The sequence below is a fragment of the Bacillus sp. ISL-41 genome, from assembly GCF_018613235.1.
In the GTDB taxonomy this organism is placed as follows: Bacteria; Bacillota; Bacilli; order Bacillales; family Cytobacillaceae; genus Mesobacillus.
Genome location: NZ_JAGGQP010000022.1, coordinates 1 through 57,671, shown reverse-complemented (window position 1 = coordinate 57,671; position 57,671 = coordinate 1). Strand labels below are relative to the sequence as shown.

Annotated in this window: 53 protein-coding genes and 1 pseudogene (1 of these 54 running past the window's edge); 18 read left to right on the top strand and 36 right to left on the bottom strand. The window is 43.1% G+C overall.

Annotated features, from left to right (window positions below):
* The 5 genes from J7I80_RS10715 to J7I80_RS10695 all read right to left on the bottom strand — a co-directional run.
* A protein-coding gene (locus tag J7I80_RS10715) for a peptide-binding protein (protein WP_214738317.1) crosses the window boundary here: on the bottom strand, positions 1-399 show its 5' end (the start). The gene continues 1,254 nt to the left of window position 1, outside the view; 399 of the gene's 1,653 nt are visible here — the first part of the coding sequence; it begins with the start codon at positions 397-399; its stop codon lies beyond the left edge, outside the window.
* Positions 400-483: 84 nt separating this feature from the next.
* Positions 484-1,506: an ABC transporter ATP-binding protein gene (locus J7I80_RS10710; RefSeq protein ID WP_214738315.1), complete on the bottom strand. Its 1,023-nt coding sequence runs from the start codon at positions 1,504-1,506 to the stop codon at positions 484-486.
* A complete protein-coding gene (locus J7I80_RS10705; protein ID WP_214738313.1) occupies positions 1,503-2,486 on the bottom strand; it encodes an ABC transporter ATP-binding protein in 984 nt (327 codons plus the stop codon). The genes J7I80_RS10710 and J7I80_RS10705 overlap by 4 nt, the downstream gene beginning before the upstream one ends.
* A gap of 639 nt (positions 2,487-3,125) precedes the next feature.
* Complete coding sequence (gene fabF, locus J7I80_RS10700; protein ID WP_214738323.1) at positions 3,126-4,367, bottom strand: beta-ketoacyl-ACP synthase II; 1,242 nt, start codon at positions 4,365-4,367, stop codon at positions 3,126-3,128.
* Positions 4,368-4,428: 61 nt separating this feature from the next.
* The gene (locus J7I80_RS10695; RefSeq protein WP_214738311.1) at positions 4,429-5,361 is read right to left on the bottom strand and encodes a beta-ketoacyl-ACP synthase III; all 933 of its coding nucleotides are present in this window, start codon (positions 5,359-5,361) and stop codon (positions 4,429-4,431) included.
* Positions 5,362-5,648: 287 nt separating this feature from the next.
* Here J7I80_RS10695 and J7I80_RS10690 point away from each other — a divergent pair, with 287 nt between their 5' ends.
* Positions 5,649-5,960 (top strand): hypothetical protein, encoded by a 312-nt coding sequence (locus J7I80_RS10690; RefSeq protein WP_214738309.1) that lies wholly within the window; start codon positions 5,649-5,651, stop codon positions 5,958-5,960.
* 29 nt (positions 5,961-5,989) lie between these two features.
* Here the strand turns inward: J7I80_RS10690 and J7I80_RS10685 are convergent, their stop codons facing one another.
* From J7I80_RS10685 to J7I80_RS10670, 4 genes are all read right to left on the bottom strand, one after another.
* Positions 5,990-6,178 carry a ComZ family protein gene (locus J7I80_RS10685; protein WP_041967344.1) on the bottom strand — a complete coding sequence of 63 codons (189 nt, stop codon included), beginning with the start codon at positions 6,176-6,178 and terminating at the stop codon, positions 5,990-5,992.
* A gap of 24 nt (positions 6,179-6,202) precedes the next feature.
* Entirely contained in the window at positions 6,203-7,153 is a 951-nt protein-coding gene (locus tag J7I80_RS10680; protein ID WP_214738308.1) for a BMP family ABC transporter substrate-binding protein, read from the bottom strand.
* A 143-nt stretch (positions 7,154-7,296) separates the two neighbouring features.
* A complete protein-coding gene (locus J7I80_RS10675; protein WP_214738306.1) occupies positions 7,297-8,124 on the bottom strand; it encodes an NAD-dependent epimerase/dehydratase family protein in 828 nt (275 codons plus the stop codon).
* Between the two features lie 68 nt (positions 8,125-8,192).
* On the bottom strand, positions 8,193-8,930 hold the full coding sequence (locus J7I80_RS10670) for an alpha/beta fold hydrolase (protein WP_214738304.1): 738 nt from the start codon (positions 8,928-8,930) through the stop codon (positions 8,193-8,195).
* Between the two features lie 259 nt (positions 8,931-9,189).
* Here J7I80_RS10670 and J7I80_RS10665 point away from each other — a divergent pair, with 259 nt between their 5' ends.
* On the top strand, positions 9,190-9,378 hold the full coding sequence (locus tag J7I80_RS10665) for a YjzD family protein (protein ID WP_214738302.1): 189 nt from the start codon (positions 9,190-9,192) through the stop codon (positions 9,376-9,378).
* Positions 9,379-9,419: 41 nt separating this feature from the next.
* Here the strand turns inward: J7I80_RS10665 and clpB are convergent, their stop codons facing one another.
* Positions 9,420-12,020: an ATP-dependent chaperone ClpB gene (gene clpB / locus J7I80_RS10660; RefSeq protein WP_214738300.1), complete on the bottom strand. Its 2,601-nt coding sequence runs from the start codon at positions 12,018-12,020 to the stop codon at positions 9,420-9,422.
* Between the two features lie 140 nt (positions 12,021-12,160).
* Positions 12,161-12,343, bottom strand: a complete 183-nt coding sequence (locus J7I80_RS10655; protein ID WP_214738298.1) for a YjzC family protein — start codon at positions 12,341-12,343, stop codon at positions 12,161-12,163.
* 176 nt (positions 12,344-12,519) lie between these two features.
* On the opposite strand from J7I80_RS10655, the gene J7I80_RS10650 reads away from it, so the two are divergent.
* A complete protein-coding gene (locus J7I80_RS10650) occupies positions 12,520-12,714 on the top strand; it encodes a hypothetical protein (protein ID WP_214738296.1) in 195 nt (64 codons plus the stop codon).
* A 25-nt stretch (positions 12,715-12,739) separates the two neighbouring features.
* Positions 12,740-13,552 (top strand): undecaprenyl-diphosphate phosphatase, encoded by an 813-nt coding sequence (locus J7I80_RS10645; protein WP_214738294.1) that lies wholly within the window; start codon positions 12,740-12,742, stop codon positions 13,550-13,552.
* A gap of 68 nt (positions 13,553-13,620) precedes the next feature.
* On the opposite strand, the gene argF is transcribed toward J7I80_RS10645, so the two are convergent.
* The 7 genes from argF to argC all read right to left on the bottom strand — a co-directional run bounded on the left by argF (position 13,621) and on the right by argC (position 23,034).
* The gene (gene argF, locus J7I80_RS10640; protein ID WP_214738292.1) at positions 13,621-14,577 is read right to left on the bottom strand and encodes an ornithine carbamoyltransferase; all 957 of its coding nucleotides are present in this window, start codon (positions 14,575-14,577) and stop codon (positions 13,621-13,623) included.
* On the bottom strand, positions 14,574-17,675 hold the full coding sequence (locus tag J7I80_RS10635; protein ID WP_214738290.1) for a carbamoyl-phosphate synthase (glutamine-hydrolyzing) large subunit: 3,102 nt from the start codon (positions 17,673-17,675) through the stop codon (positions 14,574-14,576). The genes argF and J7I80_RS10635 overlap by 4 nt, the downstream gene beginning before the upstream one ends.
* Positions 17,668-18,747: a carbamoyl phosphate synthase small subunit gene (locus J7I80_RS10630; protein WP_214738288.1), complete on the bottom strand. Its 1,080-nt coding sequence runs from the start codon at positions 18,745-18,747 to the stop codon at positions 17,668-17,670. The genes J7I80_RS10635 and J7I80_RS10630 overlap by 8 nt, the downstream gene beginning before the upstream one ends.
* A 67-nt stretch (positions 18,748-18,814) precedes the next feature.
* Positions 18,815-19,969, bottom strand: coding sequence for an acetylornithine transaminase (locus J7I80_RS10625; protein WP_214738286.1), 1,155 nt, complete (start codon positions 19,967-19,969; stop codon positions 18,815-18,817).
* Entirely contained in the window at positions 19,969-20,730 is a 762-nt protein-coding gene (argB, locus tag J7I80_RS10620) for an acetylglutamate kinase (protein ID WP_483297697.1), read from the bottom strand. Before argB ends, J7I80_RS10625 begins: the two co-directional genes overlap by 1 nt.
* A 22-nt stretch (positions 20,731-20,752) precedes the next feature.
* Positions 20,753-21,988: a bifunctional ornithine acetyltransferase/N-acetylglutamate synthase gene (argJ, locus tag J7I80_RS10615; protein ID WP_251027705.1), complete on the bottom strand. Its 1,236-nt coding sequence runs from the start codon at positions 21,986-21,988 to the stop codon at positions 20,753-20,755.
* An 11-nt stretch (positions 21,989-21,999) separates the two neighbouring features.
* Positions 22,000-23,034, bottom strand: a complete 1,035-nt coding sequence (gene argC / locus J7I80_RS10610) for an N-acetyl-gamma-glutamyl-phosphate reductase (RefSeq protein ID WP_214738282.1) — start codon at positions 23,032-23,034, stop codon at positions 22,000-22,002.
* Positions 23,035-23,257: 223 nt separating this feature from the next.
* Between argC and J7I80_RS10605 the strand changes: the two genes are divergently transcribed.
* The gene (locus tag J7I80_RS10605; RefSeq protein WP_214738280.1) at positions 23,258-23,950 is read left to right on the top strand and encodes a Crp/Fnr family transcriptional regulator; all 693 of its coding nucleotides are present in this window, start codon (positions 23,258-23,260) and stop codon (positions 23,948-23,950) included.
* Between the two features lie 49 nt (positions 23,951-23,999).
* On the opposite strand, the gene J7I80_RS10600 is transcribed toward J7I80_RS10605, so the two are convergent.
* The gene (locus J7I80_RS10600) at positions 24,000-24,716 is read right to left on the bottom strand and encodes a YwiC-like family protein (RefSeq protein ID WP_214738278.1); all 717 of its coding nucleotides are present in this window, start codon (positions 24,714-24,716) and stop codon (positions 24,000-24,002) included.
* 256 nt (positions 24,717-24,972) lie between these two features.
* On the opposite strand from J7I80_RS10600, the gene J7I80_RS10595 reads away from it, so the two are divergent.
* Complete coding sequence (locus J7I80_RS10595) at positions 24,973-25,569, top strand: MEDS domain-containing protein (protein ID WP_214738276.1); 597 nt, start codon at positions 24,973-24,975, stop codon at positions 25,567-25,569.
* A gap of 89 nt (positions 25,570-25,658) precedes the next feature.
* Here J7I80_RS10595 and J7I80_RS10590 read toward each other — a convergent pair whose 3' ends face one another.
* The 3 genes from J7I80_RS10590 to J7I80_RS10580 all read right to left on the bottom strand — a co-directional run bounded on the left by J7I80_RS10590 (position 25,659) and on the right by J7I80_RS10580 (position 28,001).
* The gene (locus J7I80_RS10590) at positions 25,659-26,105 is read right to left on the bottom strand and encodes a respiratory nitrate reductase subunit gamma (RefSeq protein ID WP_214738274.1); all 447 of its coding nucleotides are present in this window, start codon (positions 26,103-26,105) and stop codon (positions 25,659-25,661) included.
* A gap of 127 nt (positions 26,106-26,232) precedes the next feature.
* Positions 26,233-26,748 carry a molybdopterin-guanine dinucleotide biosynthesis protein B gene (gene mobB, locus J7I80_RS10585; protein WP_251027704.1) on the bottom strand — a complete coding sequence of 172 codons (516 nt, stop codon included), beginning with the start codon at positions 26,746-26,748 and terminating at the stop codon, positions 26,233-26,235.
* Positions 26,736-28,001, bottom strand: a complete 1,266-nt coding sequence (locus J7I80_RS10580) for a molybdopterin molybdotransferase MoeA (RefSeq protein ID WP_214738272.1) — start codon at positions 27,999-28,001, stop codon at positions 26,736-26,738. The genes mobB and J7I80_RS10580 overlap by 13 nt, the downstream gene beginning before the upstream one ends.
* Before the next feature lie 222 nt (positions 28,002-28,223).
* On the opposite strand from J7I80_RS10580, the gene ric reads away from it, so the two are divergent.
* The gene (gene ric / locus J7I80_RS10575) at positions 28,224-28,922 is read left to right on the top strand and encodes an iron-sulfur cluster repair di-iron protein (protein ID WP_214738270.1); all 699 of its coding nucleotides are present in this window, start codon (positions 28,224-28,226) and stop codon (positions 28,920-28,922) included.
* Between the two features lie 54 nt (positions 28,923-28,976).
* On the opposite strand, the gene cls is transcribed toward ric, so the two are convergent.
* The 3 genes from cls to J7I80_RS10560 all read right to left on the bottom strand — a co-directional run bounded on the left by cls (position 28,977) and on the right by J7I80_RS10560 (position 33,474).
* Positions 28,977-30,488, bottom strand: coding sequence for a cardiolipin synthase (gene cls / locus J7I80_RS10570; protein ID WP_214738268.1), 1,512 nt, complete (start codon positions 30,486-30,488; stop codon positions 28,977-28,979).
* Positions 30,489-30,666: 178 nt separating this feature from the next.
* Positions 30,667-31,683 carry a GTP 3',8-cyclase MoaA gene (gene moaA / locus J7I80_RS10565; protein ID WP_214738266.1) on the bottom strand — a complete coding sequence of 339 codons (1,017 nt, stop codon included), beginning with the start codon at positions 31,681-31,683 and terminating at the stop codon, positions 30,667-30,669.
* A gap of 294 nt (positions 31,684-31,977) precedes the next feature.
* The gene (locus tag J7I80_RS10560; protein ID WP_353050100.1) at positions 31,978-33,474 is read right to left on the bottom strand and encodes a nitrate/nitrite transporter; all 1,497 of its coding nucleotides are present in this window, start codon (positions 33,472-33,474) and stop codon (positions 31,978-31,980) included.
* 351 nt (positions 33,475-33,825) lie between these two features.
* Here J7I80_RS10560 and J7I80_RS10555 point away from each other — a divergent pair, with 351 nt between their 5' ends.
* Positions 33,826-34,524, top strand: a complete 699-nt coding sequence (locus J7I80_RS10555; protein ID WP_214738262.1) for a Crp/Fnr family transcriptional regulator — start codon at positions 33,826-33,828, stop codon at positions 34,522-34,524.
* A 73-nt stretch (positions 34,525-34,597) separates the two neighbouring features.
* Here the strand turns inward: J7I80_RS10555 and J7I80_RS10550 are convergent, their stop codons facing one another.
* From J7I80_RS10550 to J7I80_RS10540, 3 genes are all read right to left on the bottom strand, one after another.
* On the bottom strand, positions 34,598-35,725 hold the full coding sequence (locus tag J7I80_RS10550; RefSeq protein ID WP_214738260.1) for a TIGR04053 family radical SAM/SPASM domain-containing protein: 1,128 nt from the start codon (positions 35,723-35,725) through the stop codon (positions 34,598-34,600).
* A gap of 527 nt (positions 35,726-36,252) precedes the next feature.
* A complete protein-coding gene (locus tag J7I80_RS10545; RefSeq protein WP_167832161.1) occupies positions 36,253-36,564 on the bottom strand; it encodes a metal-sulfur cluster assembly factor in 312 nt (103 codons plus the stop codon).
* Positions 36,565-36,641: 77 nt separating this feature from the next.
* Complete coding sequence (locus tag J7I80_RS10540) at positions 36,642-37,409, bottom strand: prolyl oligopeptidase family serine peptidase (protein ID WP_214738258.1); 768 nt, start codon at positions 37,407-37,409, stop codon at positions 36,642-36,644.
* Positions 37,410-37,674: 265 nt separating this feature from the next.
* Here J7I80_RS10540 and J7I80_RS10535 point away from each other — a divergent pair, with 265 nt between their 5' ends.
* The 3 genes from J7I80_RS10535 (at position 37,675) to J7I80_RS10525 (ending at position 39,201) form a co-directional block, all read left to right on the top strand.
* Positions 37,675-38,493: a Cof-type HAD-IIB family hydrolase gene (locus tag J7I80_RS10535; RefSeq protein WP_214738256.1), complete on the top strand. Its 819-nt coding sequence runs from the start codon at positions 37,675-37,677 to the stop codon at positions 38,491-38,493.
* Positions 38,494-38,856: 363 nt separating this feature from the next.
* Positions 38,857-39,009, top strand: coding sequence for a hypothetical protein (locus J7I80_RS10530; RefSeq protein WP_167832158.1), 153 nt, complete (start codon positions 38,857-38,859; stop codon positions 39,007-39,009).
* Positions 39,010-39,201, top strand: a complete 192-nt coding sequence (locus tag J7I80_RS10525) for a DUF3813 domain-containing protein (RefSeq protein WP_214738254.1) — start codon at positions 39,010-39,012, stop codon at positions 39,199-39,201. It begins immediately after the preceding gene.
* A gap of 38 nt (positions 39,202-39,239) precedes the next feature.
* On the opposite strand, the gene J7I80_RS10520 is transcribed toward J7I80_RS10525, so the two are convergent.
* Together J7I80_RS10520 and J7I80_RS10515 are read right to left on the bottom strand one after the other, a co-directional pair.
* Positions 39,240-40,028, bottom strand: coding sequence for a BsuPI-related putative proteinase inhibitor (locus J7I80_RS10520; protein WP_214738252.1), 789 nt, complete (start codon positions 40,026-40,028; stop codon positions 39,240-39,242).
* A gap of 22 nt (positions 40,029-40,050) precedes the next feature.
* Positions 40,051-40,893, bottom strand: coding sequence for a YitT family protein (locus J7I80_RS10515; RefSeq protein ID WP_214738250.1), 843 nt, complete (start codon positions 40,891-40,893; stop codon positions 40,051-40,053).
* A gap of 129 nt (positions 40,894-41,022) precedes the next feature.
* Between J7I80_RS10515 and J7I80_RS10510 the strand changes: the two genes are divergently transcribed.
* The gene (locus J7I80_RS10510; protein ID WP_214738248.1) at positions 41,023-41,883 is read left to right on the top strand and encodes a DegV family protein; all 861 of its coding nucleotides are present in this window, start codon (positions 41,023-41,025) and stop codon (positions 41,881-41,883) included.
* 64 nt (positions 41,884-41,947) lie between these two features.
* Positions 41,948-42,079, top strand: coding sequence for a DUF3941 domain-containing protein (locus J7I80_RS10505; protein ID WP_071976845.1), 132 nt, complete (start codon positions 41,948-41,950; stop codon positions 42,077-42,079).
* 58 nt (positions 42,080-42,137) lie between these two features.
* Here J7I80_RS10505 and J7I80_RS10500 read toward each other — a convergent pair whose 3' ends face one another.
* Positions 42,138-43,001, bottom strand: coding sequence for a CvfB family protein (locus J7I80_RS10500; protein ID WP_214738246.1), 864 nt, complete (start codon positions 42,999-43,001; stop codon positions 42,138-42,140).
* Between the two features lie 325 nt (positions 43,002-43,326).
* Here J7I80_RS10500 and J7I80_RS10495 point away from each other — a divergent pair, with 325 nt between their 5' ends.
* The 3 genes and pseudogenes from J7I80_RS10495 to J7I80_RS10485 all read left to right on the top strand — a co-directional run bounded on the left by J7I80_RS10495 (position 43,327) and on the right by J7I80_RS10485 (position 46,887).
* Positions 43,327-43,818: a YajQ family cyclic di-GMP-binding protein gene (locus tag J7I80_RS10495; RefSeq protein ID WP_214738244.1), complete on the top strand. Its 492-nt coding sequence runs from the start codon at positions 43,327-43,329 to the stop codon at positions 43,816-43,818.
* Between the two features lie 295 nt (positions 43,819-44,113).
* The gene (locus J7I80_RS10490; RefSeq protein ID WP_214738242.1) at positions 44,114-45,766 is read left to right on the top strand and encodes a CoA-disulfide reductase; all 1,653 of its coding nucleotides are present in this window, start codon (positions 44,114-44,116) and stop codon (positions 45,764-45,766) included.
* A 255-nt stretch (positions 45,767-46,021) separates the two neighbouring features.
* Positions 46,022-46,887 (top strand): annotated as a pseudogene (locus J7I80_RS10485) (SDR family oxidoreductase).
* A gap of 315 nt (positions 46,888-47,202) precedes the next feature.
* Here the strand turns inward: J7I80_RS10485 and J7I80_RS10480 are convergent.
* The 5 genes from J7I80_RS10480 to J7I80_RS10460 all read right to left on the bottom strand — a co-directional run bounded on the left by J7I80_RS10480 (position 47,203) and on the right by J7I80_RS10460 (position 53,844).
* Positions 47,203-48,246, bottom strand: a complete 1,044-nt coding sequence (locus J7I80_RS10480; RefSeq protein ID WP_214738240.1) for a LacI family DNA-binding transcriptional regulator — start codon at positions 48,244-48,246, stop codon at positions 47,203-47,205.
* Between the two features lie 117 nt (positions 48,247-48,363).
* On the bottom strand, positions 48,364-49,905 hold the full coding sequence (locus tag J7I80_RS10475; RefSeq protein WP_214738238.1) for an alpha-amylase family glycosyl hydrolase: 1,542 nt from the start codon (positions 49,903-49,905) through the stop codon (positions 48,364-48,366).
* Between the two features lie 72 nt (positions 49,906-49,977).
* A complete protein-coding gene (locus tag J7I80_RS10470) occupies positions 49,978-50,820 on the bottom strand; it encodes a sugar ABC transporter permease (RefSeq protein WP_214738236.1) in 843 nt (280 codons plus the stop codon).
* A gap of 1 nt (position 50,821) precedes the next feature.
* Positions 50,822-52,105 (bottom strand): carbohydrate ABC transporter permease, encoded by a 1,284-nt coding sequence (locus J7I80_RS10465; protein ID WP_214738234.1) that lies wholly within the window; start codon positions 52,103-52,105, stop codon positions 50,822-50,824.
* A 461-nt stretch (positions 52,106-52,566) separates the two neighbouring features.
* Positions 52,567-53,844: a sugar ABC transporter substrate-binding protein gene (locus tag J7I80_RS10460; RefSeq protein WP_214738232.1), complete on the bottom strand. Its 1,278-nt coding sequence runs from the start codon at positions 53,842-53,844 to the stop codon at positions 52,567-52,569.
* Positions 53,845-54,228: 384 nt separating this feature from the next.
* On the opposite strand from J7I80_RS10460, the gene J7I80_RS10455 reads away from it, so the two are divergent.
* Positions 54,229-55,989 (top strand): alpha-glycosidase, encoded by a 1,761-nt coding sequence (locus tag J7I80_RS10455; protein ID WP_214738230.1) that lies wholly within the window; start codon positions 54,229-54,231, stop codon positions 55,987-55,989.
* A 243-nt stretch (positions 55,990-56,232) separates the two neighbouring features.
* Positions 56,233-57,594, top strand: coding sequence for an MATE family efflux transporter (locus J7I80_RS10450; protein WP_214738228.1), 1,362 nt, complete (start codon positions 56,233-56,235; stop codon positions 57,592-57,594).
* Positions 57,595-57,671 lie beyond the last annotated feature (77 nt).

Below are 57,671 nucleotides of genomic sequence, written 5' to 3'. Positions count from 1 at the left end.
ATCGGCAGTGAACTCTTCACCGTCATGCCATTTAATGCCCTTTTTCAATTTTGCCGTAAATGTCAGGCCATCTTCAGAGATATCAATTGACTCAGCCATGCTCATCGTCGGATTGAATTCCGTATCGGATGATACAAGACTGTCAAAAATGAACCCTTCAATATCAGAGCTTGACGTATCAGTTGAGTAAAGCGGGTTAAAAACTGTTGGTGCACCAGTAGAACCAATGATCAAATCCCCGCCTTGCTGCGGACCTGTGGCCTGCTCTTCTTCTTTTTTGCCATCATCTCCAGGAGTTTCTTTCGGATCCTCAGCTTGATTTCCTGTACATGCTGTCAGGAAGATCGATAGGATCAGGGTAAGACTGATTAATAACCAGGAAGCTTTTCTTAATTTCACATTTTTTCCCCCTTAAATTTTTACTAGTTTTAAAGACAAGCAGAAAGGTGTTTCTATCTCCTCCCTTCAAATCCTGCTGCTGCCCTATGTATATAGATGGCAGGCGACAAAATGATTGCTCTTGACTTCTTTGAAGTCAGGATTCACTTGTTTGCATAGGTCAAATGCGGCTGGACACCTTGTATGGAAGACACACCCTTTTGGCGGGTTTGCCGGGCTTGGCAGTTCTCCTTTTAAAATAATCCGTTCCCTCTTCATGACGCCTTTCTTCCTGGGCACCGGCACAGCTGACAGCAATGCCTGAGTATAAGGATGGAGCGGTTCTGCATATAGCTCTTTTTTGGAGGCAAGCTCCATCATCTTCCCAAGGTACATAACCCCTACCCTGTCGCTTATATGTCTGACAACACTTAGGTCATGGGATATAAAGATATAAGTAAGGCCGAATTCTTCCTGAAGGTCCTCCATCAAATTGATGATTTGTGCCTGAATGGAGACATCCAGTGCAGAAACTGCTTCATCAGCTATAATTAATTCCGGGTTTAACGCCAGTGTTCTGGCTATCCCGATCCTCTGCCTCTGTCCCCCTGAAAATTCATGTGGATAACGGTTGATAAAGGACGCATTAAGTCCTACCTTTTCCAATAAACCCTCAACATGTGCATCCCGTTCTTTGCCTTTATAGATATGGTGGGTATCGAGTGGCTCCCTGATGATTGATCTCAACGTTTTCCTCGGATTGAGCGAAGCAAAGGGATCCTGGAAAATCATCTGGATATTTTTACGTACATCTTTTCTCAAGTCGCCCTCTGACAGATGAGAAATATCCTGGCCATTAAAGATGATTTTTCCATCAGTAGGTTCATAGAGTCGGATAATCGTTCTTCCGACAGTCGATTTGCCGCAGCCTGATTCTCCGACGATTCCTAATGTCTCTCCTTTATTCACCTTCAAATTTATTCCATCAACTGCCTTTATATGACCAACGGTCTTTTGCAGCAAACCAGCCTTGATAGGAAAGTGTTTCTTTAGGTCCTGTAATTCAAGCAAGGTTTCGGGGCTATTCTTTGATTTTTTATTTTCAAGAGATTCATTTGTTGAGATCATTTCTCCCCCTCCTTGCCATCATGTAAAAAGCACCTTACAGACCTGGTGCTGTACTTCCTCATAAGATTTGGCATTTCACTGTAGCAACGGTCAAAGGCATGCGGGCAGCGTGGGGCAAAACGGCAGCCTTTAGGCAGATTCTCGGGTGAAGGTACATTTCCTTCTATCGAGACAAGCCGCGCATGATCCTCGTCTATCGAAGGAATTGAACCCATCAGACCATTTGTATAAGGATGGAGTGGGTTTTCAAACAGATCTTCCACCATTGCTTCTTCCACGACCTGGCCTGCATACATAACGACGACCCGGTCAGCGACATCAGAAACCACTCCTAGGTCATGTGTGATAATCAGGATGGAAGTATCGAATTTCGTGCTCAAATCCTTCATCAAGTCCAGGATTTGCGCCTGGATGGTTACGTCCAATGCTGTCGTCGGCTCATCCGCAATCAACAGCTTCGGATTACAGCTCATCGCCATCGCAATCATCACCCGCTGGCGCATCCCCCCCGAAAGCCGATGCGGATAATCATTGATGATCTCCTTCGCCCGGGAAAAACCAACAAGTTCAAGCATCTCGATCGCCTTTTTCTTTGCCATCGCCTGATTCAACCCCTGATGATAGGTCAGGACTTCCGTGATTTGTTCCCCGATGGTAAGTACAGGATTCAATGATGTCATCGGCTCCTGGAAAATCATCGAAATGTCATTGCCGCGGATCCTGCACATTTCTTCCTCACTGGCTTTAACAAGATCCCGGCCATCAAACTGGATCTGCCCGTCCACAATTTCCCCTGGCGGACTAGGAATCAATCGCATGATAGATAGAGAAGTAATACTTTTTCCAGACCCCGACTCCCCCACCAGTGCAACTGTTTCCCCTTTATTGATTACAAGATCCACTCCGTCTACTGCTGGAATCACTGTCTTTTTCCTTTTAAAATAGGTTTTAAGATTCTTTAGTTCCAATAAGGCTGTCACGATTCTTGCACACCGCCTATCCCAATGAAATTGATATAAAAAGAATTAACTTTCTGACCAGTTAAAGATTCTGATAATTATTAATTATTAGAGAGTCAGTTCTTTTATTACACTTTCATTACTTTTTTTAAGACAATATTCCGTAGTCATTTTTTAAAAGCATGCTTTTTGAAGGAAAAATACTTTTTCAGGAAAATAGATTTAGGTCTTTTTTAGTTTAGGTGGAGTGAATAATTCTAGTTTTTGCAGAAGTGAAAGCTCGGTTAGCTTAAGGGCGGGGATTTGCTTTTACAGAAAGAAGGAAGTTGGCTGAGTTTCGGGTAATGCAGATGCACTGCTTTTACCGAAATAAGGAGTCTGGCGCAGTTTCGGGCAATGCAAGGGCGTTGATTTTACCGAAAAATATAATCCGGAGCACTTTCAGGTAATGGAGACGCGTTTCTTTTACCGAAATAAGGAGTCAGACGGATTTTCGGGCAATGCAGTGTGGTTCCATTCACCGAAATTCACAAACTAGCGAAAAAACGGTAAATGCGCAAAATCAATTGCTCCGCACCAATTCCAAAAACAAAATAAAAAGCAGAAACCCCATAACTAAACAGGATTTCTGCTTCTATATTGCGAGGGTTTCACCCTCCATTATCCTTCGTATTTTCTGAAAGCAATTGTCGCGTTGTGGCCGCCGAAGCCCAGTGAGTTGCTGATTGCTGCATTGACCTGTTGCTTGCGTGCTGCGTTTGGCACATAATCGAGATCACAGTCTGGATCAGGTGTATCCAGGTTGATGGTTGGAGGCAGGATCCCTTCATTCAAAGCCAAAACCGTGAAAATCGCTTCTATTCCGCCTGCCGCTCCAAGCAAGTGGCCTGTCATTGATTTTGTTGAGCTAACTGTAAGCTTGTAAGCATGCTCACCAAATACTGATTTGATGGCCATTGTTTCGTATTTATCATTATATTCAGTGCTTGTTCCATGGGCATTGATATAGCCAACTTCTTCTGGTGCAAGGCCTGCATCATCAAGCGCCATTTTCATTGCTCTTGCTCCGCCTTCCCCTTCAGGAGCTGGAGCGGTAATGTGATAGGCATCCCCGGTAGCACCATAACCTACGATTTCAGCATAGATTTTTGCTCCACGGGCCAATGCGTGCTCCAGATTTTCAAGAACAACGATTCCCGCGCCCTCACCCATAACAAATCCATCGCGATTTTTATCAAAAGGCCTGCTCGCTTTTTGCGGATCCTGATTGGTAGATAGCGCTGTATTTGCACAGAAGCCTGCGAATGACATTTTTGTAATCGGCGCTTCTGCCCCGCCAGTAACCATTACGTCTGCGTCGCCTCGCTGGATGACCTTGAAGGCATCCCCGATTGAGTTGGTTCCAGTCGCACATGCTGTAACTGTACAAGAGTTAAAGCCTCTCGCGCCAAGTGTGATGGAAACCTGTCCAGTTGCCATATCAGGAATCATCATCGGCACGAAGAAAGGGCTGACCCTGCGATACCCTCTGTTCATGAACGTTTCGTGCTGCTGTTCAAATGTCTCCATCCCGCCGATACCAGATCCGATCCATACACCAACTCGCGGAGCATTTTCATCCGTGATTTCAAGTCCTGAATCTTTCACAGCCATCAATGAAGCGGCAACCGCATAATGAGTGAAGCGGTCCATCTTTCTTGCATCTTTCCGGTCTATAAAGTTCTCCACATTGAATTCTTTAACTTCTGCCGCAACCTTTGCGGGGAAATCATCGGCATTCAGTCTAGTGACCGGTCCGATTCCCGATACACCTTCAATGATATTGTTCCAGGTAGTTTCTGCATCATTTCCAAGAGGCGTAACAGCCCCGATTCCAGTAACAACGACTCTGCGTTTCTCCATCATTATTGCATCTCCTTTATTCAGACTCTTATTTTTATATAGAGTTCATCTTATAATTGGTTTATTTGCCCCAGCGCATGGCGATCGCGCCCCATGTCAACCCGCCGCCAAAGCCAACCATTACCACTACATCGCCGTCCTTGATTTTCCCTGCTTCCAATTCTTCAAAAAGCGAGATCGGAATTGACGCGGCTGATGTATTTCCGTATTTATGGACGGTCTTTGACATTTTTTCTACCGGGAGCTCAAGTCGCTGTCGGGCTGATTCCATAATCCTGATATTTGCCTGATGAGGAATCAGAAAATCGACATCCTCTTTTGATAGTCCAGCTTTTTCAAGGACATTGATGCTGCTCTCACCCATTTGCCTAACCGCAAATTTAAACACTTCACGACCATTCATTACAATATAATCATCCTGATACAGATGCTTTCCGCCGGAACCGTCAGAGCCCAACTCGAATGAAAGAACTCCTTTACCGTCAGAAACAGGTCCCATGACAACCGCACCGGCACCATCACCAAATAGCACGGCTGTGTTACGGTCTTTCCAATCCGTTATCTTGGAAAGCTTTTCTACACCTACTATTAAAACATACTTATAAGTGCCAGCTTCAATAAATTGCTTTCCGGTAACCATTCCATACATAAATCCAGCACACGCAGCACTCAGGTCCATGGCGGCCGCCTTTTTCGCCCCAAGCTGATCCTGGAGCATGCAGGAGACGGTAGGAAATGGCTGATCTGGTGTAACTGTCGCAACAAGAATCAAGTCTAGCTCTTCGGCTGAAATCCCAGCATTCCTGATTGCCTCCGCTGCAGCACGATAGGCTAAATCTGATGTATCCATATCGTCGCCTGCTATTCTTCTTTCTTCAATACCTGTCCTGGTCCGGATCCACTCATCAGATGTATCCATCCTCTTTTCCAAATCAAGATTTGTTACCACTTCCTCCGGCAAATACCGCCCAACCCCAATTATCCCTGCATTCATGGGATCCATCTCCTTTTATCTTGGATTCTGTCTATTTTCGCTAAAATTATTATTATCAAATATTATGACTTGGTACTAATTTTATCAGAAACTGCTCTCTAACTGCAACTGAAAATTGAGATTTCCGCATATGCCCTAGTCCATGTGGCCATTTGAATCATAAACTACAGTGAAGACCTTTGCTATTGGTCATTTCTTCAACGCGCCAAGGCAGATTGAAATAAGCCAGTCTAACCAGTTGCTGACGATGTGAAACTAAATAGAAAAATAGAAAGGTGGGAGTGAAAATGGAGGATGGAAGAGACAGAGACTTATTTGGCTTCAGGATAAAGAGAGAGAATGAAGAGAGTCCCGATCAACGAGAGAGGGAGAATACGCATTTCGATCATTTTATGTTCGGACAGCCAAGATACAAAGAAGAATCAAGTGAGCAAAGTGAGAAAAATGATTCTCCCCTCAACAAGTATCTGGGACAAATCGATTTAGATGAAGTGATGTACCATGTAGATACACTGATGACATCAGCCAGAGAGCTCAAGCCGCTAGTGGGAAAGGTTAAACCTCTTTTTGATCATTTTATGGATAAAAACAAAAGCTGAGGCGAGCCTCAGCTTTTCCTATATGTATGTTATTCTTTTGCAGCATCAGCCTTTCCAAGCTCATAAGCTTCATTCATTACATTTGTGAAAAGCGTGAAAAATGGCTGCAGGTTGTCCATAGTCAACTCAATGCCTGCTTCCTGTAGTTTTTGCTGCGCTTCCGGAAGGTACTTCATGGCAATTTGCATGAACTCCATCGTTTTATCATTGCTTTGCATGTCTATTGTCTCCTTTATTAATAATTACTGGTTGGGCAATTTACCGTTTTCTTTATAAGAATTAATATAAGTGCCTATTCTTTCCCTGAAGTTGGAATCGACTTTAGGACTGAACTTCCCCAGGGATATAACCCCATCCTGAAAGTCGAATGACAGGTTGCCAGACTTAAGTTCCCCATTATTGAATTTATCGGCCGTCAATTCATACAGGTCATCGACATGCTGGACGGTACTTGTCAATACCGTCGATTCACCGAAATCTGACTGGTCTGAAATATAACCGATAATATACAGGCCTCGGTCCTTTACTCTTTCAATGACAGGTACATTATACCCATCTCCAGCAGGATATATGACATCAGCCCCCTCATCCAGGACATCATCCAGGACATCGAGTGCCTTTTTTTGATCATCCCAGTGGCCGACATAACGAATGTCGACCTTCATATTTTTGTTTTCAAAGATCGCACCATCGTAAAAGCCTTCCACTTCAGGCTGCCATTCATATGCTGCAATGATTCCGACTTTGCCGGTTTCAGACATGTGGCTCGCGACCATTCCGCCAAAAAAGCCCATGGCATATGCCTTAAAATTCAGGCTTGTCGTATTTTTTGACCTGGCATCCCCATTAAAGCTAATGAAATGGATGTCAGGATATTCGCCAGAAATTTTATTGAAATAGGCAGCGTATTCATTACCATGCCCGTATATTAGATTGACTCCCTGCCTGTCGAACTCCCTCACTGCAGCCTCTACAGCTTCCTGTGAATTCATTCCTTCTTTGAAAAAGACATCAACTTCCAGGCTGGATTGGATTTGCAGAAGGCCACGATATCCTTTCGTCCCCCACACCTGATCATTAATAGTTTCAGGCACCAACAGGCCGACTTTCTCCACCTTGCCTGTTGCTAGTGGTTGTCCGCATCCCCCAAGCAAAAGAAGGCTTAACAATATTAGCCCGAAACGTTTCAGCATCCGATGCATCTCCTTTATGCGCCACTGTGCTAATCCTTCACATCATCCAGTGCCCGCTTTATTAAAATGGAACCGATTATAAGAATCTTTTACCATTTTACTCTCTGGAGTATAACTTTGAAAAGTGGTTTATCGAAATTCACTCAGACTCTGCTGTCCTGTATCCGGGTAAATTGCTCCTTTTGCCTGCTTAACCCCTTGCTGATTTGCTCATTTTTTTCTACTGTCACGGCTTTGATGGACTCTTTAAATATTGGTGGCTTACCTTCATTTCTAAGTATTGCAGGTTCCTTGCCAACCAGTTCCTCTGCACACTTCAGCCATCTGCCTCGTTCTCCACTTGACAGTATATACTGGCCCTTATGGCCTGATTCAGCCATTTCCTTTATCGTTTTTACAGCATCATCGATATACAAACAATCATGCACCCACTCCCATTGACTAATATCAGGAATTTTCCCGCCTTCAATGGAAGAAGGAGACATTGCCTGCTGAAAGAAACATTCCTCCGGCTGCCAGGGTCCATAAATGGTTGGCAAGTAGATTGTCAGTAGCGTTGATTCCCGGCTGCTGATAAACCTGCTTATTTTAGCACCCGCTTCTCTCAATTCCACATTTTCCTCAGCAAAAAATGCAGGCAGTATTACGACTGTCGGCAGATTTTTCAAATGTTGTTTGTCTAATTTGCTTAAAAGTGCTTCCATTAAATCATTTTTCACATTCCGTGACTGGAGCGATTCAAACAAAGTCACAAAGAGAAAACCTTCTGCTCCTTCAACTTGCCAGTCTTGAAGGCCAATTTCTGTGAAGTTGGCATTCCTGCCGATTTCCAGGCGTTTTTCTTCTGTAAAATAATCCTCTTTGTACTCTTCCGGATGGATACCATCTATCTCAACGCCCTGATCAAGCATATACCTGCACAGGCTATATCCAATAAAATCATATATTCCGAGAATTACTGCCCTTTCCATATTGAATTCCCCCTTGCAAATACTCTCTTGTATCCTATGAATATAAACTTGAAAATATTTGCAGGGAGTTAAAGGACTTGCTCATGTTTTCTAAAAAACTGAACGATTTGGCTTCCTACTTGAAGCATTTTTTCTGGAAGAACATAGCTTATGGTAACCGGCAGGTCATCCTTTTCCCATTCAACAGACAGTTCCTTAATGATACTTGATTGCTTGTAAGCCCTGTTTCCTGATAATACATGGATGATCTTCACCGGGGTATCATTATTGAATGCGGGTCTGGAAGATTCGCCTTCAAGGCTTTCAAGGAGTGTCTTAATGTCTGTTTCATAAGCCGCTTCGAGTTCCGCGACAAGCTTTTTATAAAAAAATTTATTCTCTTTTTCCTGCTCCAGTTGGGTACTGAGAGAAAGGACCGGATTGATCAGAACCAGGCTCCTTATTTTAAAATCACTATGCTTTAATAATTTCAAGGCCACAAGAGCCCCCATTCCCTCAGCCACTAAATGGAAGGAAGTATTCAGTATTTCATTACGGACGATATGGCTGCACAGTCTCAGCGTTAATTCCACAGCCTTTTCACTTCCCCAATGTCTTCCATATAAATTCGAATAAAAAACAGTATACCCTTCCTTTTTCCATATGTTCAACAGTGAACGTTTACCCTCATTCTGCGTCCAGAAGCTGCTGCTGCTGTTCACAAAGTGCCTTTCATCTCCAATCGTCAGGATACCGAAACCATTTGGCCTTTCAGGATAATGGATGACATTCCATTCGGTATCCAGTTTAAAGTTCCGGCTCTCCATCTTACCAACCCCTTCCCTACAGATTATTCATATTACTGTATGTAGTTTAACAGGAAATGAAAGGGGGTTTGCCCATTTTTCCATATTAATCCTTTGCTTTACTCAAATTTTCATGATTCCGGCAAATATAATACGACCAAGTTCCGGAAAAATGGAATTGTTCTATGAAAACGCTTTTCATTTTATTTAAAATTCATTTATAATTTATATGGCTTGTGGTAAGATGAGAAAAGATTTAATAATGTAAGAGGTGAAAATCGTGAAATATTTCTGGACTTTACTCTGGACATTCCTCCTGGTCCTAATGCTAAATTACGTAGCTGGCGCGATGATCGGCGTCGGATTGGACTTAGCTCAAAGTGCGATTATTGCAGTTGTGGCGACAATCATTATCCTTGTAATTCCTGCAGTTCTTCCAAATGGTACTGAAGAAAATCATAGTCACTAGTACATAAAAAAAGTCATCCAAAGCGGATGACTTTTTTCATTCTATATAATGCTCAACGAAATATCTCCATCTTCTACACGAATTTCCACCTGGCTCTTCTCTTTGATCCTGCCGGCAATGATTTCCCTGGCAAGCTTCGTTTCCACACTTCTCTGGATGAATCGCTTCAAAGGTCTCGCACCGTACACAGGATCGAATCCATGTTCAGCTAAAAACTCTTTTGCGTCATCCGTGATTGACAGCTGAATTTGCTGGTCAGCGAGCCTTGCTTGCAAATTCTTCACTAGCTTTCCGACAATCATTTTGATCTCCTTCAATGCCAAAGGCTTGAACAGTATGATTTCATCCACTCGATTCAAGAATTCCGGACGAAAATGGCTGCGCAGTTGTCCCATCACAAGATCCCTTGTTTCAGAGGAGATTTCTTCCTCCCCTTCCTGTCGGTCGAGCAAATGATGAGATCCAATATTGGAAGTCATGATGATTACGGTATTCTTAAAATCGACCACTCTTCCTTGAGAATCCGTTACCCGTCCATCATCAAGCATTTGCAAAAGGATATTGAAAACTTCAGGATGTGCTTTCTCCACTTCATCAAGGAGGATGACAGAATAAGGATTCCTTCTGACTGCTTCTGTCAGCTGGCCGCCTTCTTCATACCCAACATATCCCGGAGGTGCACCGATCAGCCTGGATACTGCATGTTTTTCCATATACTCAGACATATCGATCCGGATGATATGTTCTTCACTGTCAAATAATGACTGTGCAAGCGTTTTGGCCAATTCTGTTTTACCGACTCCGGTAGGTCCGAGGAAAATGAACGAACCTATTGGCCTGTTTGGATCCTTGATGCCAGCTCTTGCCCTGAGGACCGCGTCAGAAACTAATGATACTGCTTCATCCTGTCCGACAACGCGTTCATGCAAAATACTCTCAAGCTTTAGTAACTTTTCGCGTTCGCCTTCCACCAGCTTCATAACAGGTATGCCCGTCCACCGTGAAACGATTCCAGCAATTTCTTCTTCGGTCACTTCCTCACGAAGAAGCCTTTCTCCTTCATTTTTGCTAACTTCCAGCTCCAGTGCCTTCAGTTCTTTTTCAAGAGAAGGAATACGGCCATGCCTTAATTCGGCGGCCTTATTCAAGTCGTAGTCATTTTCTGCTTTTTCCAGCTCCCGTCGAAGCTTTTCAAGCAGCTCCCGCTGTTCCTGTACCTTTTGGATACCTTCCTTTTCCTTTTGCCATCTCGATTTCATTGCATTCGCTTTTTCCTTCAAGTTGGCGAGTTCCTTACGAAGAGTTTCGAGTCGCTCCCGGCTCGCATCATCTTTTTCCTTTGTCAACGCAGCTTCTTCAATTTCCAGCTGCATCACCCTTCTAGTCACTTCATCAAGCTCAGTCGGCATTGAGTCAATTTCTGTACGGATCATCGCGCAAGCCTCATCAACCAGGTCAATCGCCTTGTCAGGCAGGAATCGGTCTGTGATGTATCGATCTGACAAGGCAGCGGCAGCCACTATTGCACGGTCATGAATGTTGACTCCATGGTGGATTTCAAACCTTTCCTTCAATCCCCGTAAAATTGACACGGTATCCTCGACATCTGGTTCTTTTACCAGCACCTGCTGGAAGCGGCGTTCCAGCGCAGGATCTTTTTCAATGTATTTTCTGTGTTCATCAAGGGTTGTAGCACCGATGCAATGGAGCTCCCCGCGAGCAAGCATCGGTTTCAGCATATTCCCGGCATCCATTGCCCCTTCAGTCTTACCCGCACCTACAATGGTATGGAGTTCATCAATGAACAGCAGGATTTTGCCTTCACTCTTTTTCACTTCATTCAAGACAGCTTTTAATCTCTCTTCAAATTCTCCCCGGAATTTCGCTCCTGCGATCAGCGCACTCATGTCCAGTGCAAAAATCGTCTTATCCTTCAGGCCTTCCGGTACATCCCTGCGGACAATTCTCTGTGCAAGACCTTCGACAATAGCTGTCTTGCCTACACCTGGCTCTCCGATCAAAACTGGATTATTTTTCGTCTTCCTTGAGAGGATACGGATGACATTGCGAATCTCACTGTCCCTGCCGATTACCGGGTCGACCTTCCCTGACCGGACTTCCTCTACAAGATCTCGTCCATATTTTTCCAACACTTCATAAGTTGCTTCTGGGTTTTGTGAAGTCACTCTCTGGTTCCCCCTAACCTGATTGATTCTCGCCATTAATGTGTCTCTGTTAACACTTAATTTCCTCAAAGCTGCGCCTGTTTCAGATCCAGGTATCTCAAGTAAAGCGAGTAAAACATGTTCTACCGATAAAAAGTCATCTTCAAACTGTTTCATTTCCTTTTCGGCCTGGGCCAAAACCTTTTGCAGTGTTGCTGTAATGTATAATTTCCCCTGTTCTGCCCCACTTCCCAAGACTTGGGGCTTCTTAGACAGGATTTTGTTTAATTCATCAGTAAAATGATTTAGATTTATTCCGATACCAGTCAGCAAGGTTGCCGCCAGATTGCCGTCCTGTTCAAGCAAGGCAAGCAAAAGGTGCGCATCATCTACTTCCTGGTTATTATGTTGAACAGCCAGGGTCTGGGCTGATACAAAGGCATTCTGCAAGCTTTCTGTCATTTTATTTAAATCCACGACCAACCACTCCTTTGACCTTTTTTGACCTTTAGTTATATTATAATAAAAATTCCCAAATAGTAAAGCCATCCGCACTGGATGGCTTTAAGAAAGACAGTATGAATTTCATTCCGGAATCCTGGGTGAATCAGGATATGTTATTTAAACTTTGGCATGTATGTCCAGTGGCGGTTGTGGTTGGAGTTTTCCGGAAAACGGTCCCCAACTTTAAGTTTTATCTTTTGCGGATTGTTGACATTGCTGCCTGTTTCACCAATTTCAATATAAATACCATTATTCGGTGCCTTTTGTCCGGCACGGAACTGATGACTTTGTCCCATTTGCCTTCCTCCTTCATTAAAGTATTCCGGCAATTTTATTATTTGCTGATTTAAATAAAGTATTTATGCATATTTTATCCTTCCAAAAAAAAGGCTTATACGGTACATTAGTGTGTATGAGAAAACAAAAGCGGATGCGCCTTGGTCAGCCCCGACAAGCGCTGGAGGGCCTGACAGTGAAGTCGTTCTTTGACTTCATTGGCAGGACCGAAGCGTCTCGAGGGGCTAGGCGCTGGAGCTGGACAAAGAAAAGCGGAAGCACCTTGGTCAGCCCATCTAAGCGATACAAACCTAAAACGCCGCCTCATGTGACTGAAAACTGCCGTGCGCTGGAGCTGGACAACCTCGAAATAAATATATTCTCATCTTAAAAAAACGGAGGAATACAAAAACGATATGGAAAATTTCTATGAATTGATTAAATACATATTTCTAGGCCTTTTTCAGGGAATCACCGAACCGATTCCTGTTTCATCAAGCGGACACCTTGAGATAGCAGAACATTTTTTCAAACTAAAAATTGAAGGATTGAGTTTTGCCCTTCTCATGAATACAGCTTCACTATTTGCTGTTTTGTTAATTTACAGAGCCGATATCATCCGGTTAATTGTTAACGGAATTGCATATCTTAAAAGTAAAGATCCCGAAGCAAAATCAGATTTTATGTTCATCATTTATCTAATTGTCGGAACAATTCCAGCAGGTGTCATCGGGGTTCTTTTCGGAGACTTTATCGAGAAAGAACTTTCCCATATTAAAACTGTCGGCGTAACACTTATAGTGACCGGGCTTGCACTCTGGCTGATCCGAAACATGCGAGGCCGCAAGAATGACGGAGATTTAAGCTTTAAAGATGCCATAATTGTTGGACTGGCTCAAGCAGTTGCACTAATTCCCGGCATCAGTCGTTCCGGAGCCACAATTGTCGCAGCGATGAGCCTGGGCATGAAACAGGAAACTGCACTAAGGTACTCTTTCCTGCTTTATATTCCAGTTAGTTTCGGCGGGATGATTCTCGGATTTTCAGACCTTTTACTTGATGAACGTCTTGGAGAGCTGGCAGTACCATATATTTTTGCCTTCATCGCATCACTGATTGCCTCTTACTTCTCTTTAAAATGGTTCATGAATATCATGGCGCGCGGAAACCTGAAGTACTTTGCGATTTACTGTTTCATTGTAGGACCACTTGTCCTTCTCTTTTCTTAATTTACAAAACCGGCTAACTTAATAGCCGGTTTTTGTGTTTTATTCACTTTGGAATTTGCCACTGCTACTTAATCCTTCAATAACTCCACAAGCAATGCCTTCTGGGCATGGAGTCGGTTTCCTGCCTGTTCGAATACGACGGATTGGTGACCATCTATGACTCCTGCTGTTACCTCTTCGCCGCGGTGCGCGGGAAGACAATGCATAAACAGATAGTCTTCCTTTGCTGCTTCGAGTAATGCTTCATTCACCTGGTAGTCATGGAAATCATTTAGTCTCTGCTCATTTTCCAACTCCTGGCCCATGCTGGTCCATACATCTGTATAGATGATGTCCGCGTCAGTTACGGCTTCCTGGGGAGAGTCGGTGATGACCATATTTGCACCGCTCATCAACGCAAATTCTTCACAGCGAGCAGTGATCGCCTCATTCGGGAAGTACCCCTGTGGAGCGGCTATTGAGACATCCATCCCGACTTTTGTGCAGGCGATCATCAGTGAATGGGAAACATTGTTTCCATCACCGATGTAAGCAAGCTTAAGGCCTTTAAGCTTCCCCTTTTTTTCGTAGATTGTCAGCAGGTCAGCAAGTGCCTGGCATGGATGGTACAGATCGGTCAGACCGTTAATGACGGGTATATCAGCATAAGCAGCCAGTTCTTCAACTGACTCATGCGAGAATGTTCTGATCATGATGCCGTCCAGGTATTGCGAGAGAACCTGGGCTGTATCTGCCACTGTCTCACCGCGGCCAAGCTGAAGGTCATTTCCATTTAAATAAAGAGCGCTGCCCCCAAGCTGGATCATGCCTACCTCAAATGATACTCTTGTACGCGTTGAGGACTTGTCAAAGATCATTCCCAGTATTTTGCCTTTGAGGGGATGGTCAAATTGTTTTTTTAATGTTTTTTCCTTCAAAATAACTGCCTTTTCTAATAATGTTAAGATTTCCTGTGGTTCCAAATCAGCCAGAGTTAATAGATCTTTGCCTTTTATATCAATATGAAGCTGCTGTAGTGCTGTCATTCTGCCATCACTTCCTCATTAGTTTCTGTCAGCCATTGATTTAGGGAGCTAACATTCCATCTCTTGGCTGTCGCACTTTTTAACAGCGCATGTAAAGTTTCCTTTTGGGTCAATACGATCTTCCGGTTCTTGATCGCCCATTCTCTTAAAGTTACATCCCTTTCAGATGAACCCGGACAATACAAGGCTGCCACTTTTTGTTGGTCGGATACTTTATCGATATGAATTAAATGAAAATCGGCTGAAAGTTCTCCTGCCTCCAATAAATCATTTGCATCTGCAAATGCAATGTCTCCCTGTACAGCTTTTCCGCTGATTGAATGGAAGCTCTTATGCAGTGCCTCTTCAAGTGTCGATGCAATGCTGATGCCTTCCCCTGTCGAAATCATTTGCGGACCAGTCCTGGCGTCCAGCCCTTTTAATGCAAAGTTCGAAAATACCGGATGCTTTACGACTGTGTATCGTGCATCAGAGTCGAGCAACACTTCATCATTCGACAAAATATATTTCCCAAGCAATATTTTTGTCGCTTTTTTGACTAAGTCAACACCGGCTGCCTTGCTGACGATTGGCATAGTCCTGCTTGAGCGCGGGTTGACTTCAAGCAGATACAATTCGTTTCCCTTCAAAATGAACTGGATGTTCATTAATCCCTTATACTTCAATTCCTTCACGATTTTCTTTGCATACACTGCCATCTGCTGCTTCGTTTCGTTCTGGAAGCTTTGGGCTGGAATGATGCAAAAGCTGTCCCCTGAATGAACGCCTGTTTTTTCGATATGCTCGATTATGGCCGGTATCAGGACATGCTCTCCATCGGACGCAAGATCCAATTCCGCCTCAGTTGCTTCAAGGTATTCATCAACCAGGATTGGGTATTGAATGTTACCTTCATCCACTACTCTTTTCAATTCATCCGAATCTCGAATTACCACCATATTAAGTCCGCCAATCACATACGAAGGCCGGATTAAAACTGGATATCCTAACTCCTCCACAGCAGACAGCAGTTCATCCTCATCCTCGGCTGTTTCACCCTTTAAACGCGGAATCTTAAGCTTGTCGAGCAGCTGGTAAAATTGATCCCGGTCTTCGAACAGGTCAATGGTTGCTGAACTTGTTCCCAGCAGCTTGACTCCCGCTTCCTCAAGACCCTTAGCCAGATTCAAGGCAGTCTGCCCGCCGAGCTGGACAATGACTTCCTGTATTCCTTCCATCTCAATCACATTCAGGATGTCTTCCAATGTTAAGGGTTCAAAATACAATCGATCCGATATGGCAAAATCAGTGCTGACAGTCTCCGGATTATTGTTGATCATGATTGTTTCCACATTTTCTTCTTTAAGGGCAAAAACTCCATGAACTGAGCAATAGTCAAACTCGATTCCCTGGCCAATGCTGATTGGTCCGCTGCCAATGACAAGCACCTTTCGTTTACTGTTTTCAACTGCAGCTTCATTTGCCCCGAGATAGCTGGAGTAAAAATAATTGGAGGCAGATTCGAATTCCGCTGCACAAGTGTCGACCATTTTATAAACAGGTTTGATGCCATGGCTTTTCCGCAACTCCCTGACCTTCTGCTCACCAACGCCCCACTTTTTGGCCAGAAAAGCATCACTGAATCCTTTTTCTTTCAGAGATTGAAGCTTTGGAGCTGTAATACTTTCGAATTCAAGCCTTTCAATCGACTTCTCAATATCAATCAAAGACTTGAATTTATTCAGGAAAAATAAATCGATCTTTGTTATTTCATGGAGAGATTGAATTTCCTTACCCCGACGCATCAGTTCGAGCAATGCAAAAACCCGCTGGTCTGTCTGCTTTCCAGCCAACGCAGTCAGCTGTTCGACAGTATATTCTTCAAATGCCGGCAGTTGTAGATCCAAAGCTTTACTATTCAGTGAACGTACCGCTTTGATAAAAGCTCGTTCAAAGTTTCGGTCAATTGCCATTGCTTCCCCTGTTGCCTTCATTTGCGTCCCTAAGCTCCTGTCGATTTGCGGGAATTGCTCAAACGGCCACTTCGGTATTTTCACCACTACATAGTCGAGCGCTGGCTCATAGCTGGCGAATGTATTGCCTGTAACAGGATTCATGATCTCGGCAAGATTGTATCCGACTGCCAGCTTTGCGGCCATCCGTGCGATTGGATATCCTGTCGCTTTCGATGCAAGCGCTGAAGATCTGCTGACCCGTGGGTTAACTTCAATCAAGAAGTAATTCTTGCTCTTAGGGTCGAGGGCAAACTGGATATTGCAGCCTCCTACGATTCCCAGTGCAGAAATGATTTTAACAGCAGATGTCCGAAGCATCTGGTACTCTCGATCTGTCAGCGTCTGTGATGGAGCTACTACAATGGAGTCGCCGGTATGGATGCCGACCGGGTCGATATTCTCCATATTGCAGATGGAGATGCAAGTACCAGCAGCGTCACGCATCATTTCGTATTCAATTTCCTTATAGCCTGCAATGCTTCTTTCAACCAGGCATTGGTTAATCGGGCTCTCATTTAACCCGCCGGATACAAGAGAGATTAATTCTTCCATGGTCCAGGCTATCCCGCCGCCTGTGCCTCCCAGCGTGTAGGCTGGCCTTACAATTAACGGAAAGCCGATTTTGTTTGCAAAGGCCACTGCCTCTTCAACAAATTGAACGATCTCACTCTCCGGCACTGGCTCATTCAACTCATGCATCAGGCTGCGGAATGCTTCCCTGTCTTCTCCTTGTTTAATGCTTGCAACCGAGGTCCCCAGCACCTTTACATTGTACTTTTCGAGAATGCCCTCTTCACTTAGCTTGAACACTAGATTCAATCCCGCCTGGCCGCCAAGAGTCCCTAAAATACCATCCGGATTTTCCCGCTGGATCACTTTTTCTACCCCTTCTGCCGTCATCGGTTCAAAATAGACTGCATCTGCAAATACATGATCCGTCATGACAGTTGCCGGGTTATTGTTTACAAGAATGACCCGATATCCTTCCTCTTTTAAGGCAATGCAGGCCTGTGTTCCTGCATAATCAAATTCAGCGGCCTGGCCGATGATAATGGGACCAGAACCGATTACCAGTATTGACTTAATATTTTTATCCTTAGGCATAGCTGACTTCTCTCCGCTTTCTGTATTTGACTGTATTGATGAAATCTTCAAATATAAATACACTGTCTTCAGGTCCGGGGCTTGCTTCCGGGTGGAACTGGACTGTCATCAGCGGCCATTCTTCATGATCAAGGCCTTCAATTGACTGATCATTTTGATTGAAAAAACGGACCTTCAAACCTGTACTGCTGATACTTTTAGGATCAACAGCATAGCTGTGGTTTTGCGATGACATGAACACCCGGTTGCTTTTCACATCGTAAACTGGCTGATTTGCACCTCGATGGCCAAAGAGCATTTTGTTTGTATTCCCTCCAAGAGCCAGCGCTGCCAGCTGATGCCCAAGACAAATCCCCAATACAGGATAATGCTCGATTATTTTCCTGATCTCATGCAGCTGTCCAAATAATTCCTTCGGATCGCCTGGTCCATTGGATAGGAGCACACCATCAGGCTTTAATGCTGCAATTTGTTCAAAGCTATAGTTGTAAGGAACAATTGTCACCAGGCAGTTTTGTTTTACCAGATAGTCTGCGATCGATTTTTTAAAACCGTAATCAATTAACACAATATGGGTATCACCAAACCCTAAAGTTTCTGGTGCTATCGATGACACTTCCTGCACCTTAAGACCATTAATCGTTTCACAGCTTGATTCACAAATTGAGTCGCTTGATAAAATGGCAGGCATCGTTCCATTCTGCCGAATGGATTTTACGAGCTCACGAGTATCAACATGCTCCAATAATGGAATATCCCATTTCTCCAGATACTCAGTAAATGAGTGCTGTGCCTCATAGTGGTACGCTGTTTTTGCAGCTTCAAAAACAATTACTGCCGCAGCATGCGGCTTTTTGCTTTCAAAATCTTTATTATTGATTCCATAGTTGCCAATCAGCGGATACGTGAAAACAATGATTTGATTCTTGTATGAAGGATCGGTCAATACTTCCTGATAGCCCGTCATTCCTGTAAAAAAAACAATCTCACCGACAATGCCTTCTTCAGCTAGCGATCCATGTAAGTGCCCCTGAAATGTCTTGCCGTCAGCCAGATGTAGATATCCTTTCATCAGACACATCTCCAAACGTATATTTATTTAAACTAGTTTATTTTTATGCATTAAAACATAAAAAAATTTATACTGTTACCTTATAGTTACTTAGTGTGGCTTTCATCAATGACACAGCCTTCTCGATCTCTTCTTCTGTAACATTTAGCGGCGGAAGCAGACGGACAACCTTTTCTCCTGCCGGCAATGCAATCATTCCCGATTTCCTCAAGTCAGCCAAAATTGGTTGTGCAGCTACCGTCAGTTCAATTCCAGCCATCAATCCCAGTCCTCTGATGTCTTTAACCACTTCCATCCAACCGACTTCCTTGTGGAGCATCGCAAATAGTAATTTCCCTTTGGCAGATGTCTCTTCAAGGAATCCTTCATTAAAAATGATGTCCATAACGGCTATCGCTGCAGCCATACTGATTGGATTACCGCCAAATGTCGATCCATGGCTGCCCGGACCAAAAAACTCCGCGAGACCAGCTTTGCCAATGGCAGCTCCTATTGGAAATCCATTACCAAGCCCTTTTGCAACGGTTATAATATCAGGTTTTATCCCAAAATGCTGAAATGCAAATGGTCTCCCCGTCCGGCCGATCCCGGTCTGGATTTCATCGATAATAAGCAGTACGCCTTTTTCAACACATAAACTTGCCGCTTCCTTTATAAATTCGTTGGTTACGACATGGATTCCGCCTTCACCCTGGACGATTTCAATCATTACCGCAGCTGTATCAGAATCAATCTCAGTTTTTAGACTATCCAGATCATTGAATGGCAGATGGATGAATGTTTCAAGCATGCTGCCAAACCCCTGCTTGATTTTATCCTGTCCAGTGGCAGCCATGCCGGCGAAAGTCCTTCCGTGAAAGGATTGCAGGAATGTGATGATTTTGGTGCGCCCAGTGGCTTTCCTTGCCAGTTTAATAGCTGCTTCGTTTGCTTCAGCACCGCTATTGGCAAAAAATACACAATCCAACCCAGAACTCTCTGCGAGCTTATTAGCTGCTTCTTCCTGGATGGGTTGAGGAAAGAGATTCGATACATGCCAGAATAAGTCGAGTTGTTCCTTGACTGCATGCTCTACTGCTTCAGGACGATGGCCCAAATTGCAGACGCCAATGCCAGAAGTGAAATCAAGGTATTGCTGGCCGTCCGTTCCATAAAGAATCGTCCCTGCTGCTTTTACAGGCTGTATTTCCCATCGCTGATAGGTAGGGAATAAATGGCTCATTAAAACACCTCTTCTTTTGCGGCAATCGCTGTTCCATGCCAGCAGTTATTTTTATAGAATTGCTTTTTGCCAGAAATAATCATGACAGTATCTACGCCCGCCGCTGTAGCTGACAATGCGGATTTCACCTTTGGAACCATTCCTCCATAGATACTTCCATCAGAAATATAGCTCTCTATTTGATTATCAGTCATTTCGGTCACCAGCTTGCCATCAATCAGGATTCCATCCACATTGGTTACGAAAGCACAGCGTTCAGCCTTCAAGGCTTTCGCGATCGATGCAGCAGCATAATCGCCATTTATATTTAGCTTGCTTCCATCCTTGGCAATCCCGATTGGCGTAATCACAGGAATATAGCCATTTCGAAGCGCCAGCATAATCAAGTCAGTGTTTACCTGGGTGATCGTCCCAACGTATCCTAAGCTCTGCTTATCAATATATTCGGCCTGGAGGCAAAGACCATCGCTCCCATTGATGCCTAGAGCATTGAACTCCTGCTTCACCAGCATGCTGCACAGCTGCCGGTTCGTCTGTCCGGAGAGTACCATTTCAACGATTCCGATCGTCTTTTCGCACGTCACGCGAAGACCTTCTTTGAACACTGCCGGGATTTCATATAAATCAAGCATCGAGTTGATTGCTGGTCCACCCCCGTGAACGATGACAGGATAGAACCCATCCTCCATCAATTCTTTTAGACTATTAAAGAAATTGTCATTAAGCTCCTCTAACACACTTCCGCCGCATTTAATGACCACCGTTTCCAATTAATCCGCCCCTTTAAGTCCGATAGCTTGCATTTATTTTCACATAATCATAAGAAAGATCGCAGCCCCAGGCCATTCCTTTCCCTTCTCCCAAATGCAGGTCAACGAAAATCTCAATCTTGTCTTTCATCAGGTACTCCCTCGCCTGCTCTTCATCAAAAGCAACAGGTGTACTATCTTTAAGCATAGTAATTTCTCCAAGGGATATATCGACTGTTTTTGGATTTACGGATGACTCACTTTGGCCGATCGCGCCAATGATCCGTCCCCAGTTCGCATCCGCCCCGTAAACTGCTGTTTTGACAAGGTTAGACCCCGCGATTTGTTTTCCGATCATTCGTGCTTCTTCATCAGACATCGCACCTGTTACCGATATCTCAATTAATTTTGTTGCTCCCTCTCCATCCTTTGCAATCTGTTTTGCAAGACTGGCACAGCTTTCTTGTAACAAGTCTATAAAAACTGGCCAATCTGGATGGGCGGGGTCCAATGACTGATTTCCTGCAGTTCCATTTGCCATTACCAGCACCATATCATTCGTTGATGTATCCCCATCCACCGTGATTTGATTGAAGGTTGTATTCGTGACATCCTTTAGCGCGGCCGCCAAGTATTCACTTGAAATATTAGCATCTGTTGTTAAAAAACCAAGCATCGTGGCCATATTCGGATGAATCATTCCAGAACCCTTCGCGGCTCCTCCGATACTCACTGTTACCCCGTCAATTTCAGCAGTGTAACAGCAGCTTTTCATTACCGTATCTGTTGTCAGGATCGCCGTTTGGAAATCCTTAGCATCATCCGCTGTTTTGCCGAAGGACAGCTTACCGATTCCAGACTCGATTTTTTCCATTTGCATAAATTCACCGATAACACCCGTTGATGCAACGGCAACATGATGAACAGGAATCCCCAGTTTTGCTGCTGCCAATGACCGCATTTTCAGCGCATCCTGATACCCTTGTTCCCCGGTGCATGCATTCGCACATGCACTGTTGACGACGATTGCCTGGAGAACCTTTTCCTCCGCAATACTTTTCTGTGTAACCGCCAATGGCGCTGCCTGGAAGTGACTTGTCGTGTATACAGCGGCACAACTGGCCGGTTTCTCGCTTACAATCATCCCCAAATCAAGCTTGGCATAGCGCAGCCCTGCATGTACTCCCCCGCATTGGAATCCTTTTGGGGTTAAGATTCCTCCATCAGGGATTTTTTTAATTAATTGCTTGTCGGTCATTGCCTGGTACATATTTTCCTCCTTTATGGATAAAGTGGTATCATCTTCAGTCCTGCACTTTCCTCTAATCCAAACATGATATTGGCGTTTTGGACCGCCTGCCCTGCAGCACCTTTCATTAAATTATCGATCACCGAAACAATCGTCAGCCTTCCTGTCCTGCTGTCCGCATGCAGCCCAATATCACAGTAATTCGATCCCTTGACCTCTTTAACTGAAGGGAATATCCCACTTTTCCTTACTCTGATAAATGGATGGCCATCATATGTTTCTTTATATAAATCTAGCAGTCTCAGAGTATCCAGATCTTCTTTTAACTGAACATATATGGTCGCCATGATGCCTCTTGTAACGGGTATTAAATGTGTGCTGAAGGTGACCCTGACCTCTTCGCCATTCCAAAGACTGAGCTGCTGCTCGATTTCAGGGATATGCTGGTGCTCATTAACTTTATAAATTTTGAAATTTTCATTTAACTCAGCGTATAACGTTCCCATTGAGGGAGACCTTCCTGCACCGGACACTCCAGACTTGGCATCAATGATGATACTATTCGATTCAATCAGCTGTTCTGTCAGCACCGGTGCCAGCCCAAGGAGAGCTGCAGTCGGGTAACAGCCTGGATTGGCCAGCAGGTTTGCATTCATAATCTGCTCCCTATTCCATTCGCTTAGTCCGTATACCGCTTCATCCAATATAGAAGCATTGACTGATTCATGCTTATACCATGCTTCGTATGCTGATGCGTCTTTCAATCTCAGGTCACCTGATAAATCAATGACTTTAATATTCTTATTGAGAAAAGATTCTACAAGCTTTCCGGAAACTCTTGATGGGGTTGCCAGGAACACTATATCTGCTTCCTCGGCGATTTTGTCAGTTTCAATCTTGGTGAGGACCTTATCAAAAATTCCTGTTAAGTGGGGATATTCTTCAGAAACAGGTTTTTCATCTCTTGTTGTGTGGATTGAATGAATACTGATATTTGGATGATTCGCCAGGATACGGATTAGTTCTCCACCCCCATATCCAGTGGTACCAATAATCGATGCCTTCACTTGAAACCTCCTTTCAACTTATGTATAAATAATCAAGTTTATTTATATTTATAAATAAATTTCTTTTTATTATAAAAACAAAGAGAAGAAAACGCAACAGATTTATTAACAATATGTGAACAATTCACAATTTTATTGCTGGCTTTGTATGCTTTACAATATAATTATATTAATATCAGATACGGAAGGGAGTATAATCTCCCGTAAATAAGGTGGTATTCATATGTTGACTGCAACAACGTTGTCACCAAATTTGAATAAGCTTTTTGAAAAGGTCCACAAAATCAAGACTATTGATAAAGGGCGCTTTCTTTTTGAAGAAGGAAATACCGCAGATGAGCTGTACATTATCCAGAGCGGGAAATTTCAGATCAGCAAAATGGTTCCGGATGGACGCGAGTTAACAATCAGAATGTGTTCAGCTGGCGAGTTGGTTGGAGAGCTATCACTTTTCAGCCCGGCATCCCAGCATATATTGAATGCCCGCGCCTCAGAAAGCGGCACGGTAGCGGTGATACAGAAGGATAAGCTCGAGACTGAAATTGAAAAGGACAGCGGGCTTGCACTGGAACTCGTTAAATGGCTTTCCCTGCAGCACCGCAAATCGCAAACAAGGTTCAGGGATCTCGTCCTTCACGGAAAAAAAGGGGCATTGTACTCAACCTTGATCCGGATGGTGAACAGTTACGGAATAAAGACGGAAGATGGATTGAAGATTGATGTATCACTTACAAACCAGGAACTCGCAAACTTCTGTGGGACCTCACGCGAAGTCGTAAACAGATTATTGAGCGACCTAAGGAAAAGCAAAATCATTTCCATTGATAAAGGATTCATTACCGTCCATGCCCTCAATAAGCTAAAAAGAGAAATAGATTGTGAGAATTGCCCGATTGAAATTTGCAATATTGAATAGGAAAAGCCGCCAGACAATTTAGTCTGGCGGCTTTTCCTATTGTTTGTTCTTATAAAATCGCAAATAGCATGATGATAAAGAACAGGACGGCGTTGACGATTTCGTATATCCCTACCTTCATAACAGAAAGCGGTTTGCCATAAAAAACTACTGCTCTGAACAAGCTTGGCACTGCCGCAACAGCGACTATGACTTCTCCGGCTGCGAGCCACAGAACAGGGACCAAAATATGGAATGTCCAGGAAATCCATTTAAATTGACTATTTTTCTTCTCACGGATCATGGTTTTCACGTAAAATGTGCTTCCTGTGAAAAACAGGATCGATGCGGCAAAAACAAGAATGGCATTTTCATTGATTTCCCCATTCGGGAGATAGCTGCTTGCCAGTCCGGCAATAGAGAAAACAACGATTGCACTTAAATCATTAAGGAGAGCACGGTCTTTATTTTTAGCAGAGAAGTATGCATTAAGCATGAAAAACGGAATCATTGCAAGGCCAAAGGATACGATTGTTGGCGTCGTGAATAATGGAACCATTAAGAACACAAGCGCTGGTATCATATAAATAAGCGCCCATTTACGATAGAAAGGGATTTTCTTTTTCTTGAACATCAAAAGAAGCGGATATGTTCCTAAATATAGTAAAAGCCATCCAATAAAAAACGGGACATGCTGCCAGACTATTTCACTTGCCGCTGCTCCTAGCCAGAAAGGGATGATCAACATCGCCCAGGCACCATGCTGTTTTGGCATAAATAACTTCATGAATGAACACTCCCTTATGTTTCTTACCTTAAATATAAAGCAGTTAAAAGGATGGATAAGTGAAACACATCACATTTTCAATTGTGAATAGTCCGAATGACACCGAACTGTCAAAAACAATTTTTCATTAAAAGCATAAGTTCATTTTTTTAAACCTATAGCTTGAACCCTTGGATAAAGATTCAATTGAGTTGGCTTTTCTTACTAAACAGGAGTGTAGTACAATGGAGGATAACTGGAAAGAAGGGGTGATCACTTGAAAAAACAAATGAATAAGTTGTTTGAAGATCAACGGAGCGTCCATGTCCTTTATTCCTATAGTACAATGGAGAAATACATTGAACAGGCTGTTAGTTACATAGAAGAAGGTGTTAAGGCGGGAGATTATGTTATTTTCATTGAAAATGAACCGCTCTTCCGTTCAATTAACAAAGAGCTCAGCTCGCGATTAACGGAAGACCAAATGAAATTTGTTCATAGCGTAAACAGCTTCGATTTTTATTATTCCAGTGGAAGTTATCACCCTCCGGCAATCCTGGATTATTTTAATAAGATGGTACAGCCATACGTTGAAAAAGATATCTCTTTTCGATCCTGGGCACATGTTGAGTGGGCCACTATGAAAGATCCACTGCATATAATTGAAGATTTTGAAAGAATAGTAGACGAAGCTGTAAATTCACTTTCTTTCCCACTGATTTGTGCTTACGAAGGGGAGAAAATGCCAGACCATCTCATAAAAATTTTGATGGAAACACACCCTTATGTTCTAAAAGACGACAATTTCACCGTCTCCGATAAATACCAATTAGCAAGTAGTAAAAAATACGGAAAAACGCTTAGGAGCCCCTAAGCGTTTTTTTATGTCGCTAATTACTTAAACAAGTAGAATTATTCACAGGGCTTCATTTAATTTCGTTACACAATAACAAAACCCTAAATTCAGCCTCTTCTTTCGAAATGCAATTTTAAAAAGATTTTCTTTAAATATAAGTGCGGCTTAAATAAATAATAAATTTCCTTCGTGAATGCCAGACTCAATAGGAAAAGGAATACAATAATAAAATGGACCTTCGAGAGAATGGAAATATCCATGACCAGGCTCATGTCCGGCTGCAGTTGGGCAAGGCTGATGAGCCATCTAAACAGCAATACTGGTTCGTAGGCTATGCTGCTTGACAGCACGATCGCAATACCTGTCGCCGTACTGGCAGCCATAAGTGTTTTGACGACGCCCAGCAGAAGCCTTCCTGCTTTCGAACGTGTTCCTTCCTCTCTCGATGCATCGTACTGCCAGACTAGTCCCATCGCCACAATTGCCACAACTGAATATGGATATACAATCCACAAAAAGATTTGCAGCATTTCCATCGCTCTCACCTCACACATATGTCACAACCTGAACCCCATTAACATTCTAACCGGGTAGGTATAAAGTGACAGTGACAAAAGTCGCCGTATATGTCTAAAATAAGAACTTTTCTTGCTGAACCTTGAACGACCTAGAGGAAATCACCTATTTTTTGGTGATTTCCTCTAAAATCCAGTTAACTCCATCATCCATATTAAGAACAGGGAAAGCTCTATCCTTTAATACGTCTTGCAGCCCCGTATCTCTGCATAAGATGACCTGGATATTCTGAAGCTTTTCCACCAGCTCCAGATCTTTTTCATCACGCAGGATGACCGCCTTGGGAAAAGGCTCATTCTTATAGCCTTCTATCAATATTACATCTGGCTTGAAGAATGAAAGCATGTCTATCTCTTCAGCAAGGGACCATGGACCGTTTTCAGCCTGGATAATCATCCTGCCTCCTCCTTCTACAAGTGAGATAGATGCTCCAGCCTTAATATGCTTACCTGAATCCTTAGCCTCAACAACTTCCGGCTTGCCGCCATGCCCATGATGTTTCACTGTCGCTACCTTAAGGCCAGCTGAAGTCAGCTGTTTAATCAACGTCAGGATAAGCGTGGTTTTGCCGCTGTTTTGGTACCCTGCAATTTGGAACAGCACCGGTTTTACCAAGGCCATTCGCTGCCCACATGGTCTTCGAGCACCAGCACCTCTACCTCTGTTCCCTGTTCAAAACCTCTCGTGCCGCCAGGCAAAATCATGAGGGAGTTAGCCCCGGCGAGGCTCATAATGATGTTTGATTTATCCAGGCCGCTTGGTGTCACTACCAGTTTTCCATTCTCGATTGTCAGGGCACTTCTTACAAATCTGGTAAAGGGATTTGCTTTAGGGAAATTGGCATCAAGAATCGCTTTCTCCTTCCTCAAGTGAGGCTGATCAGTGAATAGCATTGTCCTGATGATTGGACGGGCGAACAATTCAAAGCCTACATAGCAAGCTGAAGGGTTTCCTGACAAGCCGAACAATAACTTACCATCAAGCTGGGCTACAGTAGTGACGCTTCCTGGCCTCATCGCTACCTTATTGAACAACACCTCTGCTCCAAGCTTTGCATAAATCTCCGGCAGATAGTCGTAATCCCCGACGGAAACCCCGCCGGTCGTAATGAATAAATCCACTTGTTCAATCGCTTTGCTCACTGCATCGAAGCATGTATCAAAATCATCAGGCAGTTGGCCAAAGTATTTCACTTCCGCACCGGCACGAAGGATTTGCGCGGATATCATATAAGAGTTGCTATTGCGAATTTTTCCCGGCTCGAGCGGTTCATCGACATCAAGCAATTCAGTCCCTGTTGCATACAGCCCGATCACCGGTTTCTTTGCAACTGGTACTTTTGCATAACCGAAAGTTGCCAGCATCGCCTGGATTCCAGGATTGATGAAGGTCCCTTTTTTTACGAGGACCTCGCCTTCCTTTGCATCCTCACCGCGGTAGGAAACATTGTCTCCTTTATTGTGTTTGCGCTTTGTTTCCATGTATTTTTTTCCATCACGCTCGTGTTCTTTAGCCAATTCAAACATAACAACAGCGTCAGCTCCAACAGGCATCTGGGCGCCTGTCATGATCCTTACCGCCTGGCACGGTCCAAGTTCTTTATCCGTAAGCATACCTGCTCCGATATGGTCCACCACCTCAAATTCAACAGCGTGATTTTGAGAGGCTTCTTGTGTATCGACAGAACGGATTGCATAACCATCGTATGGCGCTCTGTCAAAATGCGGCACATCACTGGTTGCTTTCAAGTCCTCCGAAAGATAGCGTCCATAGCTTTCATTAATCGAAACAAACTCAGTGGAGCCGTTTTTCTTCAGCTCCATCACTCTCTTGACTGCCTCTCCAATTGGAATGGGGTTTCTTTTCTCTAACATATAATCAGCTCCTATTGCAGGCTTAACTTATAAATATACTCTTTTCATTATAAGAGTAATGTAAAAATGAAAACATAACAAACCTCACAGTATTTTCTCATATAATCCCCTGAAAATATGTAGATTTTTTGTGAAGTGTGATGCACATCACCGAGTAGTAAAACCATTTCCTTTATGATGAGTATGTAAACAGTATTAAATATTTTACTGGAGGTTTCTCACATGAAAATGCCTTTTGATCAAAATTCTTTAGTTAAAGACATTGTCAATATATTCCCTCAATCAAGTGACTTATTCAAGCAGAATAGACTGGATTTCTGCTGTGGAGGCAACCGCCCTTTAGGTGAAGCGGCTGCTGAACAGAACCTGGACGTGCCGGCAATCATGGCTGCACTCGAAGAGCTATATCGTAAACATAACGGTGCTGCAGAAAGCATGGAGGTTTGGACAGAAACGGACTCAGCGGAATTGATCGACCATATCAAGAACAAGTATCACCGCGAGCTTGAAGAAGAGTTAAAACTGCTCAGCCCGTACGTAACTAAAGTGGCAAAAGTCCACGGTGACCGCCACGAAGAACTGTTGAAAGTCTATGAGCTTTTCTATGAGTTGAAAAAGGAGCTCCTCGAGCATACGGCAAAAGAAGAAGCAACAGTCTTCCCGCTGCTGCTGCAGCTTGATACTGCCAATGATGAAAAGCGTTCTGAAATGATCGCGGAAATCACGGAACTGGAAAAGGAACACGATCATGCTGGCTCGATTCTAAAACAACTGCGTGAAATTACTGCTGACTTCAATCCGCCTATCGATGCGTGCGGGACATACCGTTTAGTTTACAAGCGTCTTGAAGCATTGGAATCACATACCTTCATGCATGTTCATCTAGAAAACAACATTCTTTTCCCAAGGTATATTGCCTAACCGGAACAATGCCCCAATCATTTAATGATGGGGCATTGTTTATTAAATCTCACCTTATAATGCCCCGGAGAACAGCCGCGCGAAGGATTCTTTCGTCCGTTCCCAAAGTCCGCGCTTATGATATTGGACAGGACTGATCTTCTCTGACTCTTCAAGGTCCTCTTCATAATGGGCCACAAGGTCCCTGATCGAGCTGGTACCAAACAGGAAGACATTGACTTCAAAGTTCAAATGGAAACTGCGCATGTCTAGATTGGCTGTGCCTATTGAAGCAATATTTCCGTCGACGATGATGACCTTCTGGTGCAGAAAGCCTTTTTTGTATGAGTAGATTTCAGCTCCGTTCCGCAATAGCTCTGAATAATAGGAACGGCTCGCATATTGCGTCAGATAGCTGTCATTGATTTCCGGAACCATGATCCTTACTTCAATTCCTTTTGCTGCGGCTACTCTCAGTGCAGTGCGGATTGCTTCATCAGGAACAAAATAAGGTGTGGCAATCCAAATCGATTTTGTTGCACAGGACATCATCGTATAATAAAAATCACTCATGATTCCCTGCTGTGTGTCCGGCCCGCTTGGTACGACCTGGATAGCCCCATCAAGTTCATCCTCATCATGAGGATATTTCACGGCTCGATTATTTTCCAGCACTTTCTCGCCGCTCACATATTCCCAATCAAGCAAAAAGACATTGTGAAGGGTATACACTGCCTCACCGGTAAGCACCATATGCGTATCACGCCAGAAACCGATTTTATCATCTTCTCCTAAATATTCTACTCCTACGTTCAAACCGCCGACAAATCCAATTTCCCCATCGATAATGACAATTTTCCTGTGATTCCGGAAGTTGAACTTCTGATTGAAGAACCCATATTTAAGCGGGGAGAATGGTGCCGCTTTAATGCCCGCCTCCTGCATGTCTTTAAGGTCTCTCACAGCGAACTTCATGCTGCCCGCGGCATCGAACATGAATAAAACCTCGACACCCTGCTTTGCCTTTTCAATCAGGATTTCTATAATCTCGCGTCCAAGGCGATCCGATCTGAAAATATAGTATTCCATATGAATAAATTTTTCTGCTTCCCGTAATTTCTTTTTCAGTTGTGCAAAAGTTTCTTCTCCATTTTTAAGGATTTTTGCCCTGGAGGCAGTTGTTATCGGTGTCAATGTTGCATTCTTTGCATACTTCGCGAAGCATTGCTGATTTTCGATTAAAAAAGAAAGATCCCTCGACTCTTCCTTCCTCATCAGTTTTTCCCACTGATCACGGTCTCTCGTACGCTTGCTTTTATATAAATAACCCTTTAAATACAACTGACCCGAAAATAAATAGAAGAAATACCCTCCCACGGGAAAAAGCAGCATGACATACATCCACATCAGCGTGTGCTGAGCCGAACGGTTCTCAAGCATCAAGGAATACATGCTGATAAATATGATCACCGCATAGATCAGTATGGCTGATATCTTGAAAGTCTGGCTATAGTCGGTGAAAAAAACAATATAGACACATGCCATTAAAATAAATACAAATAAAAATTCTAGTCTTCTTTTTATCATTCAGCATTCTCCAACAAATTTATAGTAGATTCATGTATACCCATAAACCATTTGTCCGGAAACATTAGTATGCCCAAATTTCCCATAAGCCTCAAAAGCCACAGTATTTCGAGTGATTAAGAGTTTGCGAAAAGCTGCCTCCTCTGTACGAAACAAAAAAAAGACCCCCGAAGGAGTCTTAGCCGCCAATATAGGACATTTCGATTTTCTTTCTGTTCGCCACTGTTTCAGCCGTTCGTTCATCCGAATAGCGATCTGTTCTATGATTCCAAACGTCCGTAATTCGGGAGCGGAGTTCATCATCTGTAGCACCAGCGCGCATGAAGTCGCGGATATCGTGCCCATTGCCATTGAACAGGCATGTGAATATCTGGCCGTTCGCTGACAATCGTGATCTTGTGCAGCTTGAACAGAATGACTCTGATACCGATGAAATAAAGCCGACATGAATATCAGTACCTTTATAACGGTATTTTTTTGCCACTTCACCGAAATACTCAGGATCAACAGGCTCTAATTCATAATGCTGGCTTAGAAGGTCATGGATCTGCTTCTTGGTGATGACATCATCCATTTTCCAGCCGTTCGTGCTGCCCACATCCATGTATTCAATGTAGCGAAGCTCAAGGCCTTCTTTTTTGCAGAATTCTGCCATTGGAAGAATCTCAGAATCATTGAGTCCCTTTTTAATTACCATATTGATCTTAACGCCCAGGCCAGCTTTCTTCGCTGATTCAATTCCTTTTAATACCGGTCCGACACCAACATTCCGGCCATTTATTTCGCCAAACAATTCATCTTTTAAACTGTCCAGACTGATATTGACCCGCTTCAGGCCAGCAGCATGCAGCTCCTCGGCATACTTCGGCAGCATTACGCCGTTGGTGGTCAAAGCGATATCCTTCAATCCTTCAATCTCATTCAGCATCCTGACGAGAATCGGCAAATCCTTGCGCATCAAAGGCTCTCCACCTGTAAGCCTGATCTTTTCCACCCCAAGCTCTATGAATAACTTGGCTACACGTTCAATTTCTTCATATGACAACAACTCGCTTTTAGGAAGGAAAGCGAAATCAGGGCCAAATATCTCGGCAGGCATACAATACTGACAGCGGAAATTACATCGGTCTATAACAGATATACGCAAATCGCGGAGCGGTCTATTTAATTGGTCTTTTATTATGCTTTTTACCATATTTGTCAACTCCAATTATAGAAGTGATGATTACTGACATTGTAACAGCAACAAATGTGGTTAACTGTTAATATTCTCACAGTAACATCAATCGTCCTCTATTAGAATAGTAAATTTAATGCTTATGTCTATATTACAACATAAAAACTGCCAGGATAGTGTTTTTGTGTTGAATTGTCATCATGTTGTCATAATATCATAAGTAAAGTGCAAGCGTCTTGATAGTTTTAAAGTTTATACATTTATGATAAAGCAAGGAAAAGACTGCATCAAGGACGCAGTCTTTTTACAGGCTTATTCGTTTTTCACTGTCAATTCACTGAACATGCCGACAAAGTTCTTAATTTCACCTGCTTCATTTTTCACAGGGCTGATTGTTAGCCATTCAGTATAAATGGAACCGTTTTTCTTCTTGTTCCAAATCTCCCCCTGCCAGAATCCATTGTCTTTTATGGATTTCCACATCTCCCTGTAAAAGTCTTCCCCATGCTTACCAGATTGCAGGAAACGAGGATTCTTCCCAATGACTTCATCTGCACTATAGCCTGTTACAGTCGTGAATGCTGGATTTACTTTTTCGATCGTTCCCTTTACATCTGTAATCATGATTCCCTCTGCTGTGTGGTCGATGATATTTTTAGCAAGGCTTAATTTATCCTGATAGTACATCCAGATGACGATGATCAGACTTGCCAGTGCCACTTGTGATAAAGCCATGAAACCTATTGCGTAATGTCCGGTAAGGTTGTATAGGAATGCCAGCATAAGCGGCGGGAAAAAACCTCCTAATCCGCCCATCGCTGAAACGATACCGTTGACGATCCCTGCTTGCTTTGAAAAATAAAGCGGTACAAGCTTGAAGACAGTTCCATTTCCGATGCCGGCACTGATTGCGACTGCTAGACAGCCAATCGTATATAGTGTCAACGATGGCGTAAATGAAAGCAGGATGCCTGAAATGGTCATTCCAGCAAACACAACCATCAATATGACAAATGAGTTGAATTTGTCACCCAGCCAGCCCCCAATCGGCCTGAAAAATGTTGCCAGCGCAATGAAACCTGCAGTCCTTAACCCAGCATCTACTTTATCAAGCCCAAAATGAGACACAAGGAAGTTTGGCAAATAGATCGTGAAGGCTACAAATGAACCAAAAGTTAAGAAGTAAAATAAGCACAGTGCCCAGAGCTTCTGATTTTTGTAAACGCTTTTGATTTGCTCACCCAGAGGAGTCACAACTTTTGGTTCTTTTTTATCACCGAGGAAAAAGTTAAGGAACGCAAACAGGATAAGCAAGATCAAGAAAAACTTGACTGTTGGCTGCCATCCGAACTGAGCTGCAATAACGGGTGCAGTAAAAGTTGTAAGGGCAGTTCCCAGGTTTCCAACTCCATATATCCCATTCACGAAACCATGGCGTTCTCTCGGATAGTATTTCGGCAGTGAGGTTACGCCTACAGAGAAAATTGCTCCGCCGATTCCGACAAACAAGCCTCCAATCAATAAATCTGTATAGGAATCAGCGATACTGATGAAATATACCGGAAACAGCAGGAATAAAAAGCTAGAAAAAAACAGTTTTCGTGCCCCAAATCTGTTTGTCCAGAACCCAATTGGAATTCTCAGGACAGAACCAAGGACGACGGGAATGGCAGTGGCCATTGCAACCTGGTTCGCAGACAGCTGAATATCCTCTTTAATGAACGGCATTAATGCAGATAAAATCACCCATACCATAAATCCGGCGACAAGACTCAGCGTTTGAAGCGGCAGTTGAATTTTTTTTGTGATCATGTTTCCTCCTCTACTCAACAAGACCTAGACGTTCCTTTGTTAAATAGTAAGAAAAATCAAAAACTTAAGATATGACGAACTTCACATCCTCTTCTTTGTTCAATAAACTGTCACAGTTGTCTCTAAACAACTGAAACACTAGACTTTTATTATCGATATAATATAGATAGACTGACTGCAATTGTTTCGAAAATGTGAACAAAATGGTCTTATAATGTGACGAGATTTTGACATTTCCTTAATCATCATTTAGTTAACACTACCCCGATGTTATTATTAGGTCAATAAAGAGAAGCCACGGAAAAAGCTCTTCATTAAAGAGCTAAATTCAAAAAAAGGGTGATGACCATGCCAAATACAACTAAAGCAACTCATTCAATTGAAATTAAAGAATTACTCCAGTTTGCCGACCGGACCATCCAGGTGCAAAAAGGATCGTACCTGTTCCAGGAAGGCATGGAGGCAGAGGAGCTTTATTTGATCCTGGGCGGCAAGGTCCAAATCAGCAAAGTCACCCAGGATGGCCGCGAACTTGCCTTAAGAATTTGCGGAGAAAATGATATTTGCGGAGAGTTGACACTTTTTACTGATGCACCAAAGTATCTCTTAAGTGCGCTAATCCTCGAAGACGCGAAAATTGCAGCCATCAGAAAAGATGTGATCGAAAAGGAGATTTTCCACAATCCATCACTTGCCTTTGAATTTATGAAGTGGATGAGCGATCATTTCCGTAAAACTCAGACTAAATTCCGCGACCTGGTTCTTAACGGAAAAAAAGGTGCATTATTCTCTACCTTGATCAGAATGACAAACAGCTATGGTATCCAGAAAGATACCGGCATTTTGATCGACCTGCCGCTGACTAACCAGGAGCTGGCCAATTTCTGCGGAACTTCACGCGAAAGCACAAACCGGATCTTGAACGACCTTAAAAGAGAAGGAATCATATCAATTAAAAAAGGGAAAATCCTCGTACATGATGTAGATTATTTACGCCAGGAAATAGGTTGTGAAAACTGCCCCGCAGTTTTTTGTTCGATTGATTAATATAAAAAAAGCGAGTGAATGTCCATTAATCGGGCATCACTCGCTTTTTTTATTGTTCCCCAGGAGAGCTTTATCAGCTCTCCTGCTTTTGCTTTCTCAACGCTTTAGGGATGTAAACGCAGAATGGCTCGCTCTCCAGGTAATCACCGGTCATGGCGTATGCTCTTGAGCGTGAACCCCCGCATACATGCCTGAATTCGCACACTCCGCATTTTCCTTTGTACTCATCAGGATTCCTCAATGATTTAAAGACTGGAGAATCTCTGTAGATTTCAGCAAGGGGCTGTTCCCTTACGTTCCCTGCTTTCACAGGCAGCAGTCCGCTTGGGTATACATCTCCTACGTGGGAAATGAATACAAAACCATTTCCATCATTGACACCTTTTGGCGCACGGCCAAGGCCGTCGATAGAGCCAGTCAACCCTTCCTTCGTCAATGCGGTCAAGTAATCAATTTCTTCTGTATGATCCTTTGCTTCGCGCATTTTTTGCTGGATGACAACCCGGCGATAATGCTGCGCAGCAGTCGTTTTAATGTCGAACTTTACCCTTTTGCTTAAATCATACAGCCAGGTGAAGACTTTCTCATGCTCTACCGGAGAGATCATGTCCTTTTCCTGCCCGCGTCCTGTCGGAACTAGGAAAAACACACTCCAAAGGACACAATCCAAATCTTCGACCATCTTAGCCATTTCATCCAAATACTCAATATTATATCGGGAAATGACAGTATTGATTTGAATCGGGATTTCCAACTCATGCAAGTACTTGATTCTTTCCATCGTCAAATCAAAAGAGCCTGCTGTTCCCCTGAAGTGGTCATGGACTTCAGCAGTTGGCCCGTCAATGCTGAAAGCCCAGCGGGACAATCCAACTGACTTCGCCTTTTCTATCGCTTCTTTCGTCACATTAGGTGTCGCACTTGGTGTCATCGAAACACGCACACCTTTTTTCACAGCATACTCTGCGATATCAAAAACATCTTCCCTCATCAAAGGGTCTCCACCCGTGAAAACAAGCATCGGATTATTCATCTCATATATTTGGTCAATCAGCGCTTTACCTTCCTCAAAGGACAATTCACGCGGATCTCTTCTATATTGTGCTTCCGCACGACAGTGCAGGCATTTTAATTGGCAGGCTCTGGTAAGTTCCCAAATCACAATGAATGGGTCTTTGTTAAAATCTCTATCGAACATCATTGGCGCCTCCTTAAGTACTTCTCTATAAAAGAAGTATATAAGTGTTTCCAACATGATTAAGTGAACTAACTCACATAATTAAAGCCGTAATTGCCTTTTGTATGACAATTTTGTGACCTGAGTTCAATAGTGCAGAATTCTACAATTAAAACATCCGAAGTAAAAGCCAGATAAAAAAGCAGCAGGATAGTACCTGCTGCTTAAGAGTTAGCCTCTGTTAAACTCGGCTGTTGATTTTCGTTCCAGGCGCCTCGCTTTCCGCGGGGAAGAATTATGAAAAAGCCCTACTGCCGGCTTTTTCAAAGATCAAATTCTTCCTTGCAGTCGTGGAGCCTCCTCGGCGCTTTTTGCGCCTGCGGGGTCTCCCATGACTTTCTCATCCCGCAGGACATTGATTAAGCTTCCTCGAGCGAGCCCACGCACGATGAAAATGCGTTAGCATTTTCGGAGGAGTCTACGCGCCTTCTACTACAATCAACAGGGCTTTAAAACAACCTCGCGCATTAACAGAACCCAATGTTAAGATTTTAATCCCTCACGCCTAGGGCGATTTTTGCATAACGGGACATCATGTCTTTCGACCATGGCGGGTTGAAAACGATATTTACTTCAGTATCTTTTACTTCCGGAAGGTCGGCAAGAGCCAGTTTTACCTGCTCAACGATCGTGCCTGCAAGCGGGCAGCCCATAGACGTCAACGTCATTGTCACTGTCGCAAGTCCTTCCTCATTCAAATCCACATCATATACTAGCCCTAAATTAACGATATCGACGCCAAGTTCAGGGTCAACGACCATCTCAAGCGCACCCATAATGCTATCTTTTAATTCTTCATCCATCGGTGAACACTCCTTTATTATTGCTGTAACCTATTACTATCATAACAATGATTTATAAGCATTTAAAGCGGAAGGCATCAAATATGCTTTTCAAACCAATTTGCCGTTTCCTCCACACCTGCATTTGACACATTATGTCCTGCATTTTCGTCTGTAATGAATTCAAACTTCCCTTCTATTCCCTCATAGCTTTTCCTGTTTTGCTCATAAAAATGATAAGCAGCTTGATATGGTACAACCGGATCTAATTTCCCGTGCCAGAATAGCAATGGACGTTGGTTCAATTTTTCAGGCTGCAGGCTCAGGTCATACTGTTTAAGCTGATTCAGCAAATCTGATATTTGTTCCTGTGATAGCCCAATCTGAAGATTCCTTTTTTCCATTTCGTTCAGCTGCCATAACGCGAATTGTTCAAATGAAGGATTCCCCATCAAGCTGACACCAGCTTTAATCCACTCATACTTTGCCAATGCGCCAAGTGTCGTAATGCCGCCCATAGATGTTCCAGCAACCCCGATCCTAGAGGGATCCACCAGTCCTTCTTCAACCAACTCTTGCTTGATCGTCCAAAGCTCCTCGATTGAAGTGATGACGATGTTCCAAAAGCGATAACTCAGCTCAGCCTCTGAAAATCCTTCGCTGCGTGTTCCATGATATTTCGCCTCCGGCAGGATGACCCTGAATCCTTTTTCGGCCAAAAGATAAGCATAATGCATGTTTCGTTCTTTCGTGCTCGTAAAACCATGCAAAAAAACAATCAAAGGCATTCTATCCTTGAATTGCTGTTGTTTTACGATATGGAGAACGGGAATATGTTGAATGGTTTTCTTTTCGACTAAAATCAATGATTGACCCTCCTGAAGAGAGCGGGCATTAAATTTACCGCTCTTTTAAGTATCTAAAATGATTTTTTTACAATTTATATGTAAAATGGTTACCATAGTGGTTATAAGACCAATTAACCATCAACCAATATATGTATTGTAGAACTCTTGCGAAAAAAGAGCCAATCATACGCATATCAGTAGAAAAGCGGTAGCGCCTTGCTCAGCCCCGACAAGCGCTGTAATGAGACACTAAGAAAAATATTAGATTAAAGAAGGAGTATTTATGGCTGAAAAACATTTAATTGCATTAGACCTTGACGGAACATTATTAACAGATGATAAAACGATTTCTGAAAAGAACAAACACGTAATTAAAAAAGCACGGGAAGCAGGACATGTTGTCATGATCGCGACAGGAAGGCCATTCCGTTCCAGTGAGATGTATTACCATGAGCTTGCACTTGATACACCAATCGTTAATTTCAATGGCGCGTTTATCCATCACCCGCTCGATAACAACTGGGGAGTACATCATTCTCCGCTTTCAATCGATGTGGCAAAAGATATTGTAGAGGCACTTGATGATTTTAAATTCCACAATATCATCGCCGAAGTAATTGATGATGTATATGTCCACTATCATGATGAAAAATTGATGGACATTTTTAATATGGGGAATCCGAATATCACGACCGGTGATTTGAGAAGATATTTAAAATCCTCACCAACTAGCATGCTGATTCACTCTGATGAAGAGGACGTACGTAAAATCCGTAAGCACCTTTCTGAGGTTCACGCCGAAGTGATCGACCACAGAAGCTGGGCTGCTCCGTTCCACGTCGTCGAAATCGTCAAAAGCGGATTGAACAAAGCGGTTGGCTTAAAGAAAGCATCTGATTATTTCCAAATCCCTGCAGATCGGATCATTGCTTTTGGCGATGAGGATAATGATTTGGAGATGCTTGAATACGCAGGACGCGGAATCGCAATGGGCAATGCCGTAGACGAAGTGAAAAACATCGCAAACGACATGACATTGACAAACGAAGAAGACGGCATTGGCGTCTATTTGAACGATTTGCTGAATTTGAAAGCTCTATAAGTTAAACCAAAATGTCCGGTAGAAAAATTCTATCGGACATTTTGGCATTGTTTTCCTTTACATATGTCCGTTAGGAGATCTCTATCGGACACTTTTCTGTTGATTTCCACTGCGTTTGTCCGTTAGAAGGGCTCTATCGGACACTTTTCCGCTGATTCCAGACACGTTTGTCCGTTAGAAGGGCTCTATCGGACAGTCATCCGCACTGCCCCTTGCGTTTGTTCGATAACGGTTAATCATTGCTTGTACCTTCCAATTTCAACTTGCCTGAGAACCGTTTGTTTTCATCCCAATAGAGCATACTAAAAGTGAAACGGCGTAACAGTCTGTTTCAAATTCGCTCGTAGATGGAGGGGTAAAACGATGGGTAAAAGCAATAAATCCAAGCGTTTTGTACAGCAAGGGGTAGATACTGTCTCCAAGCATGATGAAAGAATCCCTTACCACACCACGTATGCCGAGGCTGAAGCTCAAAAGATGGCAAATGTCAGAGAGTCCTCTTTAGGGGGGATTTAAATGGGAAACAGGCTTTTTCAGGAAGCAAGGAAGGCTGTCCAATTAGCTAAGACTGCGGAGCCTGCGGAACAGTCTGCAGCCATCAACACTGCTAAAAATGCTCTATCTTCAGCCTATGCCAATACGACAATGGCTGAAAAAGAGCAGCTTCGGTCATTTCAGGACGAGCTGAATTCAATTGAAGGCAAGTAAAGCAAAAGCTGGCGGGGATTCCGCCAGCTTTTGCTTTGTTAGTTATTTGGATTAAATCTTTCGAGCAGCACTGGATACGTATGGATGATTTCGCCATCCTTGCTGCGTTCATACAAATTGAGTATGAGGGATCCATTTTGCGGAAGCTTGCTTTCAGGAATGGAGACTTCCAATGTGAAAGGTTTCCATTGCGGGTAATTTGCATCAGGGACCATTTCTGTTTCGGCAATCAGCTGGTTATGACCATCTTCAACTGTGTAATAGAACTTACCGTTGATTGGCCTGGACTCACCCATTATTTTATAAATGCCCTTGTTGCCCTCTGATACAACACTTTTGAAAACTGGATTTTCACCTGGAATATACATTGTCTTTGTATCTGTAAGCAGCTTATTGTCCGCAACAGGTTTTCCGTTGAGGCTGGTTGCTTTTAACTGTGCAGTGACCGTATATTCTCCTTCTGGGACCCTTTTACCTGCACTCGTGTAATCCCAATCTTCCACCCATTTCATTTTCTGCTGCGGTTTCAAGGTCACGGTTTCAAAAGCCTGAGCAAAGGACTTTCCTTCTGAATACTGATACACCTTTTTCTTATTGGCATCCAGAACAGTTATTTCGTATTTTTGTGATGTTGGAAATTCAAAAGAAAGCTCTGTGTCCCCCAGGTTTTGCAGGACAATCTCAAATGCAGCTTTTTCAGGACCAGCTAAAGGGTCTATGTAAAAACTGTATTCAAGCGTTGAAGGTGACTGTTTTTCTTCGCCAATTGCAAGGGCAGGTGCCACTGCCAGCAACAGCAAAATGATCAACAAACTAGCCTTCCTCATGTACAAACCTCCATTTCAGTGTTTATTCCCTTCGGAAAAAACCGAAGATCCCAGCCGTCTCAACAATATTGGTAAATGCATGTGGATCCACTTCCTTGATAATGTGTTCCAGGTCATACAATTCATACCTTGTGACAACAATAATGAGCATTTCCTTCTGTTCTCCTGAAAAAGCTCCCTTTGCGGGCAGCAGCGTGATGCCACGTACAAGTTTGTCATGAATCGCTTTCTTTAATTCATCCGATTTCTTCGTGACTATCATTGCCGTCAACTTCTCATGGCGTGTATGGATGGCATCAATTACCCTTGTGGACACATACAGAGCGACAAGTGTATAAAGAGCATTTTCCCAGCCAAATACAAAGCCAGCTGTCATTATAATGATGCCATTCAAGGTAAAGAAATATGTACCAACCGGACGATCATTCATTCGTGACAGAACCATAGCAATAATATCCATTCCACCTGTGGAAGCGCCCCACTTTAAGGTCAGTCCCACACCGACCGCGGCGATGACTCCCCCAAAAACGGCATTCAGCAGGATATCGCTCGAAACTTCTTTTACCGGAATGATTTCAAGAAAGAATGATGAAAGCAGTACGGAGATAAAACTATAAAATGTAAATGATTTTCCTACCTTCTTCCAACCAAGGATGGTTACCGGAATATTCAATAATAATAGAAGAATCCCTGTAGAAATATTAAATGGCGCGAATGCACCAAGTATGCTCGAAACGAGCTGAGCAATCCCTGTAAAGCCGCTGGCATATACATTTGCAGGGATTAAAAAGAAATTCAGTGACAAAGCATTCAAGAATGCCCCGATCACCACGATGATGATTTTTTTTGTTTCCAACCAAACCATGTAAATCCCCCTTATTCTTTTCTATTCATCCTGTACCCCTATTTTGCCGAAAATCACTATATTTAATTGTCTTTTTGCGATATTCCCTATAAACTATTAACATAAAAAGGTCGAAAGCAGGTGAAAGTGATGTCAGTAAAAATCATGGCTGACAGTGCATGTGATTTGCCATTGAGTTTTTATGAAGAAAATGATGCAATACTATTCCCGTTGAAGGTCCATATTAATGACACTGAATATGAGGACCTGCGAACGATCCAGCCAAAGCAAGTGTACGATCAAATTCGCGCTGGCAACCTTCCGAAAACCTCACAGGCTTCTCCTGCTGGTTTTAAAGAAGTTTTTACAGAATTGGCCGAGAATAAACAGGATGGAATATACATAGCTTTCTCTTCACAATTATCAGGAACATATCAGACAGCCGTCATGATTGCCGAGCAGGTCAAGGAGGAATATCCCGACTTCAACTTGTCAATCATCGATACAAAATGTGCCTCACTTGGACAAGGGCTGGTTGTCATGGAAGCAGCACGGATGGCGAAGGAGAATTTTTCAAAGGATGAAATCGTTGAAGCCGTGCAATTCCTAAGCGAGCATATGGAGCATCTATTTACTGTTGATGACCTTGACCATCTTGCTAAAGGCGGACGCGTATCTAAAGCTTCTGCTTTCGTCGGGGGCCTATTGAATATCAAGCCGCTGCTGAATGTGGAGGATGGGAAATTGGTTCCAATCGAAAAAATCCGCGGAAAGAAAAAGCTTCTTCGCAGGATCATTGAAGTAATGAAGGAACGCGGTGTAGCTTTTGAAAACCAAATCGTCGGCATCAGCCATGCGGATGACTTAGAAACAGCCACTGAGATGAAGAATATGATTCTTGAAGAGCTAAATGCAAAGGATGTTTTCATCACTTCGATTGGTGCAGCGGTCGGTTCCCATACAGGGCCAGGTACGATTGCTATTTTCTTCTTAAATAAACTGTCTTTATAATTTACATACTCCTTTCGGGTTTTAGGAAAAATAAAATGTACCTAACCTGAAAGGAGTTTTTAATATGCCACATACATCTGATAACGATAAAAAAGCAAAGGACAACAATGCCCTTCGCCACGAAAAAAATATGATGCGTGAAAAGAATCGCAAAGCTGGCAAGAATCAATACTCCAAGAAAACAGATCATCTTTAATAAAAACTTGAACTAACTATTTAATTGAAATCAATAAAAAAAATAGAGCCGACCGGCTCTATTTTTCTTTTTTATATGTCCAATTGTCTTCCTGATAGATCTTTCCTTCCTTCATAAGCCTTCCCATAGCCCTCTTGAAGGAGCCTTTGCTCATCCCGAAGCGTTCCTGGATATCCTCGGCCATGCTCTTGTCATGGTATGGCATTGCGCCATTACGGAGCTCCAGGTATTCCATGATTTTCTCAGCGTCTTCATCCAAAGCTTCCTGCTTACGCGGCAAAAGCGAGATATTGACAGATCCATCCGGTTTTACGTCGATGATCCTTCCCTCTACTTTCTGGCCAATACGCGGCTCAGTGCGGCGCTGTGATTCATGGATGAAGCCTTTAAAGCCTTCAGCAGTGATCATCCAGCTGCCCACCCTTGCCGTGCGGTATACATAGCCATGGACATTTTTATTGAAGTCACTTCTTGTCGCTTTGACCGAAATTTCCTGAATGACAGGGTCCGTGGCCATTCGAGCATATATCATATTGTTGCGGTTTACTCGAAGCGTGATATAAAGCAAGTCCCCTTCTTGCGGCCAAACTGATTTTACTACTGGCAAGTCTTCCTCGCCAAGCAAAACATCCTTGCTGATCCCAATATCCAGGAATATGCCGATACCTTCTTTAACATCAACGACAGGAACCCACTCATAGTGTCCTACCTGCACTTTCGGTATGGTCGTTGTTGCTGCGAGCCTCCCTCTTGATTCAACAAAAAGAAATACCTCTACCTTATCTCCTTCTTCAAATGTTCGGTCTGTATCATTGGAATGGAGCAGCACATCCTCTTCTCCGTCCGTTAAAAAATAACCGAAATCAACAATTCTTGCTACGGTCAGTTCCATTGTCTGACCTGTATATTCGTTCAAGGACATATAATCCCTCCTGCCTTGTTATTAACATCTTACCCAAATAAGAAAGCGTAAGCGCCTTGGTCAGCCCCGAATAGCGTTGGAGGACCGACCGGTGAAGTCGTTCTTTGACTTCATTGGGCGGACCGAAACGATCGAGGGGCTAGGCGCTGCAGCTAGACTTTAATCTGAATGAAAAAAGTTTATACTTTTATAATCAGGCAAAACGCTCTAAATTACGTAAAGTTGTTTGAACTGCTATATTTTACTATAATGTAAGCAAAAGCGAAAGCGCCTGGACAGCCATTGTCTCCCGGCGCAGCAAATTTTCCTTATTCCGGAGGTAGTCATGTCTAAAGAGAGCTCATTTGATATTGTATCCAAGGTAGAAATGTCTGAAGTCACCAATGCCATCAGCATCGCTATGAAAGAAATCCAGAATCGCTACGATTTTAAGGGCAGCAAGAGTGATATTTCACTTGATAAAGAAGAACTTGTCCTTATCTCAGATGATGAATACAAGCTTGACCAGTTGAAGGATGTTCTATTCAGCAAGATGATTAAACGAGGCATTCCGATAAAAAATCTAGACTATGGGAAAGTCGAGCGTGCTTCAGGAGGAACAGTCCGACAAAGAGCCAAGCTCGTACAGGGAATCGATAAAGAGAACGCAAAGAAAATCAATACAATCATCAAAAACAGCGGCTTGAAAATCAAGAGCCAGGTACAGGATGACCAAGTCCGCGTCACAGGCAAAAACCGTGATGACCTTCAAAAGATCATCGCTGCTGTCAAAGAAGCAGATCTTACTGTAGATGTTCAATTCGTGAATTATCGTTAATAAAGTGCTAAAACTAAATAATGTTGAGTAAAAAGCGGATGATGGTTGCATTGTCCGCTTTTAATTTATAGAAAAGTCATGAATGGTTCACAAACCGCCCATGGTATTACCCTATTTACACGTTAAAATGAATGTATTGGTTTCGGATGTGACATTAGTCGGTCAGGGATACTTAATTTGGTAAAACATTCACAAATCCTTCACAAAGTACTATTGGATTTCCCCTATTTTCACGTTAATATACCAGTAGGGGTATAAAACACATAAATTTTTCAACCGAAAGGATGACAATACAATGGGTAAAAAAATCGTAATCGTTGGCGGCGTAGCAGGTGGAGCAACTACAGCAACTAAACTAAGAAGACTTGATGAACAGGCTGAAATAGTTCTTTTTGAAAGAGGAGAGTTCATTTCTTTCGCAAACTGCGGACTGCCTTATCATATCAGCGGCGTTATTGAAGACCGCAAAAAATTGCTTCTGCAAACTGTTGAAGGCATGAATGCACGTTACAACCTGGATATCCGCAATTTCTCTGAAGTGACTGCAATCAACCGTGAAGATAAAACTGTTTCTATAAAACATGTCCAAACTGGTGAAGAATACACTGAAAGCTATGATGTTCTAGTTTTATCACCAGGAGCGAAACCAATCGTTCCTCCGATTGAAGGCTTGAAGAGCGCAAATGTATTTACGCTTAGAAATATTCCGGATATGGATAAAATCAAAGCATACCTTGAAGACAATAAACCAAATAACGCAGTCGTAATCGGCGGTGGCTTTATCGGTCTTGAAATGGCTGAAAACCTGGTACACGCTGGAGTCAATGTTACTCTAGTCGAGAAATTGCCACAGGTTATGGGGCCGGTTGATCCAGAAATGGCAGCAATCGTTGAAGATGAGTTGAGAAAAAATGGCGTTGAGCTGATTCTTGGAGACGGAATCACCGATGTTCAAGAGAACGGCACGAAAGTAGTTCTTGAAAGCGGCAAGGTTCTTGATTCTGAACTAATCATCCTGTCAATCGGTGTTCGCCCGGAAAACAAGCTTGCAGCTGACTCTGACCTTGAGCTTGGAGAACGGGGCGGTATTAAAGTAAATGAATACCTGCAGACATCTGACGAATCAATCTATGCAATGGGAGATGCGATCGAGGTTACTGACTATATCAATGGCCAGCCAACAATGATTCCACTCGCATGGCCAGCAAACCGCCAGGCGCATATTGTCGGACATCATATCAATGGGCGTAAAATCGCATATCCAGGTACACTGGGCACTTCTATCGTTAAAGTTTTCGAGTTGACTGCTGCTACGACTGGCAACAGCGAAAAGCTATTGCGCAGACTGGGCATTCCATATGAGGTAGTCCATATCCATCCGCTATCACACGCTGGTTACTATCCTGGCGCAGAGCAAATCTCTCTTAAAGTTATTTTCGACAGAGAGACTGGCAAGATCTTTGGTGCACAGGCAGTTGGTAAAGATGGTGTTGACAAGCGTATTGATGTTATCGCAACGGCTATCAAAGGCGGTTTGAGCGTCTATGACCTTCAAGAGCTTGAGCTTGCTTACGCACCACCATTCTCTTCTGCAAAAGATCCAGTGAACATGGCTGGTTACGTTGCTTCCAACATTGTGGATGGTACAATCGAAACGGTCCAGCACTATGAAGTTGACAAATTGCTCCAGGACGGCGCATTCATGATTGACGTGCGTACTGAGAAAGAGCATGCAGATGGCAAAATTGAAGGCTCAAAGAATATTCCGCTTGATGATTTGCGTAATCGTCTTGATGAGCTTCCAAAGGATGAAACCATCCTGATCACTTGCCAGGTTGGATTGAGAGGTTACCTAGCTTCCCGTATCCTTCAGCAAAACGGCTTCAAGGTCAAGAACCTGACAGGCGGTTATAAGACTTATTCAATCTTTAAAAATAAACTTCAGTAATTAATATGGAGCGGCTCCCTTTTATAGGGGGCCGCTTATTTTTTTTGCATTCAATGCAGAACTAGCTTCTGCTTTTACCGTTTCTCGCTTCCTGCCAACTTTTCGGACAATGCTGGCCTCATGTCCTAGCTTTTTTGCTCCTTTCACTGTTTCGGGCAATTCACTTACGATTAGAAGAAGTAATTTCCATGTTTTTAATCTGGATTTTAAAGGAATTTAATAAATGGTGACTCATAATAAAGGAGTGAATAGTTTATGCCTAATGAAAATAAAAAACAGGGCTTTCCGCCTCAGCACCAAGATCATCAGCCTGGAACTGAGCCGGAAATGAATCCTGAACCTAAATCTGTTGATGAAAATTATAAAGGATCTGGGAAATTAAGTGGTAAAGTAGCCTTGATTACCGGAGGAGACAGCGGTATCGGCAAATCTGTAGCTATCTATTATGCAAAAGAAGGCGCGGATGTTGCGATTGTCTATCTTGAGGAAAGCAAAGATGCGCAGACGACAAAGGAACTCGTTGAAGCTGAAGGCCGGAAATGCCTGCTGCTTGCTGGTGATATTGGCAGTGAACCATTCTGTGAGGAAGTGACGAAGAAAACGCTTGATGAGTTCGGTAAAATTGATATCCTGGTCAATAACGCAGCAGAACAGCATCCGCAAAAAAGTCTGCTCGATATCTCGGCAGACCAGTTGGAGAAGACGTTCCGCACGAATGTATTTTCTATTTTCCACCTGACAAAGGCTGTCCTGCCGCATTTGAAGAAAGGCAGCACAATTATAAATACCTCCTCTATTACCGCATACAAGGGTAATGAGAAGTTGATCGACTATTCTTCAACCAAAGGGCGATTGTTTCATTTACACGTTCTCTAGCCATGTCCCTTGCGTCACAGGGCATTCGTGTCAATAGCGTAGCTCCAGGCCCAATCTGGACTCCTCTCATTCCTTCGACCTTCACTGCAGAGGAAGTCGCGAAGTTCGGCACAAACGCTCCAATGGGACATGCCGGCCAGCCATATGAATTGGCACCTGCCTACGTCTATCTGGCTAGTGATGACTCAACTTATGTTAGCGGACAAACCATTCACGTCAATGGCGGCACCATCGTTAATGGTTAAAGAACAAAAAGCGTAGGCGACTGTCCAACTCCGACAAGCGCTGGAGGTCCTGACAGGGAAGTCGTTCTTTGACTTCATTGGCAGGACCGAAGCGTCTCGAGGAGTTAGGAGCCGCAGTTAGACAAGCGACTCGAGCTGCTCAAAGCTAGCGCTTCTCGCAAGATACCCGAGGATGCACTGTCAGGGATGAAAACTGGATAGGCGCTGGAGCTGGATTAAGAATACTACATGTGGCATCCACAACTAAATAATTTTATGATTTTCATAAGAAATGCAAAAACTGCACCCCCAGCAACTGGAGGTGCAGATCATTTATTATACAAGTACTTCCTTGTAATCCTTAGGATGACCGCAAGAGTAGCGTGTCACTATATTGAACGGTACGATAATCCGTTTGATTGGCTCATTCGGATTCTCTATGATCTGGATCAGGCATTTCGCAGCTTGGTATCCTAGATCGAAAATGTTAATATCCACAGAAGTCAAAGGCGGTCTTGCCATTTCGGCAATAAGGACATTGTTAAAACTGACAATTGAGACATCCTGAGGTACCGCAATTCCCATTTCATCAAGCTTATTCAGCACACCAAGTGCCATCAAGTCATCCGCAACGACCATGGCGGTAGGCGGATGTTCTAAGGATAACAATACCTCCACGGCATCCTGGCCGCTTTCGCGGAGGAATTCATCGTTGACGATGTACTTGTCTTCCAGATGGATCCCTGAGTTCCTCAAAGCTTTTTCATAGCCAAGCAGGCGTTCAACCGTTACGACCAGATCTAGATTTCCTCCGATGAAACCAATCCGGTCGTGGCCAAGCTGGATCAAATGCTCGGTCACTTCTTTTCCGGCTTTAAAGTTATCATTATCAACATAACTGGTATTTTCATCATCTTTAAAAGGCTTGCCAATTACCACAAAAGGAAAATTTCTTTCCTTCAGATAAGCAATGACCCTATCTTCCACCTTTGAATATAAAAGAACCACACCATCTACTCTTCCGCCCTGAACCATTGCGACAACACCATCGAAAATTTCATCCTCTGTTTTACCAGTGGTCATATGAAGGGCGTACTGCTTAGAATGAGCTCCTTCACTTAATCCTCTCAGGACAGTTGGAAAAAACGGATTCTGGAATACGACATCAGTAGAACTTGGCATGACCAGACCGATTGCCCGAGTCGATTGGCTGGCCAGGCTTCTGGCGATGAAGTTCGGGTGATACCCTAGCTGATCCATAACCTCCCTGACTCTTTCTTTCGTTTTTTCGCTGATTCTTGGACTATTGGCGATAACACGCGAGACAGTTGAAGGCGCGACATTTGCAACCTTCGCAACATCTTTTATTGTGACAGCCATAAAGTTCCCCTCCCTTTTGCCAGAGCAATTCCCTTATCTTTATTATAAATGAATTGTCCAGGTTTTTTGCTTATTTTTTCAAGCCTCCATTAAACAACAGTGCAGGCAAGATTTGGACTATTCTCCTTGCTCCTTGCTTCTCTTCCTCCTCTTAAATAGAAGGAAAATGAAACCGAAGAAAGCAGCGTATACAGCACCCATTGCCAGTAAATAAGGAATATTCAACCCGGTTTTTTCCGCAAGAACATAAATTTCTGCTTTTTCCCGATCCAAAGCCAGGTTATATTCTCCATCCTTGCTTCTGACAAGATCATTTGCAAGTAAGCCTCTCAGCTCTTTGTCAGCCTCTAACTGATCCGCTGTCAATGTGACATTCTGGGTATTTGAAGTATTATTAATCGCAATAACGGCAGTTTCATTCTCATAGGTCCTTTTGAAAACAGCCATGCCTTTCTTTTCATAAAGGACTTCCAAATCGCCTCTTCTTAATGAAGGAAGGTCATTGCGCAGCTCTCCAATTTTCGTGATGTAATCGATTAATTCTTTATCAGCCCTGAAGCTCATTTGCCTGCGGTTATCCGGATCTTCCCCACCGTCAAGGGCGATTTCACTTCCATAATAGACAATTGGAATTCCTGGAGCAGTATACATATACGTCAGTGCCATCTTCCATCTCGTTCCTGGATGCTGTCTGTTCTGGACCGCTTTCCTTGTGAACCTGACCATATCATGGTTATCGATAAAATTCCCCATTAATTCAGGGTTTTCATATATCGCTTTATTTCTTTTCGCTGTTGTTAAAAGCCAGTCCAAAGTTTGATCAGGTTTTTCGAATGCAGTGCGCAGCTGCTCATTCAATGGGAAATCAACAAAGCCATCGATTCCCGCTCTATCATATTCAGCAATATAATTTGGATCCTCAGACCAAACCTCGCCAATCAGATAAAAGTCCTCTTTAACACTTTTCACTTCTTTTGAAAACTCTTCCCAGAACTCAACAGGTACGTGACGGACAGTATCAAGTCTGTAACCGTCGATATTCGTTTCTTCAATCCACCATTTAGCAGCATCCAGTAAATATTCCTTTGTCTCAGGATTTTCCTGGGCCAGATCCGGCAAACCATAAAGCCAGTTATTCTCCAGCTGTTCCTGGTCGTTCCAATCAAGGATATCCTGCTTTTCATGGAACCAGTCTTTCTTAGCAGGATCATTTACCCACTCGTGTTCTGGAGCGACATGGTTGACGACAAAATCCAATATGATTTTAATGTCACGATCATGAGCCTCTTTTACCAGCTCTTTGAATTTGTCAACGCTTCCAAAGTGCTCTTCTGTATTATAGAAGTCCTTAATCCAGTATCCATGGTAGCCTTTATCGACATTATCGAACACAGGTGTCAGCCAGATAGCGGTAAATCCCATATCCTTAATATAATCCAGCTGGTCGATGACACCCTGGAAATCGCCTCCATGATAAGCCTTTGGGTCATTCGCATCAACCTCGAAGTCATTGCTATTGTCACCGTTGTTAAAACGGTCAACCATTAAAAAGTAAATTGTTTCATCCTGCCATTTGCGTCCTTCTTTTTCAGCGGCACCTGCCGGGAGGGAGCTAAAAAGAAGAAACGGAATCAAGATGAAGATGATCATTTTTTTCATCTCCGGGTCCTCCTCATAATTTAAGCAAAGGCCAAATATGGCCTTTGCTTAAAATGTTTCTGCCCTAATAGATTATCCTTTTGTTCCTCCTGCCGTCAAACCAGAAACAAAGTATTTTTGGAATGACAGGAAAAGGATGGCAATCGGTACCGCGATCAATACTGCACCAGCTGCGAAAGTCGTGAATTCTGCACCGAACTGTTTGGCTACCATATCATATAGACCAACAGCAAGTGTGTATTTTTCTTCTGTTCTTAAAAGGATTCTCGCAAGGATGAAATCACCAAATGGAGCAATGAACGCGAACAAAGCTACAACCGCGATGATTGGTGTCGCAAGCGGCATGACGATTTGGAAGAATATCCTCAAGTGGCCGGCACCGTCCATTTTAGCTGATTCATCAAGTTCTTTCGGAATCGTATCAAGATATCCCTTCATTAACCAAGTATTCATCGGGATTGCGCCCCCAACATATACAAGGATCAAGCCTAGATGAGTGTCAAGTAACCCAGTCAATAATGCAAGGATGAAAATCGCGATCAAGGCTGCAAAGTTTGGAATCATCTGCAGGATCAGAAATGTCATCAAGCTGTTTTTACGGCCGATGAAGCGATAGCGTGAAAATGAATACGCAGTCAGGCTGACAAGGATGACAGTAAACACCATTGTCAGCACACTTACCTTCAGCGAATTCCAGTACCAGTACAAGTACGCGCTTTGGCTAGTATCGAAAAGCTCCTTATAGTGAGCAAGCGTAGCATTTTCCGGAATGATGCTTGAACCGGACAAGCTTTGCCCCGGATTGAACGATGAACCGACAATCCAGAGGAGCGGGTAGATAATGATCGCAAACATAGCCAAAATCACAAGATATGTTAATGTCAGTCTGAGATATTTCTGTCGTTTGATACTCATATTACATCATATCCTCTTCTTGGAATGATTTCGTTCTCTTGAATTGCCATAAAGCTACTCCAATAACGATTAATGAAAGGAGCATTGTGATGGCAGCAGCTTTGGAATATTGTGCAGATGTCATCGTGAGGCTGTAAATCCACGAAATCAGGATATCTGTGCCGCCGGCATTAGCGCCTGGCATAGCAGGTCCGCCGCCATTAAAGAGATAAATAATATTAAAGTTATTGAAGTTGAACGTGTATTGCGTAATCAGAATTGGCGCTGTAGCGAAAAGCACAAGCGGCAATGTGATGTTCTTAAACTTCTGGAAGTTTGTCGCACCGTCCACAGTTGCTGCTTCGTATAATTCTTCCGGAATGGATTGGAGGACACCTGTTACCATTGCGAAAATGAACGGGAATCCAAGCCATGTTTGAATCATGATCAACGCGACTTTAGTATACATTGCCTCTGTCATCCATGGAATAGGATCGATACCAAAGAAACCAAGGATATCACGGTTGATAGCACCGAATGATTCGTTGAACATACCAGCAAATACAAGGATTGATACGAATGCAGGTACAGCCCAAGGAAGAATGAACACAGTACGGATGATTGCCTTTCCTTTTACATCCTTCTGATTTACGAGAATCGCAAGGAACATTCCCAATGCAACCTGGAAAGTGGTTGCGACGAATGTCCAGATGATTGTCCATGAAAGTACTGAGAAGAATGTCTGACGCCAAGATTCTAATCGGAACAAATCAAAGAAGTTTTTCAGTCCGACCCAGTCAACCAATTTTGCAGGTGGTGAATGGTACAGATCATAGTTGGTGAATGCCAGCAAGACTACAAATAGAATTGGAAATACAACTACAAAAATCAAAAGCAGGAATCCCGGTGACATGATCAAGTATGGGAATCCATTATCAATCAGGTTGTTGTATTGCTCCTTAACAGTGCTAAGACGCTCACCCATATCTCTTTTTAAGCCAGTCTTATATGCATCATTTAAGTTGAATAGATAGAAACCGATTCCAAAGATCAGGACTATCAGTGCCAGAATCCCTTCAACCATTAAGAAGATGGAGTGGTCACGAGGCGTCTGCTCTCCTAGTGTAAACAGGCCCCATAAACCCATGTTGAGCAAATCTGCGAAAACTCCGAAGAATGCACCGGTCAAAATTAAGAATGCGATTCCTTTTAAATACTGTTTGTTGTATAGCTGTCCTAGCCCTGGAATAATCGAAAGGGCTGTTGCTATTCTGCGGTGGTTGGTTTGATAGGACTTCTCTTTCATCCTATATTCCCCTTTCTCTTTCTATGTTTTTTTAAGGCACCTCATCGTGTAACCCGCTTTTCATGCTTACTTTGGACCATTCCCAGGTCAAACAGCTTCTTTTTACAGAGGCCTGATAGTGAGTGGGCAAAGCTATGGCGAAAGCTGCAATCATTGCGAAGAGACCTTGTAAAAGCATCAGATGCTTTATGAGAACGAATACATTATTTCCCGTAATGGATATCTGCTCGAGAAAACAATTTATTGGATCGATTTTTCCTGTTTTCACTCTCATGAAGCACCTGATTAACTTAACTCTATTCTAGCGCAACCGTTTGCTCAATGAAAGACTTTTTTACATCAGTTTCCGTAAACTTTGTGACTTTTCACATACCCTTTACGAAAACACAGAAAATGGAATATACTGCTGGAAAATATAACAGTACCCCCCATGGGAGGTACTGTAATATCTATTAATACTATTATTTTGCGTGGTTTTGCTGGATGTTTTGCTCGATTTGTTTTACAGCTGAATCAAGAGCTGCTTGTGGTTCCGCTTTGCCTGTTACAACAGTTTGCAATGCGCTTGCCATTGGTCCCCAAACTTCGCCCATTTCCGGGATGTTCGGCATTGGTACTGCGTCTTGTGTCTGTAGTGCAACAGCTTTAGCACCTTCATTTTCAGCGATTGCTGGGTCGTCAACTAGAGCTACGTTAGTTGGAACTTCAGCAGTTTGCTCGAAACGGTACTTAGCATTTTCGTCGTTTGTGATGTACTCAAGGAACTTTGTAGCCCATTCCTGATTTTTAGAGTAAGAAGAAACGTGCCAGCCTTTAACACCCATGAAAGTCTTCATTGGTGTTCCATCAGCAAATTTAGGGAATGGAGCTGCACCATATTCGATGCCAGCATCTTTCATGCCGCCAAATGCCCATGGTCCGTTCATGACAGAAGCTACTTTACCTTCATTGAAAAGTCCGTCCATAGCAGAACCGCCGTTTTCGCCGATGATTCCGTTAGGGAATAGTCCTTCAGTATACCATTTCTGAATGTACTCAGTACCTTTTACAGCACCTTCGTTGTTCAAGCCAAGATCTTGAGGGTTAAGAGCGCCGTCTTTTTCACCGAATACATATCCGCCGTTGCCGCCGATTGGAGCGTGTGCAAAGTAGAAGTTATCCCAAAGTGCAAGGAAACCGTACTTGCCGTCTTTAGTGTTAGCTTTTGCGAATTCGTAAAGGTCTTCCATTGTAGCAGGAACTTCAGTCATAAGAGCTTTGTTGTAGATAAATACTGGAGTTTCAGCAGACTTTGGAAGTCCGTATAATTTACCGTCGAAAGATTGTGCGTTGATTGATGACTCAGAGAAAGTGCTCTTCACATCGTCGCTTACATTTAGTTCAGCGATATGTCCCTGAACTGCAAGCTCACCGATTTGGTCATGTGGAAGAGTGATGATGTCCGGGCCAGTTCCCGCAGGACCATCAAGACGTAATTGTTCTTTCATTTTTGTAGCCATTTCTACTTCTTTGAAATCGATTTTGATTCCGTGTTCTTTTTCGAAGTCTGCTGCTACTTTCTCAAGCCAGCCAGACTTATCTTTATCTTCCCAAACTACTAGCTTCTCTGGTTTAGAAGCGTCTTCTGTTTTCTCACCGTTGTCTTTTGAACCTGTGTTTTCTTCTTCTTTAGGTCCACAAGCAGCAAGTGCGCCAATCATTAAGACCAGCATCATGAAAATTGACAATGCCTTTTTCATGTGTATACCCCTCCTAAAAATGTGTAATTACTTTTCATTGTGCAGATAGTCTTCCAATCTGTGCAAACGTTTGTAATTTAGTTTGCAATTCTATGAAAACGATTGCACAACCTACTTCTTATTATAAAGACTTAAATCTTTTTGACAACTAATTTTTTTTATTTTTTTAAAAGTCAGCTGAAATCATTAAAGTTTTGTGAATCAGCTTTTTATTGATTGACATTTCAAAATGAGTGTTCTACCCTTGTTTTAATCTTGATATGTTGTTGCTCTTTCCGTTAAAATTTCATCAAATAGAGCAAAACAATCATTTAATTAGTTCACTCTATAATTTTCTGGAACTTCGCAATATCAGGAATTTAATATGAAAGGAATGGTTTCCACTTGTTAAAAGAAGCGATATACCACCGTCCTAAAGATAATTATGCATACGCTTGCACTAATGAAGAATTACATATTCGCATTCGCACAAAAAAAGATGATATGAAAGAAGTTTCCCTTCTGAATGGCGATCCATATGACTGGCAGGATGGTAAATGGATGACAAATACCGTTCCTATGATTAAAAGCGGATCGGATCAATTATTCGATTATTGGTTTGTTGCTATTAAACCTCCTTTTCGCAGAATGCGTTACGGATTTATTTTAAATGATGGCAGCGAAACAGCTTGTCTTACTGAAAAAGGGTTTTACGATGAACCTCCATTGGATGATACCGGCTACTATTTTGCCTTCCCTTACCTTAATAATATTGATGTGTTCCGTGCTCCATCATGGGTTAAAGATACAGTCTGGTATCAGATTTTTCCTGAACGTTTTGGCAACGGTAATCCATCTAATGACCCAGAAGGTGCTTTGCCGTGGGGCAGTGCTCCTCCTGAAAGGGACAACTTCTTTGGCGGCGACCTCCAGGGTGTAATCAACAATATCGATTATCTTGCCAAGCTTGGCATTACCGGTATATATTTTACGCCTATTTTCAAAGCCTATTCCAATCATAAATATGACACGATTGACTATATGGAAATCGATCCGCAATTCGGGGATAAAGAAACATTGAAGAAGCTTGTCCAGGTATGCCATGAGCATGGCATCAAGATCATGCTCGATGCAGTCTTCAACCACAGCGGGTTCTACTTCCCACAGTTCCAGGATGTTCTGGAAAAAGGTGAGGAATCTCCTTATAAAGACTGGTTCCACACTAATGAATTCCCGCTAGTAATGGAGCCAAGACCGAATTATGACACTTTTGCCTTTGAAAAATCGATGCCTAAGCTGAATACCGAAAATCCTGAAGTGATTGAGTATCTGCTTGAAGTGGGGCGCTATTGGGTTCGCGAGTTCGATATCGATGGCTGGAGGCTTGATGTTGCCAATGAAGTCGATCACTCTTTCTGGAGGAAATTCCGTTCTGAAGTGAAAGCAATCAAGCCTGATCTCTACATTCTCGGAGAAATCTGGCATGATTCCATGCCATGGCTGCGAGGCGACCAGTTCGACGCCGTCATGAACTATCCGTTCACGACTAATATCCTGAACCTGTTTGCGCGCGGAACCATTTCAGTAAAAGAATTCATTGAGAACATGACAACCGTCAATCATATGTATCCGAAAAACGTAAACGAAGTTGCCTTCAACTTGATTGGCAGTCATGATACACCGAGAATCCTGACCGAGTGCGGCGGTGACGAAGACAAAGTTAAACAGATTTTCACCGTACTGCTTTCATACATTGGAACACCGTGTATCTATTACGGTGATGAAATCGGCATGAGCGGCCCGCAGGATCCAGGCTGCCGCGAATGCATGAAGTGGAATGAAGAAGATCAGAACAATGATATGTTTGGGCACGTTCAAAAAATGATCCAGCTTCGCAAAGAGTACCCGCTTCTGGCCAATGAAGGTGAACTTCACTTCATTCCATCAGATTACCATGAAAGCTGCTTCGCCTATACGAAATCCAACGGCGAAACAACGATCTTGGTTGTTGTGAATATGAGCGATAAAGAAGCAAGTTATCATCTGCCATTTAATTTAAAAGGGAAAAAAATCACAAATATCTATACTGGCGAAGATTATGCCGCTGAAAGCGATGATCTTACAGCCAAGATTAACGCAAACGGATTCGCATTGTTCAAATTTTAAAGACAGCCTTCCCCCTTTCCTTCTGGACAGGGGGTTACTTTTTTTATTTTCTTACTTTTCGAGGGGACGAACCTATTTGCCGATCCGAAATTCTCCCAGAATCTGACGAATTATATATAGTCACCTTGCTAAGTATATACTTTTCAGAATTAAGTTTTTTCGGAAAACGAATCTTTTTCACTTCAATTTCTCCGCATAGTCTGTATAATTAAGGAATTGAGTGACAACTTGGAGATGTAAAACATGAAAAATAAAACAGTTAAACTATCACTTTTTGCCATTACATGGCCACTTTTTATAGAAATTCTTCTATATATGCTGATGGGAAATGCGGATACGCTCATGCTTTCCCAGTATTCGGATAATTCCGTGGCTGCTGTCGGGGTATCCAACCAGATACTTTCGATGGTCATTGTCATGTTCGGCTTCATTGCAACAGGGACTGCTATTTTGGTTGCGCAGAACCTTGGCGCAAAAATGAATGATGATGCCCGTGAAGTTTCAGCAGTTTCGATCGGTGCAAACCTGGTATTCGGCCTGGTTCTGAGCGCAGCCGTTTTCATTTTTAGCGAGCAATTACTCCGGTTAATGGATCTTCCCCCTGAATTGTTTGATGAAGCCAATTCCTATCTAAAAATTGTCGGCGGCTTTTCATTCATTCAGTCGTTGATCATGACAGTCAGCAGCATTATCCGCAGCTATGGATTTACCCGTGACATTATGTATGTCACGATCGGCATGAACGTGCTGAACGTCATCGGCAACTATTTCTTCATCTTCGGGCCTTTCGGCTTCCCTGTCCTAGGGGTAGAAGGTGTGGCGATTTCAACCACTGTCAGCCGGATTATCGGATTGCTGGCCGCTATTTATGTAATGACAAAACGCATACCTGGTTCATTGCCATTATCAATGCTATTCAGTTTTCCAAAAAAGCATCTGAAAAACCTGCTTAATATCGGAATCCCATCTGCCGGTGAGCACTTGAGCTACAATGGATCCCAGATGGTGATCACCTATTTTATCGCGACTCTTGGAACACAGGCATTGACCGCAAAAGTTTATACTCAAAATGTCATGATGTTCATTTTCCTTTTCAGTATCGCAATCAGTCAGGGAACACAGATTTTGATTGGACATATGGTCGGCGCAAAAGAAATCGAGAATGCGTATAAGCGCGCATTAAAAAGTTTGAAGCTGGCGATTATCATTTCCATCGCTGCCGCGGTGATTGTTTCCTTCTTTTCAAAAAACCTGCTTGGAATCTTCACGGATAATATGAGCATCATCGAACTCGGCACCACATTGATTTTGCTCACAATCATCCTTGAACCCGGCAGATCCTTTAATCTAGTCCTCATCAGTTCACTAAGGGCTGCGGGTGACGTGAAATTCCCTGTTTATATGGGAATCCTGTCGATGTGGGGAGTGAGCGTAACACTCTCTTATTTCCTGGGGATCTATCTGGAAATGGGGCTTGTCGGCATCTGGATCGCCTTCATTGCAGATGAGTGGCTACGCGGATTGCTCATGCTGTGGCGTTGGAGATCCAGAGTATGGGTCAAAAAATCATTCGTGCCGGATGTCCAGCCAGTCCAGGCAGAATAAGTTATGGAGACTATGCTGCTAGCCTTTAATTGTACCCTTATAGATGGCGATACTGTTGCATAAGGGTACGATTAGCC

Bases quoted from the DNA above. Each gene is read 5' to 3' on its own strand.
- J7I80_RS10605 (WP_214738280.1), top strand. From the start codon at position 23,258: ATGTTGACTGCAACAACGTTGTCACCAAATTTGAATAAGCTTTTTGAA.
- J7I80_RS10580 (WP_214738272.1), bottom strand. From the start codon at position 28,001: ATGTTAGAGAAAAGAAACCCCATTCCAATTGGAGAGGCAGTCAAGAGA.
- J7I80_RS10505 (WP_071976845.1), top strand. From the start codon at position 41,948: ATGCCACATACATCTGATAACGATAAAAAAGCAAAGGACAACAATGCC.
- argF (WP_214738292.1), bottom strand. From the start codon at position 14,577: ATGACAGCACTACAGCAGCTTCATATTGATATAAAAGGCAAAGATCTA.
- ric (WP_214738270.1), top strand. From the start codon at position 28,224: ATGAAAATGCCTTTTGATCAAAATTCTTTAGTTAAAGACATTGTCAAT.
- J7I80_RS10680 (WP_214738308.1), bottom strand. From the start codon at position 7,153: ATGCTGAAACGTTTCGGGCTAATATTGTTAAGCCTTCTTTTGCTTGGG.
- J7I80_RS10685 (WP_041967344.1), bottom strand. From the start codon at position 6,178: ATGCAAAGCAATGATAAAACGATGGAGTTCATGCAAATTGCCATGAAG.
- J7I80_RS10555 (WP_214738262.1), top strand. From the start codon at position 33,826: ATGCCAAATACAACTAAAGCAACTCATTCAATTGAAATTAAAGAATTA.
- J7I80_RS10480 (WP_214738240.1), bottom strand. From the start codon at position 48,246: ATGGCTGTCACAATAAAAGATGTTGCGAAGGTTGCAAATGTCGCGCCT.
- cls (WP_214738268.1), bottom strand. From the start codon at position 30,488: ATGATAAAAAGAAGACTAGAATTTTTATTTGTATTTATTTTAATGGCA.
- argJ (WP_251027705.1), bottom strand. From the start codon at position 21,988: ATGTACCAGGCAATGACCGACAAGCAATTAATTAAAAAAATCCCTGAT.
- J7I80_RS10490 (WP_214738242.1), top strand. From the start codon at position 44,114: ATGGGTAAAAAAATCGTAATCGTTGGCGGCGTAGCAGGTGGAGCAACT.
- J7I80_RS10690 (WP_214738309.1), top strand. From the start codon at position 5,649: ATGGAGGATGGAAGAGACAGAGACTTATTTGGCTTCAGGATAAAGAGA.
- J7I80_RS10630 (WP_214738288.1), bottom strand. From the start codon at position 18,747: ATGAAAGGATATCTACATCTGGCTGACGGCAAGACATTTCAGGGGCAC.
- J7I80_RS10510 (WP_214738248.1), top strand. From the start codon at position 41,023: ATGTCAGTAAAAATCATGGCTGACAGTGCATGTGATTTGCCATTGAGT.
- J7I80_RS10695 (WP_214738311.1), bottom strand. From the start codon at position 5,361: ATGAATGCAGGGATAATTGGGGTTGGGCGGTATTTGCCGGAGGAAGTG.
- J7I80_RS10625 (WP_214738286.1), bottom strand. From the start codon at position 19,969: ATGAGCCATTTATTCCCTACCTATCAGCGATGGGAAATACAGCCTGTA.
- J7I80_RS10530 (WP_167832158.1), top strand. From the start codon at position 38,857: ATGGGTAAAAGCAATAAATCCAAGCGTTTTGTACAGCAAGGGGTAGAT.
- J7I80_RS10675 (WP_214738306.1), bottom strand. From the start codon at position 8,124: ATGGAAAGGGCAGTAATTCTCGGAATATATGATTTTATTGGATATAGC.
- J7I80_RS10495 (WP_214738244.1), top strand. From the start codon at position 43,327: ATGTCTAAAGAGAGCTCATTTGATATTGTATCCAAGGTAGAAATGTCT.
- fabF (WP_214738323.1), bottom strand. From the start codon at position 4,367: ATGGAGAAACGCAGAGTCGTTGTTACTGGAATCGGGGCTGTTACGCCT.
- J7I80_RS10520 (WP_214738252.1), bottom strand. From the start codon at position 40,028: ATGAGGAAGGCTAGTTTGTTGATCATTTTGCTGTTGCTGGCAGTGGCA.
- J7I80_RS10450 (WP_214738228.1), top strand. From the start codon at position 56,233: ATGAAAAATAAAACAGTTAAACTATCACTTTTTGCCATTACATGGCCA.
- J7I80_RS10600 (WP_214738278.1), bottom strand. From the start codon at position 24,716: ATGAAGTTATTTATGCCAAAACAGCATGGTGCCTGGGCGATGTTGATC.
- J7I80_RS10545 (WP_167832161.1), bottom strand. From the start codon at position 36,564: ATGGATGAAGAATTAAAAGATAGCATTATGGGTGCGCTTGAGATGGTC.
- J7I80_RS10525 (WP_214738254.1), top strand. From the start codon at position 39,010: ATGGGAAACAGGCTTTTTCAGGAAGCAAGGAAGGCTGTCCAATTAGCT.
- J7I80_RS10475 (WP_214738238.1), bottom strand. From the start codon at position 49,905: ATGAAAAAAATGATCATCTTCATCTTGATTCCGTTTCTTCTTTTTAGC.
- J7I80_RS10655 (WP_214738298.1), bottom strand. From the start codon at position 12,343: ATGGGACAAAGTCATCAGTTCCGTGCCGGACAAAAGGCACCGAATAAT.
- J7I80_RS10470 (WP_214738236.1), bottom strand. From the start codon at position 50,820: ATGAGTATCAAACGACAGAAATATCTCAGACTGACATTAACATATCTT.
- J7I80_RS10710 (WP_214738315.1), bottom strand. From the start codon at position 1,506: ATGATCTCAACAAATGAATCTCTTGAAAATAAAAAATCAAAGAATAGC.
- J7I80_RS10515 (WP_214738250.1), bottom strand. From the start codon at position 40,893: ATGGTTTGGTTGGAAACAAAAAAAATCATCATCGTGGTGATCGGGGCA.
- J7I80_RS10500 (WP_214738246.1), bottom strand. From the start codon at position 43,001: ATGTCCTTGAACGAATATACAGGTCAGACAATGGAACTGACCGTAGCA.
- J7I80_RS10590 (WP_214738274.1), bottom strand. From the start codon at position 26,105: ATGTGTGAGGTGAGAGCGATGGAAATGCTGCAAATCTTTTTGTGGATT.
- J7I80_RS10535 (WP_214738256.1), top strand. From the start codon at position 37,675: ATGGCTGAAAAACATTTAATTGCATTAGACCTTGACGGAACATTATTA.
- J7I80_RS10460 (WP_214738232.1), bottom strand. From the start codon at position 53,844: ATGAAAAAGGCATTGTCAATTTTCATGATGCTGGTCTTAATGATTGGC.
- moaA (WP_214738266.1), bottom strand. From the start codon at position 31,683: ATGGTAAAAAGCATAATAAAAGACCAATTAAATAGACCGCTCCGCGAT.
- J7I80_RS10645 (WP_214738294.1), top strand. From the start codon at position 12,740: ATGGAAAATTTCTATGAATTGATTAAATACATATTTCTAGGCCTTTTT.
- mobB (WP_251027704.1), bottom strand. From the start codon at position 26,748: ATGGCCTTGGTAAAACCGGTGCTGTTCCAAATTGCAGGGTACCAAAAC.
- J7I80_RS10465 (WP_214738234.1), bottom strand. From the start codon at position 52,105: ATGAAAGAGAAGTCCTATCAAACCAACCACCGCAGAATAGCAACAGCC.
- J7I80_RS10635 (WP_214738290.1), bottom strand. From the start codon at position 17,675: ATGCCTAAGGATAAAAATATTAAGTCAATACTGGTAATCGGTTCTGGT.
- J7I80_RS10670 (WP_214738304.1), bottom strand. From the start codon at position 8,930: ATGGAGAGCCGGAACTTTAAACTGGATACCGAATGGAATGTCATCCAT.
- J7I80_RS10550 (WP_214738260.1), bottom strand. From the start codon at position 35,725: ATGATGTTCGATAGAGATTTTAACAAAGACCCATTCATTGTGATTTGG.